Source organism: Clavibacter vidaverae (genome assembly GCF_047529985.1).
Taxonomy (GTDB): domain Bacteria; phylum Actinomycetota; class Actinomycetes; order Actinomycetales; family Microbacteriaceae; genus Clavibacter; species Clavibacter nebraskensis_A.
The window spans coordinates 166,254-222,490 of sequence record NZ_JBLJAM010000002.1; the positions used below are offsets into that span (position 1 = coordinate 166,254).

Below are 56,237 nucleotides of genomic sequence, written 5' to 3' on the forward strand. Positions count from 1 at the left end.
TGGCCCTAGGGTGGATCCCTGACACGGGGTGCCCACGAGGGCTGAGATGAGACCCGTCGCACCTGATCCGGTTCGCACCGGCGGAGGGATGTCACCATGAGCGCTGCGCGCCCGTCCATCGACGAGATCACCGGGACGGGGACCGCCTCGGCGGACCTCCTCCACCGGCTGCGGGAGCGCGTGCCGCTCGTGCAGTGCATCACCAACCAGGTCGTCACCGGCTTCACCGCGAACGTCCTCCTCGCGCTGGGCGCCGCGCCCGCGATGACGGACGTGCCGACCGAGGCGGGGCCGTTCGCCGGGATCGCATCGGGCGTGCTGCTCAACCTCGGCACGCCGCACGCGGAGCAGCGGGAGGCCGCCGTCGAGGCGGCCCACGCGGCGCGCGAGGCGGGGACGCCGTGGGTGCTGGATCCCGTGGCCGTCGGCGCCCTGCCGGTGCGCACGCGGCTCGCGCACGAGCTCGTGGCGCTGTCGCCGACCATCGTGCGCGGCAACGCCTCGGAGATCATCGCGCTCGCGACCGGCGGCGCGGGGGGACGCGGTGTCGACGCGACCGACGAGGTCGAGGCCGCGCTCGACGCCGCGACGCTGCTCGCGCGCACCTACGGCACGGTCGTCGCGGTCTCCGGCGCGGTCGACCACATCACCGACGGCCGCCGCGTCGTGCGCGTGCACACGGGCGACGCGCTCCTCACCAAGGTGACGGGCGGCGGCTGCGCGCTCGGCGCCGTGATGGCGGCGTTCGCGTCGACGGATCCGGATCCGCTGCGGGCCGCCGTCGCCGCCACGAGCGTGTACACGATCGCCGCGGAGATCGCCGCCGAGGGCGCACGCGGGCCGGGATCCTTCGCGGTCGCGCTGCTCGACGCGCTCGACGCCGTCACGCCCGAGCTGGTCGCCCAGCGCGAGCGCCTCTCGTGAGCGGCATCGACCTCTCCGTCTACCTCGTCACCGACCCCGCTCTCTGCGGCGAGCGCGGCGTGCCCGCGGTCGTCGCGGCGGCGGTCGCGGGCGGGGCGACGGCCGTGCAGATCCGCGACAAGCACGCGAGCGCGGCCGAGCTGCTGGCGACGGTGACGGCCGCCGCAGACGCGATCGACGCGCACGCGGCTGCGCATCCCGGAGCGCCCCGGCCGCTGCTCCTCGTCGACGACCGCGTCGACGTCGTCCTGGCGGGCCTCGCCCGCGGCGTGCGCGTGGACGGCGTGCACGTCGGCCAGTCCGACGTCCCGGCCGACCTCGTCCGCGGGATGCTCGACGCGGCGAGCCCCGCTCGCCGTCTCGTCGTGGGCCTCACGGCGAACACGCCGGCGCACGTCGAGGCGGTGCGCGCGCTCCCCGCCGGCACGGTCGACTACCTCGGCGTCGGCGTGATCCGCCCCACCAGCACCAAGCCCGACCACCCGGCCCCGCTCGGGCACGACGGGTTCGGGATCATCGCGGGCCTCTCGCCTGTGCCGTGCGTCGCGATCGGCGGCGTGGACGTGCGCGACGTGGACGCGATCGCGGCGGCCGGCGGCGCGGGCACGGCCGTCGTGTCGGCGATCTGCGCGGCCGAGGACCCCGAGGCGGCGGCGCGCGAGCTCGTCGCGGCGTGGACGCGGGTGCGCGGCGGCGGGTCCGCGGTCGAGGGCGGCGCGGCCGATGCCCGTCCTGCGGCCGGATCCGCGTCCGACTCCGACTCCGGCTCCGGCTCCGGCTCCGGCTCCGGATCCGACGAGGGCACCGCGCCGACCCCGGGCACCGCGGCCGACCCCGCGCGCGTCCCCCGCGTCCTCAGCATCGCGGGCACGGATCCCACGGGCGGCGCCGGCGTGCAGGCCGACCTCAAGTCCATCGCGGCGAACGGCGGCTACGGCATGGCGGTCGTCACGGCGCTCGTCGCGCAGAACACGCGGGGCGTGCGCGAGATCCACGTGCCGCCCGTGGCGTTCCTGCGGGCGCAGCTGGACGCGGTCTCCGACGACGTCGTGATCGACGCCGTGAAGATCGGCATGCTCGGATCCGCCGCGGTCGTCGACGAGGTCGCCGACTGGCTGCGGGCCGTGCGGCCCCCGGTCGTGGTGCTGGATCCGGTGATGATCGCCCAGTCCGGCGACGCCCTCCTCGACGACGACGCGACCGACGCGCTCCGTCGCCTGCTGCCGCTCGCGGACGTCGTGACGCCGAACCTGCCGGAGCTCGCCGCGCTCCTCGGCGAGTCCGAGGCCGACGGCTGGGAGGCCGCGCTCGCGCAGGGGCGGACCCTCGCCGCGCGGCACGGCGTCCGCGTGATCGTGAAGGGCGGCCACCTCCGCGAGGACGACTGCCCGGACGCGCTCGTGACCCCGGACTCGAACGGCGCGGACGCGACCGTCGACGTGGTCGACGGCCCGCGCATCGCCACGACCAGCACGCACGGCACCGGCTGCTCGCTCTCCAGCGCGCTCGCGACGCTGCATCCGCGCCGCGGCGACTGGCTCGCCGCGCTCACGGAGGCGAAGGCGTGGCTCACGGGATCGCTCGTGCACGCGGAGGACCTCGACGTCGGCGCGGGCGCCGGCCCGCTCGACCACCTGCGCGCGCTGTGGGACGCCGCGGGCACCCACGCCGGATCCGTCTCCGCGGAGATGTGGGCGGGATCCGCGGACCTCCGCCGCGAGATCGACGAGCTCGCGTTCGTCCGCCGACTCGGCGACGGCAGCCTGCCCGAGACGTGGTTCTCGCACTACCTCGCGCAGGACGCGATCTACCTGCGCGCCTACTCCCGGGTGCTGGCGCGGGCGAGCCAGCTGGCGCCGACGCCGGACGCGCAGGTCGCGTGGGCGCGCTCGGCGGCCGACGCGATCGCGGCGGAGTCGGCGCTGCACGAGGAGTGGCTGTCGCGGCATCCCGCGCCCGCGGTCGCGGGTCCCGTCACGCGCGCGTACGTCGACCACCTGCTCGCGCACGCGGCCGGGAGCGACTACGCGGTGCTCGTCGCGGCGCTGCTGCCGTGCTTCACCATCTACGCGGACGTGGGCACGCGGCTCCGGGCGGCGGGATCCGCGGCGGAGGCGGCGGGGTCCGCGCACCCGTACGCGGCGTGGCTCGCGACGTACGCGGATCCGGCGTTCGCGGCCGCGACCCGGCGCGCGTGCGAGCTGGTCGACGAGGCCGCCGTGCTCGCGGGTCCGTCCCGGCGCGCGGCGATGCTCGAGGCGTCGCTCGTCTCCGCCGCGTACGAGCGCGACTTCTTCCGCGCCCCGGAGGCGCTCGGCTGAGCCTCCGACGCGGATCCGGCCGGATCCGCCCCGGCCTGGGGACGCCCCGGCCCCCTCCCAGCCGCACCCGCGGGAGGATGCCCGTGCCCCGACGCGAACACCCGCGCCGGGGCTCCCCGTTCGACGACCCGGGCATCCCGCGTGCCCGACAGAGAGGACACCGCATGCGCGTCCAGGCCGAGACCCTCGCCGTCACGATGCCCGACCACCAGTTCACGGGCGAGGTCCGCCTCCGCTGGCTCTCCACCCCGCAGACCGCCGAGCAGCGCGCGGTCGTCGCGGCCGTCACCTTCGCGCCGGGCGCCCGCACCGTGTGGCACTCGCACCAGCTCGGGCAGACGCTGCACGTCACGTCCGGCATCGCCCGGGTGGGCACGCGCGGCGGCCAGGTCGTCGAGGTCGGGCCCGGCGGATCCGTGTACATCGAGGCCGGCGAGGAGCACTGGCACGGCGCCACGGCCCACGCGCCCATGGAGCACATCGCGGTGCTGGAGGACGGCGACGACCCCGTCTCCGCGACCGGCTGGGGCGAGCACGTGACCGACGAGGAGTACCTGACGCCCGCGGCCCCCGCCTCCGTCGCGACGCCGACCGCCACCCCGGCGGCCGCGCACCACGTGCCGCTCGGCACGCCCGTGCTCGTGCACGCCCTCCGCTACACGGCCATGTACGGCGAGAAGCCCTTCGACGAGGCGCTGCTCGTGTACCTCGACAACGGCTCCTACAAGATCCTGTCGCCCGGCGAGGAGCACTACGGCAGCTACGTCTCGGCGGCCGAGACGGGCGTCGTGCCCCGGCACGTCGCGTTCCTGTCCTGGCCGTCGGACGACTGGCACCGCAACGTCGCCAGCCACACGCTCACCTTCTCGGACGACACGGGCGCCTTCATCCAGTCGCTCGTGCTCCCGGGCGATGCGGTGCCGCGCGCGCAGCACGGCTTCGCGGAGGTCGTCGCGGATCCCGAGCGCGTCGACATGACCGCGTCGTGGGACGCCCTGCGGGTCACGCACGCGGCGGCCTTCGAGAAGCTCGCCGAGCGCGTCCGGCAGCGCTGACGTCACGGGGCGGGCCGCGGCCCGCCCCGGCGCTACGCTCGATCCACCGCGAGCGCCCCCTGCCCCTCCTCCGTGGGGGCGCGCGGCCCACCCGAGCGCCCCGGAGGCCACGACCATGACCACCACCACGTCCCGGCCCACCCGCGCCCAGCGCCTCGACGCCCTCCCCTGGACCCGCGCGCACTCCCGCATCCTCGGCGGCAGCGGCGTCGGCTGGGCGCTCGACGCGATGGACGTCGGCCTCATCTCCTTCGTGATCGCGCAGCTCGCGGTCGTGTGGAAGGCGGACGCCGGGCAGCTCGGGTTCGTCGCGTCGGCCGGGTTCCTCGGCATGGCGATCGGCGCGAGCGTCGGCGGGCTCCTCGCCGACCGGCTCGGCCGGCGCCAGGTGTTCGCGCTCACGCTGCTCGTCTACGGGCTGGCGACGGGCGTCTCCGCGCTCGCGATGTCGGTGGGCGCGCTCATCGCGCTGCGGTTCGTCGTGGGCCTCGGGCTCGGCGCCGAGCTGCCCGTCGCGTCGACGCTCGTGAGCGAGTTCGCGCCCGCGCGGATCCGGGGGCGCGTCATCGTGATCCTCGAGTCGGCCTGGGCCGTCGGCTGGACGGCCGCCGCGCTCATCGGCTACCTCGTGATCCCCGCGAGCGACGACGGCTGGCGCTGGGCGCTCGCGCTCGGCGCCGTGCCCGCCGTGTGGGCCATCGTCGTGCGGCTGCGCCTGCCCGAGTCGGTGCGGTTCCTCGAGGCGAAGGGCCGGCACGCGGAGGCGGAGCGGGTGGTGCGCGGCCTCGAGTCGGCGGCGGGGGCGGATCCCGTGACGGACGCCGTGACCACGGACGCCCCGGCGGAGGCCACGGCCGGAGACGACGCCGATGCCGCCCCCCGCGAGCGCCTCTTCGGCGCCCGCCTCCGCCGCCGCACGCTGTCCCTCTGGATCGTGTGGTTCTGCGTCAACTTCGCCTACTACGGCGCCTTCATCTGGCTGCCCACGCTGCTCGTCGCGCAGGGCTTCTCGCTCGTGCGCTCGTTCGAGTACACGCTCCTCATCACGCTCGCGCAGCTGCCCGGCTACGCCGTCTCGGCCTGGCTCGTGGAGAGGTGGGGGCGGCGCGTGACGCTCGCGGTCTTCCTCGCGGGATCCGCCGTGTCGGCCGGTCTCTTCGGCACCGCCGACGACGTGACGACGATCCTCGTGTTCGGCGCGCTCATGTCGTTCTCGAACCTCGGCGCGTGGGGCGCGCTCTACGCCGTGACGCCCGAGCTGTACCCGACCCGCGTGCGCGCGACGGGTGCCGGGAGCGCGGCGGGCTTCGGGCGCCTCGCCTCGATCGTCGCGCCGCTGTGCGTCCCGCCGCTCCTCGCGCTGGGCGGTGTCGCGCTGCCGTTCGGCGTCTTCGCCGCGGTGTTCGCGCTGGCCGCGGCCGCCGCGCTCACCCTGCCGGACCTCCGCGGGGCCGCCCTCGAGGACTGAGCGGGCGGATCCGGTCGGTACGCTCGGGAGTCCCGACCCGAGGAGCCGCCATGGTGCCCATGCTCGTCATCGTCCCCGTCATGGTCGTCATCGTGATCCTCATCGCCTTCGCCGTCATCGGCACCTCCCGCTCGAACCCCACGCAGGACGCGCAGGACGCCGTCGCCCGCGAGCGCCGCGCGGCCCGGAAGGCCGAGCGGGCGCGTCGGAAGGCCGAGCGCGGCTGATCGGCGCTGGGGAGCGTCCGCACCCCGCGCCCGTCCGCCGTGCATCCTGGGCGGATGACCTCCTCCCCCGGACGACGCGCCCTCCGCGACGCGGCGATCATCACGGCGTTCGTCCTCGTGTCGCAGCTGGTCGTGGTGCCGCTGGTCGGCGGAACCCCGACGTCGGACCATGTGGCCTCGGCGCTCGTGAGCGCCGTGCTCGTCTTCCCCGCCACCTACCTCATCGGGCGGGCGGGCGAACGGCGACGACGACGGGACGACTAGCCCACCGCACGCACGACGCTCCCGCGACCAGCAGGTCGCGGGAGCGTCGTCACGTCGTGCGGATCGCGTCGACTACGCCGCCAGCGCCTCCTCGAGGAGGTGCGAGAGCGCGTCGAGCTGCACGGACGTGGATCCGGCCTCGTCGAAGTCCTCGCCGTCGAGCGCGCGCGCCGCGAGGCCCGCCTTGCTGTCGATGAGCTCGGCGATCTTCGCGTCGATGGTCTGCGCCGCGATGATCCGCCACGCGGTGACGGGCTCCTCCTGGCCGATGCGGTGCACGCGGTCGATGGCCTGCGTCTGCTCGGCACTGGTCCAGCTGAGCTCCGCGAGCACCACGTTCGACGCGGCCTGCAGGTTGAGGCCGACGCCCGCCGCGGTGAGCGAGCAGACCACGACCTGGACCTCGGGGTCGTTCTGGAAGGCGTCGATCGCGTGCTGGCGCGCCGCCGGGGTCTGGTCGCCGCGGATCGACACCGAGCGGATGTCGCGCTTCGCGAACGTGGCCTCGGCCTGGTCCATCACGTCGACGTGCTTCGCGAAGAACACGACCTTGCCGACCGAGCGCGCGAGCTGCGCGGCGTAGTCGGCCGCGAGCACGGCCTTCGCCTGGCCGATGCGGCGGACCATCGTGAAGACGTTCTCGCCGGTCTTCTGCGCCTTGGCCTCGTCGAGCTCGGACTGCGCCACGAGCCGGATGAGGTGCGCGCGCTCCGCGGCCGGTCCGTCGAGGACGTCGGGCACGGTCGTGCCGCGGGCGCCGACGAGCGCCGTGAAGCGCTTGACGAGCCGCGCCGCGAGCTCGCGCTCGGCCTGGCGGATCGAGCGGCCCAGGTCGTCGTCGAGCTCGACGGGCAGGTCGGCGATGCGCTTGGACGGCAGGTCGGTCGCCACGTCGATCTTGCGGCGGCGGACGATGCCGAGGTCGATGACCGCGCGCCGCGCCTCCGCGAAGAAGCCGGGATCCGCGGGCGTGAGGCCCGCCTCCTCCAGCTCGCCCATGAGGACCGACGTGGGCTTGTCGCCGTCGATCCAGCCGAGGAACTGCCAGATGGCGCGGAAGTCGTCGATGTCGTTGATGAGCGGCGTGCCCGTGAGCGCCATGAGCAGCGGCGCGGACTGGCGCTGCCGGATGCTCTCGGCGAGCGCGAGCACGAACTTCGAGCGCTGCGACTGCAGGTTCTTGATGAAGTGCGCCTCGTCGACGACCATGCCGCGGAAGCCGAGCGTGCGCAGCCAGCCGATGTGGCGGTCCAGCACCTCGTAGTTGACGATGACCACGTCGGCGAACGCGTCGAGCCCGAGGCCGTCGCCGTGGATCACGGTGGCGCGGCGGTGCGGCGTCCAACGCTCGACCTCGCGCTTCCAGTTCATCTTGACGACGTTCGGGACGACGACGAGCAGCGGGTACGCGTCGGCGACCGACGCGGCGAGCAGCGCCTGCGCGGTCTTGCCGAGGCCGGGCTCGTCGGCGAGCAGGAACTCGCGGTGGCCGAGGCGCACGCTCTCGAGGAAGCGCGCCTGGTGGCGCATGAGCTCGAGGCCGTGCGGCGAGAGGCGGTCGATGCGCGGGCTCTCGGGCAGGTCCATGCTCGCGATGCCGCCGCCGGCGCCGTACTCGAACGACTTGAACAGCGGGCCGAGCAGCTCCCAGTTCGCCAGCAGCCGCGTGGGCGGCGCGGCGGGCGCGGGCCGGTCGAGGTCCGGCTCGAGGAACGGGTTCGCGAGCACGCGGGCCTTGACCGACGGCGGGACGACCTGGCGCTCGTGCAGCTTGGCGAGCGCGGGATCCTCGGGCTCGGGCTCCGGCTCCTCCTCCACGACCATCTCCACGCCGCCGTCGAACAGCATGTGCTTGCGCATGGCGCGGGCGGTCTCGGAGAGCTTGGCGTCGGGATCCAGCAGCGGCAGCACCGAGGTGTCGCGCGCGGCCGTGCGGGCGAGGATGCTCGCGATGCCGTCGAGGCGCTTCAGGGTCTCGGCGCGCTCGGAGTCGCTGAGCGGGGTGGCCGGGTCCTTCGCGTGCGTGCGCTCCTCGCGCATCAGCACCGCGATGACCTGGAACTTCGTGCGGTTGACGGGCTTCAGCTTGCCGCGCTGGGCGGCCTGCTCGATCTCGCGCACGGCGCGCGCCAGCACGGGGATGAGCCCCTCGTTGTCGATCGTGCGCGTGCGGGCGGAGGACCGCCGCTGGCCGGTGCGAGCCATGCAACTCCTTGTTCACTGCCGGGGCCAGGCCGCGCCTGCGCTCCCGGATCGGAAGGACGTAAGCCCGTCGCGCACGGTGACGCGTGCGGTCGGACGGTGGCGAGGGGACCTTCCTCGAGCAACCGGGGTTCCGGGTCGGGGGTGGGATGCGGGTCCGCCGCCTGCGCCCGGCCGCCTCGGGGAGGACGGGCACAGGAGGAGTTTAGGGCACGGCAGGCCCGCGATGCGCCGCCGTGCGCGGCGCGGCCCGGCCCGGTCGGCGCGGGCGCCCCGGCCTAGGCTGGATGCATGACGGATCAGGCGACACCCACCGGTACCAACGAGGCGGGCGCCCCCGGCCGCTACGTCGAGGAGGGTGAGTTCACCCGCGACACGAACTACATCGAGGACCGCATCCTCCGCGACGGCTCGCAGGGCTGGCCCGTCGAGGCCGGCCGCTACCGGCTCGTCGCGGCGCGCGCGTGCCCGTGGGCGAACCGCTCGGTGATCGTCCGCCGCCTGCTCGGCCTCGAGGACGCCATCTCGCTCGGCCTCCCCGGCCCCACGCACGACGCCCGCAGCTGGACCTTCGACCTCGACCCCGACGGGCGCGACCCGGTCCTCGGCACCGAGCGCCTGCAGGAGTCGTTCTTCGCGCGGTTCCCCGACTACCCGCGCGGGATCACGGTGCCCGCGCTCGTCGACATCCCCTCCGGGCAGGTCGTCACGAACGACTACCCCCAGATCACGCTGGACCTCTCCACCGAGTGGACCGAGCACCACCGCGAGGGCGCGCCGGACCTCTATCCCGAGCACCTGCGGGCCGAGATCGACGAGGTCGCCGACCTCGTCTTCCGCGACGTGAACAACGGCGTCTACCGCTGCGGGTTCGCCGGATCCCAGGAGGCGTACGAGAAGGCCTACGACCGGCTCTTCGCGCGGCTCGACTGGCTGGGCGACCGCCTGTCGACGCAGCGCTACCTCGTGGGCGACACGATCACCGAGGCCGACGTGCGCCTGTTCACCACGCTCGCGCGCTTCGACGCCGTCTACCACGGGCACTTCAAGTGCAACCGGCAGAAGCTCGACGAGATGCCCGTGCTGTGGGCCTACGCGCGCGACCTGTTCCAGACGCCCGGGTTCGGCGACACCATCGACTTCGTGCAGATCAAGCAGCACTACTACCTGACGCACACCGACATCAACCCGACCCGCGTCGTCCCCGTCGGCCCCGAGACCTGGGGCTGGCTCGAGCCGCACGGGCGCGAGGAGCTGGGCGGCCGCCCGTTCGGCGACGGCACCCCTCCCGGCCCGGTCCGCGAGGACGAGCGCGTGCCCGAGGGCCACGGCGCCGTGCCGCGCGGCGTCCGCGAGACGCGTCCGTCGGAGGCGCCCGCCTCCGTCTCCGGGTCGCCGGTGCCCGGATCGGCCGGCGCCGGATCCGCGGGTCGCGCCTGATGGCCGCGCGCACCACCGCGGCGTCCGTCACCGCGCGCCGCCGGATCCTCGGCATCGCGATCCGGCACGTACCGGCCGTCGCGCGATCCCTGCGCGGGACGCCCGCGGCGGGCACGCGCGTCGTCCGGCGCTCGGCCGGCGAGCAGGGCCTCCCCCTCGACATCGCCGTCTGGACGCCGCCCGGGCACGACCGCTCGGCGACCGGATCCCCCGTGCTCGTCGTGCTCGCGCGGCACGACGGCGACTGGCTCCCCTCCACCCTCGCGAAGGACCTCCGCGCGGTCGTCGTGGCCATGGCGCCCGACGATGACGCGCAGGCGCTCGCGGGCCTGTCCTGGATCGCCTCGCACGCGGCCGGCTGGAACGGCACGCCGGAGCGCCTCGGGATCCTCGGCGACGGCCCGGGCGCCGACCGCGCGCTGCGGATCACCGCCCTGGCCCGCGACGCCGATGGGCCGGCCGTGCTGCGGCTCGTGCTCGTGAGCCCGTCCGGCGACGTGCCGACCGGGCAGGCGTCCGACCGGCAGGGCCACGGGCTGGACCGGCTGCCGGACGCGCTCGTGCACGTGGGCGCCGCGGACGAGCGGATCGACCACGTCGTCGAGGGCGTCGCGGCGCTCAAGGCGGCGGGGGCGAAGGCGCGGCTGGTGCGGATCCCCCGCGCCGACCAGGGCTGGCTCGCCTACCCGGCCGCGGATCCGGCGCTCGCGCGCCGCTCGCTCGACGAGATCGTCGCCTACCTGCGCCGCGGCCTCACCGAGGAGCGCGCGTTCGGGGTCGGCCCGGCGTAGGCGCGTCCTCCACGGGCACCTTCACGAGGATCCCGGCCGCGATGAACACGATCGCGGCGACGTACTGGAGCGACTGCCACGTGACCGCCTCGACGGGGATCACGGCGACGGGGTTCCACATGACCGCGACGGCCGCGAGCAGCGCGGCGCTCCACCAGCTGCGGGCGCGCACCGAGAACACGATCATGATGAGCGCGAGGATCGCGACCGCGAACCGCACCACCGTGAAGAGGTCGCCGTCGATCACCGCGAACCCGGCCAGCAGCACGATGGCGCCGAGGAGCCCGGGCGCGAGCGACGGACGGGTGAACGCGGGGGCGGCGGGGGTGCGGGTCACCCGGCCAGTCTGCCAGCGCGCGCCGGGATCTCCCCCGCGAGGATGAGGTTCCCGGCGACCGCCCCGCCCCGGCGAGGCGCGCTCGTAGCCTGAGCCCATGACCTCCTCCCGCTCGATCGCGCACGCGATCGCCCCGCTCGGCGGCGTCGCCTTCGCCACCCTCTGGATCCTCGCCGAGACGGGCCGCTCCGGCCTCGCGGGCACCGCGACGCTGGCCGTGGCGCTGGGGGCGGCCATCGCCCTGGCCGTCTGGCTGCCCGCCGCGTCGCTCGCGATCGTCGTCGTGATCCCGGTGCTGCAGCTCGTGGGGCTCGCCCCGGCCGCCGACGCGACCACCTGGCCGATGCACGCGGCGATCGGCGTCGTGCTCCTGCTGATCGCCGCGACGGGCGCGCGACGGACGCGGCTCGTGGCCCTGCCCGTCGGGATCCTCGCGGCCGGGGCCGCGGTCCTCCACATCGCGGTGCCGACCGCCGCCGCGCGCACGCGTCTCCTCGACTGGACGGGCGGCCTCACCACCGGCAGCCCCCGGCCCGTCGGCGACACGGTCGTCGTCCTGCTCCTCGCGGCCGTCGGCGCGGTCGTGATGGCCTGGGCCGTCGGGTTCGCCATCGGCGCCGCCCTGCGCCTCCGCCGCATGGGCACGGTGCTCGAGGAGGCGGAAGGCCGCCTGGCGGAGACCGACATGGAGCTGCGGCTCGGACTCGAGCGCGCCCGCATCTCCCGTGACGTGCACGACTCGGTGGCGCACGCGCTCACCATCGTCGTCGCGCAGTCCGAGGGCGCGACGGCCATGTCCGCGCGGCGGCCGGAGATCGTGGCCGGTGCCCTCTCCGCGATCTCCGGCGTCGCGCGCGACGCCCTGACGGACGTGCGCGGCCTCATCGAGCGCATCACCGAGGCGGGCGACGAGCTGCTGTCCCTCGCCGACCTGCCCGCCCTCGTCGACCGGATGCGCGACGTCGGCATGGGGATCACCCTCGACGAGCTCGGGGAGCGCTGGGACCTGCGTCCCGCGCACCAGCTCGCCGTCTACCGGATCGTGCAGGAGAGCCTGACGAACGCGCTGAAGCACGGCGGCGCGGAGGCCCGCGCGGCGGTCGTGCTCGACTGGCGGGGTCCCGGGCTCGCGCTCCTGGTGCGGTCGTCCGGCAGGGCGCCGCTCGTGACGCACGGAGCCGTGCCGGGACCGGGGGCCGGGATCCCCGGCATGCGCGAGCGCGCCCGGATCGTCGGTGGCTGGCTCACCGCCGAGCCCGACGCGGACGGCGAGTTCGTCGTCACCGCCTTCCTCCCCCTCGACGGCGCGGCGTCCCCGGACGCGCCCGCCTCCGCCTCCGCCTCCGACGCGATCGCGATCCGTGGCTGAGCGCGTGCGCGTGGCGGTGGTCGACGACCAGCCGCTCTTCGCCGAGGGGCTCCGGATGCAGATCGACGCCACGGACGACCTCGTCTGCGTCGGCATCGCGGGGGACGGTCGCGCGGGGCTCGACCTGGTGCGGCGGGAGTCACCCGACGTCGTGCTGATGGACCTCCGCATGCCCGTGCTCGACGGCCTCGCCGCGACCGCCGCCGTGCGGGACGGCGCCGCGGAGGCGCCCCGCGTCATCGTGCTGACCACCATGCGCGAGGACCAGGCCGTGCGCGCCGCCGCCCGGGCCGGCGCCGCCGCGTTCCTCACCAAGGACGCCCGGCCCGAGGTGCTGCTCGCCGCCGTGCGCGCGGCCGCCGCCGGCGACGTCACCGGCGACACCGACGACCTCCTGCGCGACTTCGGATCCCCGTCGCCGCGCCCCGACCTCGACGTGCTCGCCGCGCTGACGCCACGGGAGCGCGAGACGTTCCTGCTCGTCGCGCGCGGGCTCACCAACAGCCAGATCGCCGAGGCGTCCTTCGTCCAGGCGTCCACCGTGAAGACGCACGTGCAGGCGGTGCTCGCGAAGCTCGGGCTCCGCAGCCGCCTGCAGGTCGTCGTCTTCGCCCATGAGAGAGGACTGGTGCGGTCATGAGCGCATCCCCCATCCGCGCGTCCGCGGCACGTCTCGTCCGCCGGATCCGCACGCCCCGCGGCGTCGTCGCCGTCGTGGTCGCGGCCGGGCTCGTCGGCGTCGCCGTCGTCAACGCGCCGGTGCCGCGCACCGAGCCCGTCGCGGACCTCCCCGCGCGGGACGCCGCGGCCTGGACCATGCCGCTCGACGCGGCCGCGGGCGTCTCGATGGACGCCATCGGCGTGGCCGAGGACATCCGCCTGCGGCCGTGCCTCGCCGAGCAGGGCATCGCGGACGAGGCGCCCGCGCTCGACCCGGCGGTGCTCCTCGCGCCGGAGTCGCACGCCGACGGGCGCCTCATCGCCCCGCCGCTCGACGCCGCGCGCGCCGCCGCGCACGGCCACGGGCCGGTCGTGGATCTCGCGCGCGCCGCGCATCGGCAGTGGCGGATGGCACACAACGCCGACCCGGCGCTCGGCACCGCGCTCGACGCCTGCCTCCCGGGCGTCCGCGCGGGCGTCTGGGCGCACGCCGGCACGAACCAGGACATCCAGATGCGCGCGCTCGAGCTGCGCGCCGACGCCCGGGAGCGTGCCCTCCGCGACCCCGCGGTCGTCGCGGCGGCCGACGCATGGGGCTCCTGCCTCGTCGACTCCTCCGAGGACGAGCTCCGCCACCGGGGACGCCCGCTGCCCGCGGATCCCATGACCCTGCTCGAGCCGACCGACGGCGACGGTCCCTCCGCGGACATCGCGCTCGCCCGGGCGGACGCGGCCTGCCAGGCGTCGTCGGGCTACCGCGCCGCCCTGTACGAGGCCCAGTGGCGGGAGGAGTCGCTCGTCACCGAGGCCGACGCCGTCCTCCTCTCGTCGGCGGGGGCCCGCGAGGTGGTCGCGACGACCGCGGCCGTCCGGGAGACGCTGCTCGCCGACCGCGGCTGACCGCGAGGGCGCCCGGCGGACGGGATCCGCCGGGCGCCGCCGAGGCGTGGCAGGCTGGCGGCTCCCCGTCGCCCCGCTGGGAGCCCGGCACGCACGACGACGCACCCGCGTCGGGGTGAGTCCGGCGCTCGTATACCGTGGATGAGCCCATCCGTCCGGGCCATCCGACGGACCGTCCCGACCCCGAGGAGCCCCATGCGCGCCGTCGTCTACGAGCAGTTCGGCGAGACCCCCGTCGTCCGCGAGCTGCCGGATCCCGTGCCCTCCCCCGCCGGGGTCGTCGTGCGCGTCGAGGCCACGGGCGTCTGCCGCAGCGACGCGCACGGCTGGCTCGGTCACGACGACGGCATCGCGCTCCCGCAGGTGCCGGGCCACGAGCTGGTCGGGCGGATCCATGAGGTGGGCCCCGAGGTCACGCGCTTCCAGGTGGGCGACCGCGTCACCGTCCCGTTCGTCTGCGCGTGCGGCCGCTGCGCCGAGTGCCGCGCCGGCAACGGCCAGGTGTGCCGCGACCAGACGCAGCCGGGCTTCACGCACTGGGGATCATTCGCCGAGCTCGTCGCCCTGCACGACGCCGACGTCAACCTCATCCCCGTGCCCGACGACCTCGACGCGGGCGCGGCCGCGCTCCTCGGCTGCCGCTTCGCCACGGCCTTCCGCGGGCTCGTGCACCGGGCCCGGATCCAGCGCGGCGAGCGCCTCCTCGTCATCGGCTGCGGCGGCGTCGGCCTCAGCGCGGTGATGATCGGCGTCGCGGTCGGCGCGGAGGTCATCGCGGTCGACGTCGACCCCGCCGCCCTCGCGCGCGCCTCGGAGCTCGGCGCGGAGTACACGATCGACTCGTCGGGCCTCTCGGAGCTCGACGTCCTCGACGCGATCCGCGCGGTCTCGCCCGACGGCGTGCAGGTGTCGGTGGAGGCGCTCGGCCGCGAGTCCACGCTCCGGATCAGCCTGCTCGCGCTCGCGCCGACGGGCCGGCAGGTGCAGATCGGCCTGTTCGCGAGCGAGCCGACCGTGCCCGTGCCGTTCGTCATCAGCCAGGAGCTGAGCCTGCACGGCAGCCACGGCATGCCCGCGCACGACTACGCCGAGCTGATGGAGATGGTCGCCTCGGGCGCGCTCCGCCCGGAGCTCCTCATCGAGCACCGCATCCCGCTCGATGACGCCCCGGCCGCGCTCGAGGCCCTCGCGTCGGGCGACCGCTCGGCCGGGATCACGCTGGTCGAGGTCGGCTGAGCCCCGCCCGGCCCAGGCCTACCGCGGCGCGTCGAACCAGGCGTCGACCGCGGCGGTGATGCCGGCCTCGTCGACCACGACGTCCGGCTCCACGGGGACGCCGTAGCGCTTCCCCGTGCGATCCGCGTCAACCCCGACCGTGAGGTTGACGACCGCGCCGTCGACGAGGGTCCGCGGCTCGTTCGCCGTGCTGAAGCCGTACGTGGGCTGCCCGAAGGAACGGACGCCCTCCTGGCCGACGAACGCGATCGCGGCCGCCTCGCCGGAGCTCACGGTCATGCCGTCGGTGAGCACCGCGACGGGCAGTCCGGCGGGAACCCGTCCCGCGCCGCTCGTCGCCACCACGTCGCCGTCTTGGGCCACGGCACCGCCCGCAACGGTGACGGGCACCGAGCGGCCCGTGTACTCGAACGACATCACCTGTCCCTCGTCGAGCAGGGGCGAGAGCGCGGCGAGCATGGGCCACATGTCGCCGCCGTTGTTCCCACGGAGGTCGACGATCCAGCCGCGCGTCGTCGCGGGCGCCGCGGCGACCAGGCCCCCTGCGCCCGCGTCGACGTAGCGCTGACGCGACGCGTCGTCGCCGCCGATCAGCGTCGGGATGACGATCGTCGTGATCCCGTCGGCCGTCGTGACCGTCGGCCGCGGCTCGGCCGAGACGGGAGGACTGTCGCCGAAGTCCGCCGCGGCCTCGGCGGGACCGAGGAACGTGCTGTGCTCGCCGCCCAGCTCCTTCGCGGCGCCGGACAGCGCCGGGTGGGTGCCGGCGTAGTTGCGCGCCGACGCGGCCTGCGCGTCCACCCGCGCCCGGACCTCCGCGACGCGGGCGGGATCCGCTTGGAGTCCGTCGACCATGAGGTCCACCGCCATGTCGGCGTAGCGCTGCGGCGACGGCGGGACGTCGAGGAGCCCCGCGCGCTCGAGCGACGGCGTCGCCGCCACGGTCCCGCCCACGAGGACGACGACGAGGACCGCGAACGCGAGGGGCAGGCGGCTGAGGATGCGGGCTCCACGCGAGGTCACGTGCCCACCCTGGCGGACGCGCGTGTCGTGCGGGCGATCGCTCCCCCGCCCTCTCCTTCCCTAGAGCGCGCCCTGCAGCTCCGAGCCCGCCGGGATCGGCGTGAGCCGCGTGACGACCGCCGGCCCGGTGATGAGCCCCGCGAGCGACGCGCCCATCCGCGCGACGGCCTCGCCCGCGCCGTGCGCGTCGAGGTCCTCGACGGACGACCACTTCTCGAGCATCACGATGGTGCCGTCGGGGGCGTCGTGGATCGCGTAGACCTCGCAGCCCTCCTCCTCGTGCACCTCGGCGATGCCGCGGGACAGGGCGGCGACCGCCTCGTCGTGCTTGCCCGCGACGGGCGTGAAGACGGCGGTGACGACGACGGGCTGGGACATGGGGATCTCCTCGGTTCGGGTGGTGCGGGTGGGGATGGGGATGGGGTCGCGGGCGGGATCGCTCACGGACGCGGGATGTTCCGCAGGTTCGAGCGGGCGAGCTTCACGGCCTCGCCGACGCCGCCGTTCATGACGATCTTCGACATCGACAGCGCGAAGCCCTTCACCTGCGCGGCCGTGATCTCCGGCGGGATCGAGAGCGCCATCGGGTCGGTCACGAGGTCGACGAGCGCGGGCCCGTCGTGCGCGAACGCGGCCTCGAGCGCGCCGCGGATGTCGGCCGGGTCCTCGACGCGCTGGGAGTGGATCCCGAGCGCGGCGGCCACCGCGGCGTAGTCGACCATGGGCACGTCCACGCCGAAGTCGGGGATCCCGTCGACGAGCATCTCCACCTTCACGAGCCCGAGCGTCGAGTTGTTGAACACCACGATCTTGACGGGCAGCCCGTACGCCGCCACCGTCACCAGCTCGCCCATGAGCATCGAGAGGCCGCCGTCGCCCGAGACCGACACGACCTGCCGCTCCGGGTACGCGACCTGCGCGCCGATCGCCTGCGGCAGCGCGTTGGCCATGGATCCGTGCACGAGCGACCCGATCATCCGCCGCCGCCCGTTCGGGGTGAGGTAGCGCGCGGTCCACACGTTGCACATGCCGGTGTCGCTCGTGAAGACGGTGTCGTCGCCCGCGACCTCGTCGAGGATGCTGGCCGCGTACTCCGGGTGGATGGGCTTCAGCTTCTCCGCCTTCGACGTGTACGCGCCGACGACCTGCTCCACCTTCTTGTCCTGCTCCTTCAGCAGCTTCTCGAGGAAGCGCCGGTCGGTCTTCCGCTCCACGAGCGGCAGCACCGCGCGGATCGTGGAGAGGGCGTCGCCGTGGATGGCGATGTCGACGTCGGTGCGGCGTCCGAGGCGCTCGGGCGCGATGTCGATCTGCGCGGTCCGCACCTCCTTGCCGGGCAGGAACTGGTCGTAGGGGAAGTCGGTGCCGATGAGGATCAGCAGGTCGGCGCCCGAGATGCCGGCGGCCGCGGCGCCGTAGCCGATGAGGCCCGTCATGCCGACGTCGAACGGGTTGTCCTGCTGGATCACGTCCTTGCCGCGCAGCGAATGGCCGACGGGCGCGGCGATCCGGTCGGCCAGCTCCATGAGCTCGGCGTGCGCTCCGCCCGCGCCGCGTCCCGCGAAGATCGCGACGCTCTTCGCCTCGTCGATGGCCGCGGCGAGCGCGCGCACGTCCTCCTCGGCGGGCACGATCGCGGGACGCCTGGGCAGCGAGAACGCGGGCGCCTCGCCCTCCGCCTCGAACTCGGCGACGTCGCCGGGCAGCGTGATGACGCTGACGCCGCCGAGCGCGAGCGAGTGGCGCATCGCCTGGTCGACGACGCGGGGCGCCTGCACGGCGGTCGAGATCATCTCCGTGTAGTGCGAGCACTCGACGAAGAGGCGGTCGGGGTGCGTCTCCTGGAAGTAGCCGGACCCGATCTGGTTCGTGGTGATGTGGCTCGCGATGGCGAGCACGGGCGCGCCCGAGCGGTGCGCGTCGTAGAGGCCGTTGATGAGGTGGAGGTGGCCGGGGCCGCAGGATCCGGCGCACACGGCGAGCTTCCCGGTGAGCTGCGCCTCGGCGGAGGCGGCGAACGCGCCGGCCTCCTCGTGCCGCACGTGGATCCAGTCGATGCCGCCCTTGCGGCTCCCGCCCGTGCGCCGCACGGCGTCGACGATGGGATTGAGGCTGTCGCCGACGACCCCGTAGATGCGGCTCACCCCCGCCTCGATGAGCTGGGCGATGAGCTGGTCGGCGACCGTGCGTGCCATGGGGAGTCCTTCCGTCGGTGGATCCAGTCAATACCCGCTGCCTCCGCGGCGGCTCCGCGCGGCGGCCTCGCATCCTTAGCGCGGCGTGCCCGGGAATGCGGCCGGTCCCCGCGCGTTGACCCTCAGGTGACCGACACGACGACCGATGCCGCCCGCCCCGCCGCCGCCGACCCCGCCGCCCTCGCGGACTACGAGGCCTGGCACCGCGCCCGCCTCGCCGCCGTGACGAGCCCGTTCGGCAGCCTCGCGCTCATCCAGACGACGTGGCTCGAGCCCGGCCGGGAGGTCAGCGACCTCGAGGCGCTGGAGGGCCAGCCCGACACCGTGCAGCTCACCCGCATCGAGCGCATCTCGCTCGACACCGGCGAGCCCGAGCACGGCTACCGGTTGTGGGACTCGGCGTCGCCGAGGAACCGCGCGTTCGAGGACATCGAGGTCTACCCGTACGCCCCCGAGTGGATCCTCGAGGGCCGCTTCGAGCGCGTCGACGACGACCGCGTGATCCCGTTCGAGCACATCGCCGACGCCGGCCGCACCCGCGAGCTGCCCGTGCCCGGCGACATCGTCGTGACGATCGAGGGGACCGAGGTGCGCCTCAGCGCCTTCGCCGACGGCGACCGCCTCCAGCTCGTCTTCGCCGACGCGACCACCGGCCGCGAGAGCTACGCTCCCAGCCGCTTCCTCTTCCTCCCCCGCCCCGACGGCGACGGACCCGTGACGCTCGACTTCACGCGCGCCGTCGTCCCGCCCTGCGGCTTCTCCGACTGGATGAACTGCCCGCTCCCGCCCGCCGGCAACAAGCTGTCGGCGGCCGTGCGCGCGGGCGAGCGCCGGGTGGTCTACCGCGACGAGGCCTGAGTCCGGCCGCGGCCGCGTCCGTCGCCCCTAGCTGAGCACCTCGGGACGCACCCAGTCCTTCCCGTGCACGTGCTGGTCAAGGAACGCGAGCACCGTCCGGTACCAGACCACCGACTGCTGGGGCTTCAGGATCCAGTGGTTCTCGTCCGGGAAGATCAGGAACCGGTGCGGTGTCGTGCCGTCGTCCGCCGCGTGGTGCTCCGCGAGCTCCGACCAGAGGCGCAGGCTCTCGCCCACGGGGACGCGGTAGTCGCGGTCGCCGTGGATCACGAGCATGGGGGTCACGATGTCGCGCACCGAGTGGTGCGGCGAGTTCCGGTCGAGCCCCTCCGCCGAGAAGATGCTCTGCCAGTACTGCGACGAGTCGGTGGTGGGCCCGAACTGGTCGAGCGCCCAGAGGCTCGCGTGGCTGACGATCGCGCGGAAGCGGTCGGTGTGGCCCGCGACCCAGTTGGCCATGTACCCGCCGAACGAGCCGCCCATCGCGGCCGTGCGCGTCTCGTCGATGTCGGCGCGCGCCTCGACGGCGTCGGTGATCGACATGAGGTCGGTGAAGGGCGCCTCGCCCCACGCGTCCCAGCCGCGCGCGATGAAGTCGAGGCCGTAGCCCGTGCTGAGCGCGGGATCCGGCAGCAGCACCGCGTACCCACGCGCCACCATCACCTGCGGCGTCCAGCGCCAGCTCCACGCGTTCCAGCTGTTGAGCGGGCCGCCGTGGATCCACAGCAGCAGCGGCGCGGGCGCCTCGGCCGACGCGCCCTCCGGCAGCACGAGCCAGCCGCGCACCCGGGCGCCGTCGGCGACGGTCGTCTCGACCTCGGTCATGGTGCCGGTCGTCGCGGGGATCGGGGCGGGCGTCGCGAGCGCCGTCACGGATCCGTCGGCCGCCGACACGCGCACGGGGTGCGCGGGCGCCATCCACGAGGAGCGGAGGGCGAGCACGTCGCCCGTCTCGCGGTCGACGCGGACGTCCGTGTAGGAGTGGTCGTCGGTCGTGAGCTGCGCGACGGAGCCGTCGAGGCCGATGCGGAAGACGGGCCCGCGGCCGTCCTGGTCGGCCGTGACGACGAGCGCCTCGGAGTCGGCGTCGAACTGCAGCGAGGAGGGCCAGCGGTCCCAGTCGGCGGCGACGCGGCGGGCGTCGGATCCGTCGAGCGCGGACACCCAGACCTCCTGCTGCGTGGGCCCGGCGGGCGTCGCACGGTCGGTGCGGATGTAGGCGAGGAGCGCGCCGTCCGGGCTGACGGCGGGCGACTCGACATCGGCGTCCGGCAGGTCGAGGAGCGTGGTGCGCTCGCCGGTCGCGACGTCGATGGACACGAGCGCCTGGCGGTGGCCGCGGCGCTCCTTAACGCCGACGGCTACGACGAGCGTGCGTCCGTCGGGGCTGATCGCGGCAGCGGCGTGGTCGAGCGTGCGACCGGGCCGGGGCGTGAGGTCGCGCGGGCGCGGCAGGGAGGTCGGGTACGGCAGCGCGGTGGCGGCGGGCGCACCGGCGGCGGATCCGCCGTCCTCGGTCGCGGCCTCCGCGGCGAGCGCGGTCGCGGCGTCGGCGGCGGTGGGTCGGGCGGGCTCCTCGACGAGCGCGTCCGCGAGGTCGATCGCGAGCAGGTGCGGCTCGTCGGGGCCGAGGTCGTGGTCCCAGTACCGGACGGGGTAGCTCTCGTGCAGGATCGCGTTCACCTGGAGGTCCGCGCGCTTCCTCCGTGCCACCGCGTCGGCCTCGAGCGAGCCGGATCCGGGCAGCAGCGGCGCCTGCACGACCACGGTGGACGCGTCCCGCGCCACGGCCGCGATGCCGTCCACGCCGCCCGCGAGCCGCGTGATCGCGCGGGCCTCGCCGCCAGCCGCGGGCAGGATCCACAGCTGCGCGGCCTCCTTCGCGTCGGCGTCGTCCGCGTCGGGCCGCGAGGAGACGAAGAGGAGGTCGCCCGTGGCGGTGAAGGCCGCGCCGGCCTCGCTCCTCGCCGAGCGGGTGAGGCGCTGCGGCGCGCCGCCGCCCGCCGCGGGCACGACCCAGAGGGCGTGGCGGTAGCCGGTGCGCGCGGCGTCGAGGGTCGTGACGGTGAGCACCGCGCGGCGTCCGTCGGGCGAGAGCACGAGTCCGCCGAGGCGCGGGATGGCGATGAGGTCGTCGAGCTCGGAGAAGGGGGTGGGGGTGTCGGGCATGCTCCCACGCTAGCCGGGCGCCTCGGGGAGGGGCCTCGCGCGGGATCCTCCGCACCCTGGGCGGCGCCGGTGCCCCGATAGGATCGACGCCATGGAGCGGCGAGCCGGACGGGTCGGGAGGCCCGCGCGCGTGTCCCGGCGACTCATCGCCGAGGCCGCCCTCGAGGTCGGCCTCAACACCCTCACCCTCACCTCCCTCGCGCAGCGCCTGGGCGTCGACCACTCGACGCTGTACCGGCACGTCGCGAGCCGGGACGACATCGTCCTCCTCGCCTGCGACACCGCGATCGCGCGCATGGGCTGGCCGGTCGTCCCCGACGTCCCCGACGCCGTCCTCACCTCGGCCGACGACACCTCGTGGCGGACGTACCTCGCGCAGGCCGTCGAGCGCGTGTGGGACATGTACGACCGCCACCCGGGGCTCGCCACCGCGATCCACCACCTCGAGACCGCGCCGGACCAGGCCGTCCTCCGCTTCACCGGGGCGATCCGCGACCTGACCCGCATGGGCTTCACGGAGGCGGACGCCGTGCTGGTGCTCGACACCGTGCTCGACATCGGCGTCGAGTCCTACGTCGGCTGGGAGCGCGTGCTGGCCGTGGGCGGCCGGGTGCAGAAGGCGCGCACGTCGTCGGCGCCGATCGGGGAGGACAGGGTGCCGGCCGCCATGGGACGCGGGCTGCTCGCGCTGGCCGCGGACGGCACCGCCCCCGACCGGGCGGCCGACGCGGACGCCGCCGCCTCCCCGCACGCGTCACGGCGCGGCGGGCCCGCGCACTCGTCGGGGGCGCCCGACGCGGTGCACGCCCGCGAGGAGGAGGCCCAGCGCGACGTCCTCGGCACCGTGGACCGCGTGACCGCGCGCTTCGCGGGCGAGGTGGCGACGGGATCCGCCTCGACGCCGCGGGACTGGTGGCGGCGCAAGCTCGGCGTGATCCTCGCGGGCGTGGCGGGCCTGCGCTCCCCCGGGCCGAGCGCCTCCGACGGCTAGTCGGCCGCGGGGCCGCCGACGGGATCCGCGTCGTCGTCCCCGTCGACCCGCTCGGCGAGCACGGGCGCGAGCACCGCGCGCACCGCGGCCTCGCCGTCGGCGCCGAGGTGAAGCCGGTCGTCGGTGAGGGTCGGGGCGAGCTCCCCGTCGCCGAATCCGAGGGCCGGCCACAGGTCCACGTAGCGGGCGCGGACGGCCGGCGCGTACTGGCGGATGTGCACGTTGACGACGCGGATCCGCTCGGCGTGCTCGCGCCCGCGCGGCGGCACCGAGAGCACGATGAGCCGCGCCGTCGGCAGGTCGCGTCGGAGGTGGGCGAGGATCGTCTCCAGCGCGCGCACGGTCGCCTCGGGTCCGCGGCGGAGTCGGCCGAGGTCGTGCGTGCCGCAGGAGACGACGACGGTGGCCGGGTCGGCCGCCACCACCTCCGGCAGCAGCGCCAGCACGTCGTCGGTGGTCTGGCCGGGGCGACCGAGGTCGACGACCGGGGCGTCGTCGACGACGTCCGGGCCCGGGACGATGCCGCCCCAGCCGCCGCCCTCCGCCAGGCTGTCGCCCAGGAGGACGATCGTGCGCGTGCGCGGTGCCATGGATCCGCCTCTCGTCGTGCCCATCATGGTCCCCGCGTGCGGGGATGTCACCGGCTCGACCCGTTCGCTCAGGCGCGCGGCCGACGCATCAGGCGGCGCCACCAGCGGCGCGGACGCGGGGCCGCGACCAGCACGGCGACCGCCACGAGCAGCGGGAGGGACAGGATCGTGGCGACGAGCGCGCCCGCCTGCCCGGGGCTGAGGTCCATGCCGAGCACGTCGACGGTGACCCGGCTCACGGCGCCGTCCGTGAGGTCGGTGATGCTGCGGCTCCCCGCGGCGTCGACCGGCACGGGCTTCCACTCCTCCGAGGCCTGGGGATCCGGCGTGGGCGCCGCCGGTGTGGGCGCCGTGGCGGGCGCCTTCGAGGCCGCCGGCTCGTCGCCCAGGATGGACGCCAGGTCCGCCCGCGCCTCGACGGGCCCGGACACGCTCATCGTCACCGCGGTCGCGAGCCCCGCCGACGCGAGGGCGATGCCCGCGAGCGTCAGGACGATGAGGCCGATCCGCGGAGCCCGGGTCCGCCGGCTCACCGGGCAGCCCCCTCGCGGGGCCGCTCCGCCTCGCGGCGCCGGGTGGCGGCGAGCGCCTTGGCGGTGATGCGCGTGGCCATCGACGTGAAGATCACGCCGTGGAAGGGGAGGATCGAGAACCAGTAGAGCCGGCCGGCGAGGCCGGACGGGAAGAAGATCGCGCGCTGGCGGTAGTCGCTGCCGCCGTCGGCGCGGGGCGTCGAGCTGAGCTCGAGCCAGGCCTCCCCCGGCAGCTTCATCTCGGCGCGGAGACGGAGGCTGGATCCACGCTCGATGTGCTCCACGCGCCAGAAGTCGAGCGCGTCCCCGGTCTGCAGGGTGGTGGCGCTGCGACGGCCGCGACGCAGGCCCACGCCGCCGACGAGCTTGTCCATCCAGCCGCGCGCCGCCCACGCGACGGGCAGCGAGTACCAGCCGTTCTCGCCGCCGATCGACTCGATGACGGCCCACAGGTCCTCGGGCGCGGCCTCCGTGGAGCGCTCCTTGAGGTCGAGGTAGACGGTGTGGCCAGCCCAGTCGGGATCGCTCGGCAGCGGGTCGCTGGGCGCGCCGACCACGGCCGAGTCCTTCCAGCTGGTCTCGACGACGCCGTCCCGCATCTTGCCGAGCGCGAGGCGCACGGACCGGCGGTAGCCCGTGAGGCCGCCCTCGGGATCCGGGATGTAGGAGGAGATGTCGTGCTCGCCCATCACGCAGTCGTACTGGAGCGACTCGATGATCGGCACGGCGAGCGTGCGCGGGATCGGCGTGACGACGTTCACCCAGTGGGCGGCGAGCCGCGGCGCGAAGACCGGGATGGAGGCGATGGGCCGCTGCGGGAGGCCCGCCTCGACCGCGTAGCCGTTCATCATCTGGCCGTAGCGGAGCACGTCGGGGCCGCCGATGTCGAAGGTGCGGTTGAGGTCGGCGGGCAGGTCGGCCGCGGCGACGAGGTAGTAGAGCACGTCGCGGATGGCGATGGGCTGGATGAAGTTCCGCACCCACCCGGGCGCGGGCATGAACGGGAGCACCTCGGTGAGGTGGCGGATCATCTCGAAGGACGTGGATCCGGATCCGATGACGACGCCCGCCTGCAGCGCGATGGTGGGCACGCCGCTCGCGAGCAGCACGTCGCCCACGGCCTTGCGGCTCGCGAGGTGCTTCGAGAGCTCGTCGGTGTCGGGGTGGAGACCGCCGAGGTAGACGATGCGGCCGACGCCCGCGACGTGGGCGGCCTCGGCCACGTGCTCGGCGGAGGTGCGCTCGGATGCGGCGAAGTCGCCCTTCGCGCCCATGCCGTGCACCAGGTAGTAGAGGACGTCGACGTCGGCGACCGCCGGGCCGAGCGTGGACGCGTCGGAGAGGTCGCCCCGGACGACCTCCACGTCGTCCCGCCAGGGCACGTCGGTGAGGCGGCGCGGATCCCGCACGAGGACGCGCACCCGGAAGCCGGCCGCGAGGAGGCGGGGCACGAGCCGGCCGCCGATGTAGCCCGTCGCTCCGGTCACGAGGGCGAGACGGGAGGCGGGACTCGGCGATGTCATTCCCTCACGCTAGGCAATCAGCCTGGCAAGGGGCTCCCAGGAGCCGGGACGCGCGGTGGGCGACGCCCGACGATCAGCCCTCGGCGGACTCGAGCTCGGCGAGGTACCGGCGCCAGGTGCGGCCGTGCTCGGCCTCGCACGTGGCCCAGTCGACCGGCTGGCCGTGGACGAGGTCCTCGAGCAGGTCGAGGTGCATCCGCCAGCTGGCCTTGAGGACGTTCGCGATGCCCGCGGGCAGGACCCCGGAGACCGTGACGACGAGCTCGGTCTGCCGGTCGCGGGGGCCGCCGGGCACCTCCTGGAGGCGGAGGCGGAAGCGGGCGGTGACCTCGCCTTCGTGGACGAACGTGTAGTCGACCGCGCTCCCCTCTTCGAAGCGCGTGACGATGCCGCCGGACGCGGAGGCGAGGCTGCGGTCGGGGACGGTCATCCACTCGAACCAGAACTCGCCGCCCTCCTCCTGCTCGATGGACGCCTCGGCGAGCCAGCCGGAGACCATGTCGGGGTCGGAGACCGCGTCCCACACGATGAGGGCGGGCAGGTCGATGAGCCGGCGGAACACGAACTGGTACGGCAGGAAGACGGTGGACTCGCGGGCCTCGGAGAGGACGGCGCCGGGGAGGGCGGGGAAGCGCTCCCGGTCGCGCTGCGGGTCGTCGAGGCCGACGGAGGCGGGCATCCCCTCGTCGAGCTCGCGGGAGGCGAGGCGCGCCTCCGCGGCGTCGGCGAAGTCGAGGGCGGGGGCTCCGCCGCGACGGGAGGGCGCTGCTCCCTCGGCGCGCGGGTCGGACCCCTCGCGAGGGGTCTGGCCGGGGGCGTGATCGGGATCCACGTGCCGAGCCTAGGCGCGGACCGCCGGTGCGGTCCGTGAATTCCACACAGGTGTCAGGGCAGGCAGGGCGGGACGCGGCCATATCCTGGACGCCGGCCCCCGGCGGATCCGGGGCCGGGACAGGGACGAAGATGCCTCGCACGCTCGCGCTCGCCGTCGACTTCGGGGGCACCAAGGTGGAGTCGGCGCTGGTGGACGACGCGGGCCGCGTGCTCGAGGGCAGCCGCTTCCGGGCTCCCACCGGGCCGGGGCGATCCGCCGACGAGCTGCTCGACCGCGTGCTCGGGGTCGCGCGCCGGGCCCTGGACGCGCTCCCCGACGACGCCCTGCTGGTCGGCACCGGGCTCGCCGCCGCCGGACCCGTGGACGTGCGCCGCGGGCTCGTCTCGCCCCTCAACGTCGCCGCCTGGCGCGACTACCCGCTCCGCGACCGCGTGGCCGAGCTCACGCCCGACGTGCCGACGACCCTGCAGATGGACGGCCTCGCGATCACGCTCGCCGAGCACTGGGTCGGCGCCGGCCGCGGCCACGACCACGTGATGGGCATGATCGTCTCCACGGGGATCGGCGGCGGGCTCGTGCTCGGCGGCCGGACCGCCGCGGGATCCACGGGCAACGCCGGCCACATCGGCCACGTCGAGGTCGCCGGGTTCGACGACCCGTGCACGTGCGGCGGCCGGGGCTGCGTGGAGGCGATCGCGTCGGGACCGAGGAGCGTCGCGTGGGCGCGCGCGCAGGGCTGGAGCGGATCGACCGGCGAGGACCTGGCCGCGGGCTACCGCGCGGGCGACGAGCTCGCCGTGCGGGCGGTGCGGCGCGCGGGCCTCGCGATCGGCCGCGCCATCGCGTCGGCCAGCTCGCTCGTCGACCTCGACGTCGTGGCCATCGGCGGCGGCTTCAGCCGCGTCACGCCCGACCTCTTCGACATGATCCGCGAGCCCGTCGCGCTCCGCGAGCAGTTCGGCTTCGTCACGAAGACGCGCGTCGTGCCGTCCGGCCTCTCGGAGGACGGCCCGATCATCGGCGCGGGCGCGCTCGTGCATCGCCGGGAGATGGTCCCGAGCTTCTGACGGCGGTCGCCGGGAGGCTCCCCCGGACCCTCCCGGTGACCGCCGCGCGTCGCTTCCCGGCCTAGGACAGCTCGGCGTAGAGCGGGCTCGTGTAGAACCAGAGGTCCTCCCACGGGTCCGCGTCGCCCAGCACGTCGATGGCGGGGCCGGCCGGGTCGATCGCCGCGCCGAGGAAGCCGGGCTGCTGGCGCTTCCCGTCGGTGCCGCGCAGGCGCACGTAGAAGCGGTCGCCGGGCAGCGTGATCTCGAGCGACAGGCGGTACCCGCCCGGGATCGCGGCGAGCCGCGCGACCGGCAGCTGCGCGACGACGCGCGTGGCGGGCGCGGTCATCGCGTCGCGGTCGGCGGCGGGGCCGTCGATCCGGCCGACGATCACGTCGACGCGCGCGAGCTCCGGCACGAAGCCGGCGCGGTTCGGGCGCGACGCGGTCATGATGTCGGCGGTCACCGTCACCCTGCGGTCGCGCTTGCCGATGAGCGTGCCGCCCAGCGGGATCGTGCGGCCGCGCTCGAGGACGAGGCGCGCGTCGATGGAGTCGACGAGCCCGCCGTGGTCGACCCACACGCGGCCGGCGCGGATCGCGTCGAGCACGGACGTGTGGTCCTGGCGGACCGCGCCCACGTGCGTGCGGCTGTAGTGGCCGGGCCAGAAGTCGTTCTCGTCGGTGTCGACGCCGCCGCGGTAGACGGGATCCACCATGCGGCCGTCGCGCTCGTAGTCGCTGCCCGGGCCGACCTCGGTGGTGTCGAGGTAGACGTTGTGGCTGTCGCTCGTGGCGGTGACGACGAAGTGCCGGCCCTCGGCGAGCATCGAGTCCCAGACGCCGCCGACCGTGGCCGTGACCCAGTCGAAGCCGCCCCAGGTGCGGTACGACTCGGCCGGGTAGCCGGGGAAGGAGTACTTGCCGGGGGTGTTGCCGTAGAGGCCGCGCCCGCCGGAGGTGCTGTGCGGGGACGGCAGGCCGCCCGCCTGGTGGCCGGGCGCGCCCTCCATGCCGAGGACCACGCGCGGGCCGGCGTCCTGCCACGCGCGCAGCTCGTGCGGCGAGTCGATGCCCTGGCGCGACGGGTGGTTGGGGAGCATCACGGCATCCTTGACGCGGCGCGAGGCCACGGCCTGGTCGAGGAAGCGGATCCCCTCGATCGCGAGCGCCTCGTTGGCCGGGGTGCCGTCGCGCGTGCCCTTCACGCGGGCGTCCCAGCGCTCCTCGATCTCCTTGAGGACGCCGACCGCGTCGCCCTGCGGGTGCACGAACACGGTCGCGTGCTCGGCGCCGGGGATGTTCCACTCGAGGCCGTGGAAGATCACGATCTCGGAGCCGAACTCCTTCCGCGCCTCCTCGATGAACGGGACGATCTGGTCGACGCTGCCCTTGGTGGCGTGCGCGGTGTTGCCGTGGTCGGTGAGCACGATCCACTGCACGCCGTTCGCGACGGCCTGGCGGATGTGGTCGCGGACGCGGTACTTGCCGTCGTTGCTGAAGAGCGTGTGGACGTGGTGGTCGCCCTCGAGCCAGAGGTAGCCGCCGACCTTGGCGGGCGTGCCCGCCGCTCGGGCGGCGGGGGTGGATCCGAGCGCGGCGATGGCGACGCCGGCGCCGGCCGCAGCCCCTCCCTGGAGCAGGCCCCTGCGGCTCACCGTCGTGCGTGGGTCGTTCGTCATCCGTGTCCTCCGTGTCGCTGTGCGGGTGCATTTCGCAGCCTGCCGAATAGACGCGACGGGAGGTGGACATCCGATGGACGCCGGGCGGTCCGGAGGTGAACGGGGCGGGCGGGCGGGAGCGCGCGGCCACCCAGGGGGCGCCGGTCAGCCCTCGCGCGCCGCCTCGCGGGTCGTCCGATCCCAGGTGTCCTCGAGCATGCGGGGCTTCGCGAGGTAGAAGCCGGACGCAGACGCCACCGCGACCATGGCGAAGAGCATGAGGAGCGGCGCGGTCCAGCCGCCCGAGAGCTCGTGCAGCACGCCGAACATCAGCGGGCCGATCGCGCCGATCGAGTAGCCGATGCCCTGCACGAAGCCGCTCAGCGCGACCACTCCCCCGTGCGTGCGGGTGCGGAGGTTGATGAGCACGAAGACGAGCGGGAACAGCAGCGGCCCGGATCCCGCGGCCGCCACCCAGAGCAGCGGCGCCGCGGCCGGGGCGACGAGGAGGCCCACGTAGCCGACGACGAAGAACAGCACGCCGACCTGGATCAGGATGCCGACGTTCCTCATGCGGGCCGCGAGGATCGGCATGATGATCGCCGCCGGCAGCCCCATGAACCCGAACACGGCGAGCAGCGCGCCGGAGGCGACGGGCGTCTGGCCGGCGGTGTCCTGCAGGAGGGCGGGCAGCCACGCGAACATCGCGTAGGCGTTGAACGACGAGGCCGCCTGGATCCCGACGAGCGCCCACGCCACCGGCGACCGGAACACGCGCCCGGTGACGGCGGCGGGCGCCTCCTCCACCTGGTCGAGCGCCGCGGCGGCCGCGCGCTCGCGCCGGGTGTCGCGGCGGTGGTTCACGAGCAGCGCGACCCAGGGCACGAGCGCGACGACCGCGACCGCGGCCCACGCGCCGATCGCGACGCGCCAGCCCGCGCTGTCCGCGAGCGGCGCGGCGACGAGCGAGGGCACGCCGGTGCTGATCGACATCATCACGGTGGTGAGCGAGGTGAGCGGCCCGATCCGGCCGGGGAAGTACTTCTTCACGAGCGGCGGCAGGAGCACGTTGCCGAGACCCATGCCCGCGAGCGAAAGCACCGTGCCCGCGCCGAAGACGACGACCGCGTCGGATCCGGCGCGCAGCAGGTGCCCGACGACCATCGCGACGAGGCCCACCACGACGGTGAGCTCGAGGCCGAGCCGGCGGGAGATCGCGGGCGCGAGCAGGCCGAACAGCGCGAAGCAGACGGGCGGCAGGGCGCCGAGCACGCCGATCGCGACGCTGTCGAGCGGGACGTCGCGGCCGATCTCGTCCACGATCGGCGAGAAGACGGCGACGGCGGTGCGGAGGTTGAGGGCGACCAGCACGATGCCGACCAGGGCGAGGAGCGCGCCCGCACGGGGAGCTGCGGGAGTCGTCGTCACCACCAGATTCTACGGCGGCCGGAATAGGCTTCCGGCCATGAGCGAGATCTCCCGGCACCTGCCCCTCAGCCAGCGCGCGTCCGAGCCTGAGGCGAAGGTCTCGGGCGTCTGGAGCGCCGAGATCGCGGACGTGCTCGACCGCACCGCCGACCTCCTCGCGTCGCTCGACGCCGACGGCTGGGAGGCCGCGAGCATGTGCGACGGCTGGACCGTGCGCGACGTCGCCGGCCACATCGTCTGGCGGGTCGGCGCGAGTAACGCCGCCATGGTGCGCACGGCCGTCGGATCGCTGCGCCGCCGCCCGCACCTCAACCCCATGAAAGCGATGGACGACCTCAGCGCCGACGAGGCGGAGCGCTCCCCCGAGGACCTGGTCGCCCGGATCCGCGCCATCGCCGCGGAGAAGCGCGCGGGGAAGGGCCGCAAGCGCGTGCCCGAGCTGCTCGAGGTGGTCGTGCACGCGTTCGACATCGCGCACGCGCTCAAGGCGGACCTCGAGCTCGACCCGCGTTCGACCGGCGCCGTCGCGGTGGCCCGCGCGGCCATCGCGCCCGCGCAGATCCGCGGCGTGCTGCGGGCGCGCATGCTGCGCGCGTCGGACGCCGGCTGGAGCATCGGCCACGGTCCCGCGATCGAGGCCACCGCCTCGACGCTGATCATGTACCTCTTCGGCCGCACGCCCCGCCCCGAGGGCGACGCCGCAGCGGCCTAGCGCGCCTCAGATCCCGAGCACCGCGCGGGTGCGGACCACGTCGTCCGTCATCTGGGCGATGAGCGGGTCGCGGCCCTCGTAGGCGACCATGCCGCGGATCCGGGCGACGAACACGACCTCGACCTCGTGGTCGTACAGGTCGAGCGTCTCGTCGAGCACGAACGCCTCGACGACGCGCGGCCGGACGCCCGCGAAGGTGGGGTTCGTGCCGACGGAGATGGCCGACGGGTAGGTGCGGTCGCCGTCGCGCAGCCAGCCGGCGTAGACGCCGTCGGCGGGGATGAGGCCCTCGGCCTCGGGCGACAGGTTCGCCGTGGGGAATCCCAGCTCGCGGCCGCGCTTCTCGCCGTGCACGACGAGGCCGCGGACGGCGGGGCAGCGGCCGAGCAGCTCGGCGGCCGCCTCGACATCGCCGCGGTCCATGAGGTCGCGGATCCACGTGGAGGAGACCTTGCGGCTGCCGTCGGGCATGACGTCGCCGACGACCACCGTGCGGAAGCCGTGCTGCTCGCCGAGGCGCGTGAGCGTGGCGGCGTCGCCCGCCCCCTGCGCCCCGAAGCGGAAGTCCTCGCCCACGAGCACGACGCGGGCGCGGAGCGCGTCGACCAGCACCGTGCGGACGAACTCCTCCGGGCTCAGGCGCTGGAGGCGCTCGTCGAACGGGAGCATGAGGGTCGCGTCGACGCCGAGCTCGGCGAGCAGCTCGACCTTCTGCCGGTTGCTCACGAGGCTCTGCGGGCGCGCGGCCGGTGCCAGGAGCGCCGCCGGGTGCCGGTCGAAGGTGACGACGGCGGAGGAGAGCGACTCGTCGGCGGCGATGCCCAGCAGGCGCCGGATCACCGCGCGGTGGCCCGCGTGGACCCCGTCGAACTTGCCGATCGTGACGGCGCTCGGCCCGAACCCGCCCGGCACCTCGGCCGGATCGTGGACGACGAGCACGGTCAGCGGTCCCCGCGCACGGGGCGCTCGTCGACGGCGCTCACGCGGGAGCGGCCGCCGCGGCGGAGCCACATGAGGCCGAGCACGGGGAGCACCAGCGGGATGAAGACGTAGCCGTAGCCGTAGACCGACCACACGCTGTCGTGCGGGAAGAGCTGCGCGTCGACGAGGCTCAGCGTGCCGACCACGAGCACGCCGACGAGCTCGAACGCGATGGTGGCGAAGGCGACCCGGTACCAGCGGCGCGCGGCCTCGGGCGTGCGGGCGGGAGCGACGAGGGCGACGGTCGCGACGATGTAGACGACGGCGGCGAGCGCCGAGAGCGCGTACGCCACCGGGGCCTCGTCGTACTTGGTGAGGATCTGGGTGACCGAGCGGCCCGTCGCGGCGAGGGCCAGCAGCCCGTAGAAGAAGACCAGGACGCGCCCGAGACCGGTCATGCGCGAGGTACGGGAGTCAGTCATGGCACCTGCGATTATCCCCTACCCGAGGGAGAGGGCGGTCACGCGGACTGGACGTTCCAGATGACGTCCATCCGGTAGACCATGATCGCGATGGCCAGGCACGAGGCACCCAGGATCACGGTGCTCCAGCGGGTGCGCTCCACGAGCGCCCAGAACATGGCGAGCGGCGGGATCAGCAGCCCGCTCAGCAGGTACGCGTAGTACTCGATGAGGCTGCCGGACGGCGGGTTGCCCGCCGCGGGCGCGACGATCGCGACGACGAGCTGCCCCACGAGCAGCACCTCCACGAGCGCTGTCGGCCCCATGGTGAGGTCGCTGGGCTTCCGCCCGACCGCGCCGAGCACGAGGCAGAGGAGGCCGGCGACGACGGCGACGGCGATCTGCGCGACCGTGAACCAGCCGATCACGAGTCGCCCCGGTCGTCGGCCGGGAAGTTGACGATGGAGGTGCCCGTGCGTCCGCGGAAGCCGACGAGGCCCACGAGACGGCCGTCGGGCGCGACCGCGGCGAGCGGATCCTCGGTGGGTGCCTCGTCGGGCGTCGTGAGCCTCTTGCCGTGCCCGAGGTCGACGGCCTCCTGCTCCGTGAGGTGCAGCACGTCGAACAGGCGCGCGGCGGCGTCGGCCGGCGGGATCAGCCGGTCGGCGACCACCATGTCGTCGATCGCGACGGCGTCGTCGACGTGGAAGGGGCCGACGCGCGTGCGACGGAGGGCCGTGAGGTGGCCGCCGACGCCGAGCGCGCGGCCGAGGTCCCGCGCGAGGGCCCGGACGTAGGTGCCCGAGGAGCAGGTGATCCGCACGGACAGGTCGAGCTGGGCGCCGTCCTCCTCGCCCTCCTCCGCCTCCACGGCGTCGAAGCGGAGCACGTCGAAGGCCGAGACGGTGACCTCGCGCGCCGCGAGCTCGACCTCCTCGCCGGCGCGGACGCGGGCGTACGCGCGCTTGCCGTCGACCTTGATGGCGCTCACGGCGCTCGGCACCTGCGAGATCGTGCCGCGGAGGTCGGCGATCGCGCGCTCCACGTCGGCGACGGCGAGGTCGCGGATCCGCCCGGGCTCGGCGCGCGAGACGACCTCGCCCTCGCGGTCGTCCGTCGTGGTGGCGCGGCCGAGGCGGATGGTGGCGAGGTACTCCTTGTCGAGGCCGACGAGGTAGGTGAGCAGGCGCGTGGAGCTGTTGACGCCGAGGATCATGAGGCCGGTCGCCATCGGGTCGAGGGTGCCCGCGTGCCCGACCTTGCGGGTGCCGGCGAGCCGGCGGGTGCGGGCGACGAGGTCGTGGCTCGTCCACTCCCCGCGCTTGTCGATGAGGAGCAGGCCGCTCGCGGTGGAGGGCGCGGCGCGGGGGGTCGGGGTTTCCATGGCCCCACCATCATGCCGTGCCCGGAGGGCCGCCCGGCTCGCTCGGAGGCGCCCGGCCTAGGATCGGGAGCGTCGGAGGAGGACGCGTGCGGATCGGTGTCTTGGGGGCGGGCGCCGTCGGCGGCACCATCGCCGCGCTGCTCGAGCGCAGCGGCCACCAGGTCGACGTCACCGCCCGGGGACCGCACCTCCGCGCGATCCAGGACCGGGGCCTCCGCCTCGCCGGCGGCTGGGGCGACCACGTCGCGCGCGTCGCCGCCGCCGAGCGCCTGGGCCGCCCGCCCGAGGTCGCGATCGTCGCCACCAAGATCGCCGACGCCCGCGACGCCATGGCGGAGAACGCCGGCTGGCTCCGCGGCATCCCCGTGCTCGTCGTGCAGAACGGGCTCTCCGCGCTCACGATGGGCGCCGAGTCCCTGCCGCGCTCCCAGGTCGTGGGCGGGCTCGCGCTCGTCGCCGCCTCGCTCACCGAGCCCGGGCTGGTCACCGTCACGGCGCCCGCCGGCATGCACATCGGCAGCGCGGACGGTCCGGACGGCCCCGGGGTCGCCCTCGTGCGCGAGGTGCTGGATCCCGTCATGCCCGTCACGGTCGCCCCCGACTTCCGCGGCGCCCAGTGGACCAAGCTCGTCGTGAACGGGATCAACGCCGTGCCCGCCGTCACGGGCCTCAGCGCGCAGGCGGTCATCGCGGATCCCGCGCTGCGGCGCATCGTCACGCGCGCCATGCAGGAGACCGTGCGCACCGGCCTCGCCCGCGGCGTCGTCTTCGGGAAGCTCGGCGGGCTCTCGCACCGCCGGCTGCGCCTGTTCGCGTCGCTGCCGCTCGGCCTCGCCCAGCGCATGCCGGTGTCGCTGGCCCGCGCGATGGGCCAGGTGCCGAATCCCGGGTCGACGCTGCAGAGCATCCGACGCGACCGCCTCACGGAGATCGACCACCTCAACGGCGCCGTCGCGGCCCTGGCGCCCGGCGTCGGCCAGGACGCGCGCGTCAACGCCGCGCTGGTGCAGCTCGTGCACGGCGTGGAGGCGAGCGGACGGCACCTCTCCCCCGCGGAGCTCGCGCGGCTGATCCCGCGCTGACGCGGGCGTGCCCGCGCCTCGACGGGGCGGGCCTCGCCGCGGCGGGCCTCAGCAGCTGTCGGCGAAGACGCGGCGCGGCAGCTCGGGGTCGGAGACGTCGACGATCATGGTCGCGGCACGACGCGGGTTCACCTGGCGGATGTAGCGCGCGTGCGCCTCCTGCGCGGCGTCGGACGCGTCGCCGCCCGAGGTCGCGAGCGGCTCGTCCGGCAGCAGCAGGTAGACGACGGCGTTCCAGAGGCCGCGCAGCTCGGGCGCCTGCATCCCGTCGCCGGCGACGAGCAGCACGGCGTCGTCGGGGGCACAGGTCACGGGATCCCCGTCCGGGCGGAGCGCGACGGGCGCGCCCGGCTTCCGGAAGGGGCGCACGAGACCGTCGCGGAGCGCCTCCGCGTCGACCGCACCCTCTCCCGTCGCGAAGTCCGCGGCCGCCGCGACGTACGTGCCCCGGCCGCCGGCGCGCAGCACGTCGGCGAGGTCCCGCGCGAAGGCGACGGGGTCGGCGAGCGGACCGCCGTCGACCGCGAGGTACGCGCGGCCCCGGCCGTAGTTGTGCAGGAACTCGTCGGCGAGCGAGGACAGGACCTCGGCGCGGGAGGCGCGGTACAGGGGCATGGGCCGAGCCTAGGCTCATCGTCTCGTACGCTGGCCGGATGCCGGAGACCGCCCTCGCCCGAGACGTCAACGCGTGGTTCCGGGCGAACGCGCGCGACCTGCCCTGGCGGCGCGAGGGCTTCGGATCCTGGGGCATCCTCGTCAGCGAGTTCATGCTGCAGCAGACGCCCGTGGTCCGCGTCATCCCGCGGCTCGAGGAGTGGCTGGCGCGCTGGCCGGTGCCCGCGGCGCTCGCGTCCACCCCGGCCAGCGAGGCCGTCCGCGCATGGGGCCGGCTCGGCTACCCGCGGCGGGCGCTGAATCTGCACGCGTGCGCCGTCGCGATCGTCGAGCGGCACGGCGGCGAGGTGCCGGAGGACGTGGACGCCCTCCTCGACCTCCCCGGCATCGGGCCGTACACGGCGCGCGCGGTGGCCGCGTTCGCGTTCGGGCACCGGCACCCGGTGGTCGACGTCAACGTGCGCCGTGTCCTCGCGCGCGCGGTCGCCGGCCAGGGCGATCCCGGCCCCGCGCGGACCGCCGCCGACCTCGCCGCGATGGAGGCGCAGCTGCCCGATGACGTCGCCGAGGCGCGCGTGTTCAACGCGGGGACGATGGAGCTGGGCGCGGTCGTGTGCACCGCCCGCTCCCCGCGCTGCGATGAGTGCCCGGTGCGCGACCTGTGCGCGTGGCGCGCCGCGGGCTACCCGGCCTACGACGGGCCGGCGCGCGTCGTGCAGAAGCGGTACGAGGGATCCGACCGGCAGGTGCGCGGGCTCCTGCTCGCCGAGCTGCGGTCGAGCCACTCCCCCGTGTCGGCCGCCGACCTCGCGACGGCGTGGCCGGAGCCCGTGCAGCGCGAGCGCGCGCTCGGCGGGCTGATCGCCGACGGGCTCGTGGTGCGCCAGCCCGACGGGACCTACGCCCTGCCGAGCTGACGCGCGTCGGCCGGAACGCCGTAGCGCGCCGGCCTACGCGGTGGATCAGTGCGCCGGCTCGTGCCCGGGCGCCGTGCGGTCGAGGTCGTCGCCGTCCTCGCCGTCGTCCTCGTCGAGGTCGTCCTCGTCGTCCGCGATCACGCGCGGCTTGACGTACGGGTCCTCGTCGCCCGCGTACACGCCGGCCTTCGCCTGCGTGTGCACGTCGGCGTCGCGACGGCGCGCCTCCTCGAGGAGGGCCTCGATCGCGGCCGCGTTCTCCGGCACGCCGTCGAGGATGAACTCGAGCGACGGCGTGAGGCGCGCGGTGATGTTCTTGCCCACCTCGCTGCGGAGCATGCCGGTGGCGGACTTGAGGGCGGCGGCCGTGTCGGCGCGCTCCTCGTCGGTGCCGTAGACCGTGTAGAAGATGCTGGCGTGCTGCAGGTCGCCCGTGACGCGCACGTCGGTGACGGTCACGAAGCCGAGGCGCGGGTCCTTGATGCCCCGGTCGAGCTTGCGCGCGACGATCTCCTTGATGCGGTCGGCCATCTTCCGGGCCCTCGCGTGATCGACCATGGTCGACGTCCTTCCGTGACGGATGCGGCCGGGCGAGCTCGCCCGGTGTCCTGCTCATGTCCCGCACGGGGCGGGACGGGGAGGGCCCCGCTCCCCTGGTGGGGAGCGGGGCCCGGATCGGCCGGGGTCAGACCCGCGGCTTCTCCTTCATCTCGATCGTCTCGATCTCGTCGCCGATCTGGATGTCGTTGAACTTGCCGAGGCCGATGCCCGCCTCGAAGTCCGTGCGGACCTCGGACACGTCGTCCTTGAACCGGCGCAGCGACTCGATGGCCAGGTTGTCGCCCACCACCACGCCGTCGCGGATGACCCGCGCCTTGGCGTTCCTGGTGATGGTGCCCGAGCGGACGATGACACCCGCGATGTTGCCGAACTTGGAGGAGCGGAACACCTCGCGGATCTCGGCGACGCCGGACTGGACCTCCTCGAACTCGGGCTTGAGCATGCCCGTGAGGCTCGACTCGATCTCCTCGAGCGCCGAGTAGATGACGCTGTAGAAGCGGATGTCGACGCCCTCGCGAGCCGCGCGGGCGCGGGCCTTCGGGTCGGGACGGACGTTGAACCCGATGATGATCGCGTTGTCGATCGTCGCCAGGTTGACGTCGCTCTCGGTGACCGCTCCGACGCCGCGGTGGATGATCCGTAGCTGCACGGAGTCGTCCACCTCGATCTTCATGAGTGACTCCTCCAGCGCCTCGACGGCACCGGACACGTCGCCCTTGATGATGAGGTTGAGCGACTCGACCTTGCCCTCCTCCAGCGCACGCGTGAAGTCCTCGAGGCTGATGCGCTTGCGGGCCTTGGCCAGCTGCGCGTTGCGCTCGACGGCCTCGCGCTTCTCGGCGATCTGACGGGCGGTGCGGTCCTCCTCGGTGACGAGGAAGGTGTCGCCCGCGCCGGGGACCGACGAGAGGCCCTGGACCTGGACGGGCCGCGAGGGGTAGGCCTCGTGGACCGCGTCGCCGTTCTCGTCCATCATCGCCCGGACGCGGCCGTAGGCCGTGCCCGCCACGATGGCGTCGCCCACGCGGAGCGTGCCCGACTGGATGAGGACGGTCGCGACCGCACCGCGGCCCTTGTCGAGGCGGGCCTCGATGGCCACGCCGCGCGCGTCCTTGTTCGGGTTGCTGCGCAGGTCGAGCCCGGCGTCGGCGGTGAGCAGGACGGCCTCGAGGAGGTCCTCCACGCCCTTGCCGGTGAGCGCCGAGACGTCGACGAACATGACGTCTCCGCCGTACTCCTCGGCGACCAGGCCGTACTCGGTGAGCTGCTGGCGCACCTTGGCGGGGTTGGCCCCCTCCTTGTCGACCTTGTTGACCGCGACCACGATCGGCACGTTCGCCGCCTGGGCGTGGTTCAGGGCCTCCACCGTCTGCGGCATGATGCCGTCGTCGGCCGCGACCACGAGGATCGCGATGTCGGTGACCTGCGCACCACGGGCGCGCATGGCGGTGAACGCCTCGTGGCCCGGGGTGTCGATGAAGGTGATGGCGCGCTCGTAGCCCTCATGCGGCGCCCAGACCTGGTACGCGCCGATGTGCTGCGTGATGCCGCCCGCTTCGCCCTCGATGACGTTGGCGTTGCGGATGGCGTCGAGCAGGCGCGTCTTTCCGTGGTCGACGTGGCCCATGACGGTGACGACGGGGGGCCGGATCTCCAGCACGTCGTCGTCCTCGTCCTCGAGCTCCTGGTCGAGGTCGATGTCGAAGCCCTCGAGCAGCTCGCGGTCCTCGTCCTCCGGGGAGACGACCTGGATCTTGTAGCCGAGCTCCGTGCCGAGCACCTCGAAGGTGGCCTCGTCGAGCGACTCGGTCGCCGTGGCCATCTCACCGAGGTGGAACAGCACGGTCACCAGGTTGCCGGGGCTCGCGTCGATCTTGTCGGCGAAGTCCGAGATGGACGCGCCGCGACGCAGGCGGACGACCGTGTTGCCGTCGCCGCGGGGGACGCTGACGCCACCCAGCGACGGGGCCTCGCGCAGCTCGAACTCGGCCCTCTTCGTCCGCTTCGACTTGCGCGACTTGCTCTTGCCGCCGCCGCGTCCGAAGGCACCCGCGGTGCCGCCGCCGGGGCCGCGACCACGGCCGCCGCCACCGGGACGACCGGCGAAGCCGCCGGCCGGACGCTGGAAGCCGCCGGCTGCCGGGGCGCCGGGGCGTCCCGCTCCACCGGGTGCTCCGCCGGGACGACCCGCACCGGCGGGACGCTGGCCGAAGCCGGCCGGGCGTGCGCCCTGGCCGACGCCGCCGGGACGCGGGGCGCCGGGGCGGGGGGATCCGGGACGGGGAGCGGCCGGACGGGGGCCTGCGGCTCCCGCGGCGGGGCGCTGGCCCATGCCCTGGTTGCTCGCGAACGGGTTGTTGCCCGGGCGGGGCTTGGTGCCCATGCCCTGGTTGCTCGCGAAGGGGTTGTTGCCGGGGCGCGGGGCCGCCGGACGCGGGATCCCGGGACGCGGGATGCCGTTCGAGGGGGCCGGCGTGCTGCCGGCGTCCGGGCGCGGGGCGCTCGGGGTCTCGGCGGCCGGGGCCTCGGGGGCGGCGGACGCGGCCGACTTCTCGGCCTGCGCCTTCTCCTCTGCGGCGGCCTTGCGGCTCGCCTCGGCCTGGGCCTGGCGCTCCGCGACGGTCAGCGGCTTCGCCGGGACCGGGACGTCGGACGCCTCGGGGGCCTCCGGCTCGGGAGCGGCCGTGGGCTGCGGGCCGGGGGTGGGACGGCCGCCGGGCTTCGGAGCCGACGAACGGGCGCCGGGCCGCGGGGCGGACGACGGCGTCGCGGCGGGTGCCGCGGCCTGTCCGGTGAGGCCGGCTGCCTCGAGCGCCGCCTTGAGCTTGCGGGCCACGGGGGGCTCGATGCTCGACGACGGTCCCTTGACGAACTCGCCCATCTCCTTGAGCTTGGCGAGTGCGGTCTTGCTGTCGACGCCGATCTCGGCGGCGATCTCGTGTACGCGTGGTTTTGCCACTGTTCTCCTGTCTGGGGGTCCACTCCCAGGCAGGAGGGGACCGCTAGTGCTGGACGGATCTCATTTCGAGCCGCTCATTAGTTGTCCATGTGCCGTTCAGCCTGTTCTCTCGGATGCTCGCGCGCTCGGCTGGGCCGCGAGCCGCTCTCGTAGTCCCCCAAGAGCTGCGGGGTCGAGCGCCGCTTCGCTCCGCAGGGCCCGCCCGAAGGCACGCCGCGCGATCGCTCTGTCGATGCACTCGATGGTCGGATGGATCCACGCACCCCTGCCGGTCATCACCGCGCGCTCGTCGATGACGAGGGAGCGGGTGAGGGGATCGGCGACGATCCGCAGAAGAGCGGACCTCGGGGCACGCCGACGACAGCCGACGCACGTTCTTACCGGATCCATACTACCCCCTCCGTCCGGCGGCGGGGAGGCCGGGTCCCGGCGGGCGGCGCTCAGTCGTCGCCCTCGAGGATCGAGTCGGGCTGGATGTCGATCTTCGCGCCCGTGAGCTTGGCGGCGAGGCGGGCGTTCTGGCCCTCCTTGCCGATGGCGAGCGACAGCTGGTAGTCGGGCACGAGCGCGCGCACGGCCTTGGTCGCCTGGTCGATGACGAAGGAGCTCGTGACCCGGGCGGGCGAGAGCGCGTTGCCGACGAAGACGGGCAGCGACTCGGAGTAGTCGACGATGTCGATCTTCTCGTCGTTCAGCTCCGCCGTGACCGCGCGGACGCGCTGCCCCAGCTCGCCGATGCACGCGCCCTTGGCGTTGATGCCCGGCTCGGTCGCGCGGACGGCGATCTTGGTGCGGTGGCCGGCCTCGCGGGCGAGCGACACGATCTCGACGAGACCCTGCGCGATCTCCGGCACCTCGAGAGCGAACAGCTTGCGGACGAGCGACGGGTGCGTGCGGGAGACCGTGATCTGCGGGCCCTTCGCGCCGCGGGAGACGCTCGTGACGTAGACGCGCAGGCGCGAGCCGTGCACGTACTTCTCGCCGGGCACCTGCTCCTCGGGCGGGAGGATCGCCTCGATCGTGCCGAGGTCGACGTGGATCATGCGCGGGTTCGGCCCCTGCTGGATGACGCCCGCGACGATGTCGCCCTCGCGGCCCTTGAACTCGCCGAGGATGCGGTCGTCGCCGATGTCGCGCAGCCGCTGGTTGATGACCTGCTTGGCCGCGAAGGCGGCGATGCGGCCGAAGTCGCTCGGGCTGTCCTCGGACTCGCCGATGACGAGGCCGTCCTCGTCGAGCTCGGGGACGTGCACGGACACGTGGCCGGACTTCCGGTCCAGGTGCACGCGCGCGGGGGGCACGCCGTCGGCGACGGGCTTGGCGTCGGCCTGGTCGGTGTGCTTGAGGTAGGCGGTGAGGATGGCCTGCTCGATGATCGAGACGAGCTCCTCGAACGGGATCTCGCGCTCGCGCTCCATCAGGCGCAAGACGCTCAGGTCGATGTCCACGGTGCGACTCCTCTATTCGGTTGGAAACACTCGAGGCTACCCGACCGGGAGCGGTCGGGCAGCCTCGAGCGGGGGCGCGGTGCGGATCAGCGGTCGGCGGTGAGCGCCCCGACGACCTCGGTGAGCGCGATCGGCGTGCGCTCGTTCGTGCGGCGGTCCCAGAGCTCGGCCATGCCGTCGGCGGCGCCGCGGCCGACGATGACGATGGTGGGCACGCCGATGAGCTCCGCGTCGCCGAACTTCACGCCGGGCGAGACCTTGGGGCGGTCGTCGAAGAGCACGTCGAGGCCGGCGGCGTCGAGCGCGTCGACGAGCGCCTCGCTCGCCGTCTTCACGCCCTCGTCCTTGCCGGTCATCACCACGTGCACGTCGAACGGGCTGATGGACGCGGGCCAGAGGAGGCCGCGGCCGTCCTGCGTGGCCTCGGCGACGAGCGCCAGGTTGCGCGTGATGCCGATGCCGTACGAGCCCATCGTGACCGTGACGAGCTTGCCGTTCTCGTCGAGCACCTTGAGGCCGAGGGCCTCCGCGTACATGCGGCCGAGCTCGAAGACGTGGCCGATCTCGGTGCCGCGGCCCGCGGTGATGGGGCCGGATCCGTCGGGCGCGGGATCGCCGTCGCGCACGTCGGCCGCCTCGACCACGCCGTCGGGCGTGAAGTCGCGGCCGGCGACGAGCGAGAGCACGTGCTTCCCGGCGACGTTGGCGCCCGTGATCCACGAGGTGCCGTCGACCACGCGGGGGTCGACCATGTAGCGCACCTTCGTGCTCGACGTGGATCCGAGCACGGGTCCCTCGGGTGACCACGGGCCGATGTAGCCCGTGACGAGGCCGGGCTGCTTCGCGAGGTCGGCGCCGGTGGCGGGCTCGACCTCGGCGGGGAAGAAGGCCACCTCGGCGCGCTTGAGGTCGATGTCGCGGTCGCCGGGGATCCCGACGACGACGAGCTCGCGCGTGCCGTCGAGGTGGGTGAGCGCCAGGACGATGTTCTTCAGGGTGTCCGCGGCGGTCCAGGCGCGGCCGTCCTCGCGGGGCTCCTGCGCGTTCGCGAGGTCGACGAGGCTGGCGATGGTGGGGGTGTCGGGCGAGTCGAAGACGCGCGCGGCGGGCTGGCCCTCGATGGGGATCGCCTCCGGCACGAGCGTCGTGAACGCCTCGACGTTCGCCGCGTAGCCGCCGGGCGACCGCACGAAGGTGTCCTCGCCGATGGGCGTGGGGTGCAGGAACTCCTCGCTCTTGGATCCGCCCATGGCGCCCGCGTCGGCGGCGACGATGACGTACTCGAGGCCGAGGCGCTGGAAGATCCGCTCGTAGGCGTCGCGCTGGGCCTGGTAGCTGACGGCGAGGCCGGCGTCGGTGTGGTCGAAGGAGTAGGCGTCCTTCATCGTGAACTCGCGGCCGCGGAGGATGCCGGCGCGGGGGCGGGCCTCGTCGCGGTACTTGTCCTGGATCTGGTAGATCGACAGGGGCAGGTCCTTGTAGCTCGAGTAGAGGTCCTTCACGAGCAGCGCGAAGAACTCCTCGTGCGTGGGGGCCAGCACCATGGGCGCGCGCTTGCGGTCCTCGAGGCGGAACATCCCGGGGCCGTACTCGTCGTAGCGGCCGGTGGCCTGGTACGGCTCGGCGGGCAGGAGCGCGGGGAAGTGCACCTCCTGGGCGCCGATGCGCTCCATCTCCTCGCGGACGATGGCCTCGACCTTGTTCTTGACGCGGAGGCCGAGCGGCAGCCAGGCGAAGATGCCGGGGGCCTGGCGGCGGATGTAGCCGGCGCGCACGAGGAGGCGGTGGCTGGCCACCTCGGCGTCGACGGGGTCTTCCCGGAGGGTGCGGACGAAGAGCTTCGAGAGGCGTGTGGACACCCGACACAGCCTAGCGATCCGGGCGCGTCGCTCCGGCGCGGCGCCTGCTGCGGCTCCGGCGTCGGCTCAGCGGCGCGCGTCGGCGCCGGTCGCGTAGGAGAGGCGGAGGCGCTCGAAGCCCTCGTCGAGGGAGACCGCCGGGGTCCAGCCGAGCGCCCGGCGGGTCTCGCGCTGGTCGAACCAGTGCGCGGTGGAGAGCTGCTCGGCGAGGAAGCGCGTCATGGGCGGCTCGTCGGATCCGGGGCGCACGGCCCAGACGCGCTCGACCGCTCCCCCGGCGGCGCGCGCGAGGGCGGCGGGCACGCGCAGCCGCGGCGCGGGCACCCCGGCGGCGCGGCACATGCCGGCGAGCAGCTCGGCGACGGGACGCGGCTCGCCGTTGGTGACGACGTAGGCGCGGCCGTGCGCGGTGTCGGCGGCGTCGAGGGCCGCGACGATCGCGTCGGCGGCGTTGTCGCGGTACACGGTGTCGATGAGGGCCGCGCCGTGGCCGAGGAGCGGGAGGCGGCCTCGGGCGGCGCGGTCGACGATGCGGGCGACGAGCTGCGTGTCGCCCGGGCCCCAGACGAGGTGCGGGCGGACGGCGAGGACGCGCATCCCGGGGTCGTCGGCGGCCAGGGCGATGAGCTCGCCCTCGGCCTTGGTGCGGGCGTAGTCGCCGTGGGCGCGGACGGGATCCGCGGGGCCCGCGCCGTCGCCGACGATGGAGAGGCCCGTGTGCGCGACGGAGGGCGAGGAGACGTGGACGAACCGCGAGACGCCGGCCGCGCGCGCGGCGCCGAGGAGCGAGCCCGTGCCCTCGACGTTCACGGCGCGGAAGTCGCCGGGGTCGCCCGCGAGCGAGACCTTGGCGGCGAGGTGCACGACGGCGTCGACGCCGGTCACCGCGCGGGTGACCGCGGCCGGATCCGTGACGCTGCCGCGCAGGTCGACCACGCCGCCCGCGACGGGCTCGGTGCCGCTCGACGCGAGGCCGGACGGCTGGCGCTGGAAGGTGCGCACCGCATGGCCCGCCGCGGCGAGGCGCTCGGCGACGGCCCGGCCGAGCATGCCGCTCGCGCCCGTGACGAGGACGATCACGGCGCGCTCACCCGGCCGCCCGCGAGGATCCCCGCGGCCCAGCGGCCGAGGCGCGCGCGGTCGACCTTGGAGTTGTGGCGGACGTCGGTCGGCAGCACGGGGACGACGATCACGGCGGCGACCGGGACCCCGACCGCGGCGCGCACGGCGGCCGCGAGGTCCGGATCCGCGAGCCCGACGCGGCGCGCGGCGGGCACGGTCTCGATCACGAGGACGAGCTGCTGCACGCCCGCGGGCCCGACGCCCACGGCGGCGGCGCGGCCGACGCCCGGCGCCGACTCGGCGCGCTGCTCGGGGCCGACGGGCGTGAGCACGCCGTCGGCGGTGGTGATCACGTGCGGCATGCGGCCCTCGACCCACAGGGCGCCCGTCGCGTCGAGGTGGCCGACGTCGCCCGTGCGGTGGCGGCGGATACCGTCGGCGGAGTCGCGGCGCGCGGCCCGGTCGGTGACGTGCAGGCGGTCGTACCGGTCGTGCACGTGCGGTGCGGCGACGACGATCTCGCCCGTGACGCCGGGCTCGTCCGTGAGCGCGCCGGTCGCGGCGCCGTCGGCGTCGAGCGGGCTGATGCGGATCGCCACCGGGTCGACGGGCGCGCCGACGCAGACGCCGGCGTCGCCGCGGAGGGCCGCCGCGCGGATCCCCGCGAGCGTGACGTCGGTGAGCAGCAGCCCCTCGGTCATGCCGTACGGCGTGTGGACCTCGGCGGCGGGCACGAGCGCGGCGGCGCGCGTGAGCAGCGCCTCCGACAGCGGCGCGCCCGCGGACAGCAGCGAGCGGGCGCGACCGAGCGCGGCGCGGTCGTCGGCGGTGAGGGCGTCGGCCGTGGCGACCACGTTGGCGAGCGCGGCGGGCGACGCGAAGACGACCGTGGCGTCGGCGGCGCGGGCCGCGGCGGCGAGGGCGGACGCGGTCAGGTCGCGCGGGCGGGTCACGTCCATGTCCGGCGTGACGCTCGTGGCGCCGAGCGCGGGGCCGAGGAGCGCGAACGGCGCGAACCCGGCGACGAGGCCCGTCCCGACGCCCACGTCGAAGCGCGCGCCCAGGGTGTCGCGGAGGGCCGCGAGCTGCCGGTGCGTGTAGACGACGCCCTTGGCGGGTCCCGTGGATCCCGAGGTGAACAGGATCGCGGCGTCGTCGTCGGCCGCGGGCTCGGCCGGCAGGACCTGGTCGCGGCCGTCGCGGGCGATCTCGGGCAGGCTCGCGGCGACACCGAGCGCGCGGGCGACGGGCGGCGCGAGGGTCGTGACGGAGATCCGCTCCCCCGGCCAGCCCAGCGCCCGCGCGAGCGCGAGGCCCGCGGGGATGCCGACGACCATGTCGGGGCGGGATCCCGCGACCGCGCGCCCGAGGCCCTTCACGCCGAGACCCGCGTCGGCGACCACGACGATCGCGCCGATGCGCAGGCACGCGTAGAGGAGGGCCGTGAGGTCGGCGCCGGGCGGCACGAGGAGCGAGACGCGGTCGCCCGCGCGGAGGCCGCGGGCATGGAGGCCCGCGGCGATCTCGCGGACGCGGCGGGACAGCAGGCGCCAGGAGACCGTGCGGGGACCGGTGCCGCCGCGGGGCGCCATCTCGACGAGCACGGGGGCGTCGCTGTCGCGCAGCTCCTCGAGCAGGGCACCGAGCGGGCGGACCGGTGCGGCGGACGCGGCAGGAGCAGCCGCGACAGGCGCGGATCCCGGCGCGACGCGGTCGGCCAGCCAGTCGAGCGCGGCGGACGCGTAGTCGTGGTCCTCGGCGACGAGGTGCCCGGCGCCCTCGACGCGGTGCACGTCGGCGTGCGGCAGGCGCTCGAGGAGGTCGGAGAGGTAGACGTCGCTGAAGATCGGGTCGCGCGGGCCCCAGACGAACAGGGCCGGCAGGTCGAGGTCGCGGAGGCCCTCGGAGATGGACGTGAGCGTCGCGTGGCTGGGGTGCGCGGGGCCGACGGGGATGTCGGCGACGAAGCCGCGGATCCCCGCACGGCGGTCGGCGCCCCGGTACGGCGCGGCGAACGCGCGGCGCACGGCCGGGTCGAGCGGCGGGTGCGCGAGCGCGAGCGTGGTGGCGAGGAAGCCGGGCGTGCCGCGCGTGGCGGCGTCGTGGATCCCCGTGGCGAGCGCGAGCCGCAGCGGCCACGGGATGGGCACGCCCTCCTCCTGGTGCACGGCCGTGTTGAGCGCCATGACCCCGGCGAGCACGTCGCGGTTGCGGAGCGCCCAGCCGAGGCTGATCACGCCGCCCCAGTCGTGGCCGAGCGTGACGACGGGCCCCGAGGCGCCGGATCCCGACAGCCCCAGCTCGTCGGTGAGCGCCTGCAGGTCGTCTAGTCGCACGGGCAGCGTGCGCTCCGTGCCCGTGCGCTCGGAGAAGCCCATGTCGAGCTGGTCGACGGCGACCACGCGCCAGGCCGGTGCCGACGGATCCCGCTCGGCGCGCGCCAGCGACTCCGCCGCGATGCGCCGCCACAGGTAGGACCAGGTCGGGTTGCCGTGCACGCAGAGGATCGTGCCGGCGACGGGAGCGCCGGTCGCGGCCAGCCGCTCCCCCGTGTCGAGGAGGTGCCAGCCGTGGCCGCCCGCCCGGACGACGCGCGACCACGCGGGATCGAGGCCGGGGAGCGGCCGCCCGTCGGCGCCGGGGACGGGGACGGTCGCCGGGGTGACCGCGGCCGATGCGCTCACGGCGCGGCTACCAGAGGATCTCGGTCATGGCCGTGTTGAGGCCGGAGCCCACGCCCATGCAGAGCACGCGGTCGCCGCGGCTGAGGCTGTCGGCCTGGTCGGCGAGCGTGATGGGGATGCTCGCGGGGCCGACGTTGCCGTAGCGCGGGTACGTCAGCGGCACGCGCGACTTGTCGAGCTTGGCCGCCTTGACGATGGCGTTCGTGTGCACGTCGGAGACCTGGTGGAGGATGTAGCGGTCCATGTCCGACCACTCCCAGTCGTCCTGGGCGGCTTCCTTCCACGCGTCGACGACGAGCTCCATGCCGCCGCGGAGGAGCTCCTTGGTGTCGGTGAACATGCCGTCCACGTCGCCGATGCAGAGCTCGTGGTGCTGGGTGGCCGCACGCGTGACGCCGCCGAGGATCCGGTGCCCCTCCGGGTGGTCGCTCGTGCGCCCGAGCACGGCCGCCGCGGCGCCCGCGCCCAGCGTGAGGCTCGGGAACTCGCTGAGGAAGTCGGCGCGCGTGGTCTCCGGGCGGAGCAGGCGGGCGACCGTGTTGTGGCGGATCTCGCCGGCGTCCTCGCCGTCGACGATCATCGCGTAGTCGATCTGGCCCGAGTCGATGAGGTGGCCCGCGAGCGTCATGGCGTTGACGAAGCCGAGGCACGCGTTGGCGATGTCGAAGTTCAGGGCGGACGACGGGAGCCCGAGGCCGTTGTGGATGCTGACCGCGACGCTCGGCTCGAGGTGCGCGCGCGTGACGGACGTGTTGATGAGGAGCCCGATCTGCGACGGCTGGACACCCGCCTGCGCGAGGGCCTTGCGTCCCGCCTCGGTCGCGGCGGCGTCGAAGGACATCGACTTGTCCCAGTTGCGGCGCTCGAGCACGCCCGCGACGCGCTGCAGCAGGCCCGTGGGGAGGCGGAGCCGGGCGAGCACGGGCTTCAGGCGGTCGTCGATCTCGACGGAGGTGACCGTGTGCGGCGCGAGGACGCTGGCGAGGCCCAGCAGGGAGGTGTTCCGATGCCGGAAAGTGGCGTTACCGTTCAACAGCATCCTCAGTTCGTGGGGCGGTCCGCCGGGCGGACGACTAGCAGAGCCTACGCGCAGACGGCGCGCGCGGACGCGCCGCCGCCGGGCAGGCGGGTGGGTAAGGGGTGGAGCTAGACCAGGATCTCGGGGCTGCCGATGGATCCCGCGGGCATCTCCGCGGCGAGGCGGTTCGCCTCCTCGATGAGGGTCTGGACGATCTCGGCCTCGGGCACGGTCTTGATGACCTCGCCCTTCACGAAGATCTGCCCGCGGCCGTTGCCGGACGCGACGCCGAGCTCGGCCTCGCGGGCCTCGCCGGGTCCGTTGACGACGCAGCCCATGACCGCGACGCGCAGCGGCACGTTGACGTGCTTGAGGCCCTCGGTGACCTGCTCGGCGAGCGAGTAGACGTCGACCTGGGCGCGGCCGCAGCTCGGGCAGGAGACGATCTCGAGCTTGCGCTCGCGGAGGTTGAGCGACTGCAGGATCTGCAGGCCCACCTTCACCTCCTCGGCCGGGGGCGCGGAGAGGGAGACGCGGATGGTGTCGCCGATGCCCTCGGAGAGCAGGATCCCGAACGCGGTCGCGCTCTTGATCGTGCCCTGGAAGGCGGGGCCGGCCTCGGTGACGCCGAGGTGGAGGGGCCAGTCGCCGCGCTCGGCGAGGAGGCGGTAGGCCTTGACCATGATGACCGGGTCGTTGTGCTTGACCGAGATCTTGAAGTCGTGGAAGTCGTGCTCCTCGAAGAGGCTCGCCTCCCAGACGGCGGACTCGACGAGCGCCTCGGGCGTGGCCTTGCCGTACTTCTGCAGGAGGCTCGGGTGCAGGGATCCGGCGTTGACCCCGATGCGGATCGAGGTGCCCGCGGCCTTGGCGGCCTTCGCGATGGCGCCGACCTGGTCGTCGAACTTGCGGATGTTGCCCGGGTTCACGCGCACCGCGCCCACGCCGGCGTCGATGGCCGTGAAGACGTAGCGCGGCTGGAAGTGGATGTCCGCGATGATCGGGATCTGGCTCTTCTTCGCCAGGATGTGCAGCACATCCGCGTCGTCCTGGTGCGGCACCGCGACGCGCACGATGTCGCAGCCGGTGGCCGTGAGCTCGGCGATCTGCTGGAGCGTGGCGTTGATGTTGGTCGTCTGCGTGGTCGTCATCGACTGGACGCTGACCTGGGCGTCGCCGCCCACCTTCACCTTGCCGACGCTGATCTGACGGGTCTTGCGACGGGGCGCGAGGACCTCAGGGACCTTCGGCATTCCGAGATTGACTGCTGGCACGGACAAGAGCCTACGTCCGATTCCTGCGCGCCCGGTGCGTCGGGGGCGCGGGCGGCGCGACGGGCGGTCAGGTCAGGCGGACGGGGTTGACGAGGTCGGCGAAGATCAGCAGCGCGCTCATGGCGCCGAAGAGGATCACGACCACGAAGGTCAGGGGCATGAGCTTCGCGACGTCGACCGGGCCGGGATCGCGGCGGCCGAACGCCTTGGCGAGGAAGCGGCGCACGCCCTCCACGACCGCGCCGAGCACGTGCCCGCCGTCGAGCGGCAGGAGCGGCAGGAGGTTGATCATGCCGAGCGCCACGTTGAGGGAGGCGACCAGGCCGATCATCGCGGAGGCGCGCGACGCGACCGGCGTCTCGTCGAGGCTCGCGATCTCGCCCGCCACGCGGCCGACGCCGACCACGCTCATGGGTCCGTTGGGGTCGCGCTCGCCGCCGCCGAACGCCGCGCGGCCGACGTCGACCAGGCGCTGCGGGAGGTTGAGGATGAGGTTGCCGACGGCGGCCATGTTCTCGCCCGTGGTCGTGAACGCGGCCGAGAGCGGCTGCTGCTGCACGGCCTGCGTGGGGCTGAAGCCGATGAGTCCGACCTCGCGCGTGACCGGGTTCCCCTGCTCGTCGACCTCGGGGGCGCCGCGGGATCCGGGGACGGCCTGCTCCGTGAGCACGGGCGTGATGGCGAGCGTCTGCCGGGCGCCGTCGCGCTCCACGACGACGTCGAGCTCCTTGCCGGCGGACACCTGGACCGTGCTCGTGACCTGGTCCCACGCGGTGATCGGCGTGCCGTCGATGCTCACGATCGTGTCGCCGGGCTGGAGGCCCGCCGCGGCGCCGGGGGCCGCGGGAGCGCCGGCGGGGCAGGTGGCGGGGTCGGCCGACGCGGTGGATCCGGCGGGCACGATGCACGCGTTCACCTGGCCGACGGTCGTGGTGGGCGTCGTGACGCCGAAGCCGCAGAGGACGACGGCGAAGAGCACGATCGCGAGCAGGAAGTTCATGGCCGGGCCGCCGAGCATGATGACCATGCGCTTGAGCACGGGCAGCTTGTAGAAGGCGCGGTCCTCCTCGTCGCCGACGCTCTCGGCGCTCGCCTGGCGGGCGTCCTGCACGAGGAGGTCGAAGAAGCCGCGGCCGGCGCGGTCGTCGGCGTCGGGGGCGGGCGGGGATCCGCCGTCGGCCGCGGCGCCGCGACGGGCGTCGGGGCCGACCAGCTGCGCGATGCCCGTGCTGCTCGTGCCGGCGCGCGAGCTCTGCGGCGGGAACATGCCGATCATGGAGATGTAGCCGCCCAGCGGGATGGCCTTGACCCCGTACTCGGTCTCGCCCTTCCGGCGGCTGAGGATCGTCGGCCCGAAGCCGATCATGTACTGCGTGACGCGCACGCCGAAGGCCTTCGCGGGCACCAGGTGACCGACCTCGTGCAGTCCGATGGACACGGCGACGCCGACCACGATGATGAGCACCCCGAGGATGTAGAGGAAGACGCCGTCCATGGTGGGAGAGGCTACCCGCCGCACCCTGGGCGGACGCCGCCGTGGCGCGGATCCGGCGGGCACGCCCGTCGGGCACGCGCGGCGGGCACGCGGGGCGGGGCGGGGCGGCCGGGTGCCGCGCAGGAGCGCCGCACTACGCTGGGATCCCTGACGAGAGGTGCCCCCATGCCCGGAGAACGGACCGACGGCCTCGCCGGCACGCTGCTGGCCGGCCGGTACCGCATCAGCGGCCTGCTCGGACGCGGCGGCATGGCCACCGTGTACCGCGCCGCGGACGAGACGCTCGGCCGCGAGGTCGCGGTCAAGGTCTTCGCGACCGACTCGGCCGACCCGGGCGAGGTCGAGCGCCAGGAGGGCGAGGTGCGTATGCTCGCGGGCCTCAGCCACCCCGGCCTCGTGACGCTGTTCGACGTGGGCGACGACGTGGTCGCCGACCGCGTGCTCGCCTTCATCGTGATGGAGATCGTCGACGGCACCACGCTCGCCGACCGCATGAAGGAGGGGCCGCTGCCCGGGCCCGAGGTCGCGCGCATCGGCGGGATCCTCGCGGACGCGCTCGGCTACATCCACCGCCGCGGCGTCGTGCACCGGGACGTGAAGCCCGCCAACGTGCTGCTCGCGACGCCCGAGGACGACGAGCCGGCCGCCGCGAAGCTCACCGACTTCGGCATCGCCCGGCTCGTCGACGGCACGCGCCTCACCTCGACCGGATCCATCGTCGGCACCGTCAGCTACCTGAGCCCCGAGCAGGCGCTCGGCGAGGAGGTCGGCGCGCCGACCGACGTGTACGCGCTCGGCCTCGTGCTCCTCGAGTGCCTCACCGGACGCCGCACCTTCCCGGGCACGGCCGCCGAGTCGACCATGGCGCGCGTGGTGCGCGACCCGGAGATCCCCGCCCGACTCGGGACCGCCTGGGTGGACCTCCTCTCCCGCATGACCCGGCGCGACCCCGCCTCCCGGCCGACCGCGCGCGAGGTCGCGGCGGAGCTGCGGACCGGACGCGCCCCCACGTCCACGGTCGACGAGCCGACCGCCTCCTCGACGCGCGTGCTGCCCGCCGCAGGTGCCGCCGCGTTCGGCGCCGCGGGTGCCGCCGGTGCCGGTGGATTCGCGGATCCGGACGCCCGGACGGAGCGGTTCGGCGCCGCGCAGGCGCCCGCCGTCGGCTACGACGCCCCGACCGCCCGGAACGCGCCCGCGGATCCCGTCGGGGCCGCCCCGGCGGACCGCGACCCCGCGAAGCGGCGCGGCAGCCGCGCCCTCAGCATCGCGGTCGTCTCCGTGCTGATCGCCGCGGCCGCCGTGGTCGGCGTCGTGACCGTCAACGCCATGCAGGACCGCGACACCTCGTACCCGTCCGTCCCCGGACCCCTCGGCGCCAGCCTCGAGGAGCTGCAGAAGAGCGTGGAGGACGCCCCGTGATCCGCACATCCACCCGCACCGCCTCGCCCACGCGCCGCACGCTCCGCGCACGCGCCGCCGCCGGCCTCGCGGTCGCCACCACGACGGTCCTGCTGCTCGCGGGCTGCGCCGGATCCTCCACCCCGGAGGATCGCGCGCTCGACGACCTGCAGCAGCGCACGCTGTCGGTGACGCAGTCGTCGGCCGACGGCGACTACGCCAAGGCGCTCGCCCAGCTCGAGGAGCTGCGGGCTGCCGTCGAGGCCGACCTGGCCGACGCGTCCATCGACCAGGCCCGCCACGACGAGGTCATCGCACGCATCGACGCCGTCCGCGCGCAGCTGGAGGCCGCACGCGACGCCGCGGGGTCCACGCCGACGCCCACGCCCACGCCCTCGAAGAGCCCCTCGCCGACGCCCACGCCCTCGCGCACGCCGGCTCCCTCGCCGACGCCGACGCCCACGCCCACCCGCACGCCGGCCCCGTCCCCCACGCCGACTCCGAGCCCCACCCAGGGCGAGGGCGGCGGAGCGGGGAACGGTTCGGGGAACGGGAACGGGAACGGCGGGTCCGGGAATCCGGGCAACGGGAACGGCAACGGCGGTTCGGGGAACGGCTGAGCTGCGAACGGCTGAGCCGGGGTACGGCTGAGCTGCGGCGCGATCCCGGCGGCGATCCGCTGCGGCGCGCTGCGCGGGGCCGCGCGTCGCCGGGATCGGCAGGCGTCCGACCTCGCGGTCAGACCCCCAGCACGCGGTCGGCCTCGGCGCGCGCCCAGCGCTCCGCCTCGGCGAGCGACTCGCGGGTGAGCGGGCCGGACGCGGGCTCGTGGGCGTCGACGACCCGGCGGATCGTGTCGACGATGTCGAGGAAGCCGGCGCGTCCCGCGTGGAAGGCCTGCACGGCCTGCTCGTTCGCGGCGTTGTAGACGGCCGGGTACGTGGATCCGGCCGCGCCGACCTGCTTGGCCAGGAGGACGGCGGGGAACGCGTCGTCGTCGAGCGGCGCGAAGGTCCAGGTCGCGGCACGGGTCCAGTCGATGGGGACGCCCACGTCGTGCATGCGGTGCGGCCAGTTGAGCCCGAGCGCGATGGGGAGGCGCATGTCCGGCGGCGACGCCTGCGCGAGCGTGGACCCGTCGATGAACTCGACCATGGAGTGCACGAGCGACTGCGGGTGGACGACCACGTCGATCCGCTCGTAGGGCACGTCGAAGAGCAGGTGCGCCTCGATGACCTCGAGGCCCTTGTTGACGAGCGTGGACGAGTTCGTCGTGATGACGAGGCCCATGTCCCAGGTGGGGTGCGCGAGAGCCTCGCGCGGCGTCACGTGCTCGAGCTCCGCGCGGGTGCGGCCGCGGAACGGACCGCCGGACGCGGTCACGACGAGGCGCCGGACCTCCTCCGGCGTGCCGCCGCGGAGCGCCTGCGCGATGGCGGAGTGCTCCGAGTCGACGGGGACGAGCTGGCCCGGCCGCGCGAGGGAGCGCACCAGCTCGCCGCCGACGATGAGCGACTCCTTGTTGGCGAGGGCGAGCGTGCGGCCCTCCTCCAGCGCGGCGAGCGTGGGGCCGAGCCCGACGGATCCGGTGATGCCGTTGAGCACCACGTCGGCGTCGACCGAGCGGATGAGCTGCTCCGCCTCGTCGGCGCCGAGCGCCGTGTGCTCGACGCCCGCGACGCGCGCCTGCTCGGCGAGCGCCTCGCGCTTGCTGCCGGCACCGAGCCCGACCACCTCGAACAGCTCGGGGTGGCGCGCGATGACCTCGAGGGCCTGCACGCCGATGGAGCCCGTTGATCCGAGGACGATGACGCGGCGCACGGCTGCTCCTACTGGGCCGGGGCGGACTGGGTGCCGAGGATGTCGACGACGAACACGATGGTGTCGGTGCCGCCGATGTCGTCGCCCTGGCCCTTGTCGCCGTAGCCGTCGGCGGGCGGGATGATCGCGATGACCTGCGAGCCCACCTTCTGGCCGACGAGCGCCTTCGTGAAGCCGGGGATGACGCCGCTCGTCTGGAACGAGACGGGCTTGGCGCCCTTGTCCCAGCTCGAGTCGAAGACCTTCTTGGTGTTCCAGTTGATGCCCGTGTACTGCACGGTGACGTTGGCGCCGTCGGTGACCTCGGCGCCGTCGCCGACCTTGAGGTTCGCGATCTTCGTCTCGGCGGGCGGGGCCGCGTCCGGGATGGTGATGGTGGGCGCGCCGTTGTCCGCCAGCGTGACCGCCGGGAACCCGTCGGGCGCCGGCTGGTCGGCGCCGTCGGCGCGCGTGGGGACCTGGCTCAGCACGTCGACCACGATGACGATGGGGTCGTCGGCGCCGAGGCCGAGCTGCGAGGCCTGGTCGGCGGCGAAGCCGTCGGCTGCGGGCACGACCGCGACGACGCGGCTGCCGACCGTGGTGCACTCGACCGCGCGGACGACGCCGGGGACGAGCGCGCTGTCGTCGAGGGTGGCGGGGAGCGGGGCGTCCGCGTTGTAGGCGAGCTGCGAGATGGCCTCGCCCGTCTTGCCGTTGTAGGCGGCGAGCGCGATGTTCGCGGTGGAGCCCGCGCCGACCTCGTCGCCGTCACCCTCGGTGACGACGGTGCGCTCGGTCGTGTCGGCCGTGAGCGGACCGTCGACCGTGACGTCGGGGGCCTTGCCGAAGTCGCCGGAGACCTTGACGGACTTCGAGGCGTCGCCCGACGGGGTGTCGATGCAGCTGGCTCCCGCGGTGCGTGCGCCGGCCGTCGGGCTCGCGGACGGATCCGCGTTCGGCGCGCCGCTGCCGGAGCAGGCGGACAGCGCCAGGACGGCGGCCGCGGCCAGGGTGAGGGGGATGCGTCGCTTCACGGGAGTCGCTTTCATCGGCGCGCCGGACGCACCAGGTATGTGGGAGGGACCCGCACAGTCTGCCCGACGCGGCCGGGGGCCGCCTGACAGGGGTGGAATGCGGCCGCCGGCGCGGGCCGTCGCGCGCTGGGGAGGACCCGGGGTCAGGCGCTCGGAGCGCCCGCGACGACCGTGCGCGGCTCGTGGTGCACGGGGAAGGCGACGCTCGCCGCGATGAAGCACCGCTCGGAGGCGCCCTGGTGCAGCGAGGTCGCGAGCTCGACCTGGGCGGGATCCCGCACGGTGACGACCGGCCGCAGCGTGACCTCGACGAAGTGCCCGCCCCCGCCGTCCGTCTGGCGCATGGTGCCGGTGGGCTCGTCGGAGTAGCCGACCACCACGACGCCCGCCGCCGCGGCCGCGTGCAGGTAGCTGAGGAGGTGGCACTGCGCGAGCGCCGAGATGAGGGTCTCCTCCGGGTTCCAGCGGTCCACGTCCCCGCGGAACGGGCGGTCGGCGGATCCGAGGAGGTCGTGCTTGCCGACGGCCCGCACGACGTGGTCGCGGCCGTAGGAGCGGTGGTCGGAGGTGCCGGATCCGCGGTCGCCCGTCCACTCGAGGGACAGGGCGTACCGGTGCTCGATCTGCATGCGATCACGCTACCGAACGGGGCCGTCGCCCTCCTGGATCCGGCTGCCCCCGCCGGTAGGATCGCCGGATCATGACAGACACCCTGGACTCCGCCCGCGTCGGCACTCCCGCCGGCTCCGCCTCCGACTCCCCCGCCGCGTCCGCCCGCGACGCGCGCCCGCAGGTGCCGCAGGAGCGACGCATCGTGACGGAGATCCCCGGCCCGCTCTCCCGCGAGCTGCACGAGCGCCGGAAGCGCGTCGTGCCGCCCGGCGTCTCGTCGCTGCTGCCCGTCTACGTCGCGCGCGCCCACGGCGCGGTCGTCGAGGACGTGGACGGCAACCGCTTCATCGACCTGGGCGCCGGCATCGGCGTGACCACCGTCGGCCACACGCGCCAGGAGGTCGTGGACGCGGCGACCGAGCAGCTCGGCGACGTGATCCACACGCTCTTCACCGTCACGCCGTACGAGGAGTACGTGCGCGTGGCGGAGCTCCTCGCGGAGCACACGCCCGGCACGCACGAGAAGCGCACCGTGCTCGTGAACTCGGGCGCGGAGGCCGTGGAGAACGGCGTGAAGATCGCGCGCAAGCACACCGGCCGCCGTGCGGTGGCGGTGCTCGACCACGGGTACCACGGCCGCACGAACCTCACGATGGCCATGAACTACAAGGCGTCGCCCTACGGCACCGGCTTCGGCCCGTTCGCGGGCGACGTCTACCACGCGCCGAGCTCGTACCCCTATCACGACGGCCTCTCCGGCGCCGAGGCCGCGGCGCGCACCATCTCGTACCTCGAGAAGCGCATCGGCGCGACCGACCTCGCGTGCGTGGTCGCCGAGCCCATCCAGGGCGAGGGCGGATTCATGGTGCCCGCGGACGGCTTCCTCC

At 74.6% G+C, this 56,237-nt stretch carries 51 protein-coding genes and 1 riboswitch (1 of these 52 only partly in view); of the genes, 21 read left to right on the forward strand and 30 right to left on the reverse strand.

Annotation, left to right across the window (positions count from 1 at the left end):
- Window positions 1-14 precede the first annotated feature (14 nt).
- Window positions 15-106, forward strand: a riboswitch (TPP riboswitch).
- From thiM to ACMT9T_RS13550, 6 genes are all read left to right on the forward strand, one after another.
- Window positions 97-924 (forward strand): hydroxyethylthiazole kinase, encoded by an 828-nt coding sequence (thiM, locus tag ACMT9T_RS13525; protein WP_414746038.1) that lies wholly within the window; start codon window positions 97-99, stop codon window positions 922-924. Its footprint overlaps the riboswitch before it by 10 nt.
- Entirely contained in the window at window positions 921-3,245 is a 2,325-nt protein-coding gene (gene thiD, locus ACMT9T_RS13530) for a bifunctional hydroxymethylpyrimidine kinase/phosphomethylpyrimidine kinase (protein ID WP_414746039.1), read from the forward strand. The genes thiM and thiD overlap by 4 nt, the downstream gene beginning before the upstream one ends.
- A gap of 164 nt (window positions 3,246-3,409) precedes the next feature.
- A complete protein-coding gene (locus ACMT9T_RS13535) occupies window positions 3,410-4,300 on the forward strand; it encodes a cupin domain-containing protein (protein ID WP_414746040.1) in 891 nt (296 codons plus the stop codon).
- 115 nt (window positions 4,301-4,415) lie between these two features.
- A complete protein-coding gene (locus ACMT9T_RS13540) occupies window positions 4,416-5,768 on the forward strand; it encodes an MFS transporter (protein ID WP_414746041.1) in 1,353 nt (450 codons plus the stop codon).
- 50 nt (window positions 5,769-5,818) lie between these two features.
- Window positions 5,819-5,995, forward strand: coding sequence for a hypothetical protein (locus ACMT9T_RS13545; RefSeq protein ID WP_414746042.1), 177 nt, complete (start codon window positions 5,819-5,821; stop codon window positions 5,993-5,995).
- Between the two features lie 54 nt (window positions 5,996-6,049).
- Entirely contained in the window at window positions 6,050-6,259 is a 210-nt protein-coding gene (locus ACMT9T_RS13550; RefSeq protein WP_414746043.1) for a hypothetical protein, read from the forward strand.
- 72 nt (window positions 6,260-6,331) lie between these two features.
- Here the strand turns inward: ACMT9T_RS13550 and ACMT9T_RS13555 are convergent, their stop codons facing one another.
- The gene (locus ACMT9T_RS13555; RefSeq protein ID WP_414746044.1) at window positions 6,332-8,464 is read right to left on the reverse strand and encodes a DEAD/DEAH box helicase; all 2,133 of its coding nucleotides are present in this window, start codon (window positions 8,462-8,464) and stop codon (window positions 6,332-6,334) included.
- A gap of 288 nt (window positions 8,465-8,752) precedes the next feature.
- On the opposite strand from ACMT9T_RS13555, the gene ACMT9T_RS13560 reads away from it, so the two are divergent.
- Together ACMT9T_RS13560 and ACMT9T_RS13565 are read left to right on the forward strand one after the other, a co-directional pair.
- Complete coding sequence (locus ACMT9T_RS13560; RefSeq protein ID WP_414746045.1) at window positions 8,753-9,901, forward strand: glutathione S-transferase family protein; 1,149 nt, start codon at window positions 8,753-8,755, stop codon at window positions 9,899-9,901.
- Window positions 9,901-10,692 (forward strand): alpha/beta hydrolase, encoded by a 792-nt coding sequence (locus ACMT9T_RS13565; RefSeq protein ID WP_414746046.1) that lies wholly within the window; start codon window positions 9,901-9,903, stop codon window positions 10,690-10,692. Before ACMT9T_RS13560 ends, ACMT9T_RS13565 begins: the two co-directional genes overlap by 1 nt.
- Here ACMT9T_RS13565 and ACMT9T_RS13570 read toward each other — a convergent pair.
- A complete protein-coding gene (locus ACMT9T_RS13570; RefSeq protein WP_012038813.1) occupies window positions 10,655-11,029 on the reverse strand; it encodes a DUF6804 family protein in 375 nt (124 codons plus the stop codon). The two genes, ACMT9T_RS13565 and ACMT9T_RS13570, sit on opposite strands and share 38 nt — an antisense overlap.
- Before the next feature lie 97 nt (window positions 11,030-11,126).
- Here ACMT9T_RS13570 and ACMT9T_RS13575 point away from each other — a divergent pair, with 97 nt between their 5' ends.
- The 4 genes from ACMT9T_RS13575 to ACMT9T_RS13590 all read left to right on the forward strand — a co-directional run bounded on the left by ACMT9T_RS13575 (window position 11,127) and on the right by ACMT9T_RS13590 (window position 15,194).
- Window positions 11,127-12,398, forward strand: a complete 1,272-nt coding sequence (locus tag ACMT9T_RS13575; protein ID WP_414746047.1) for a sensor histidine kinase — start codon at window positions 11,127-11,129, stop codon at window positions 12,396-12,398.
- Entirely contained in the window at window positions 12,391-13,038 is a 648-nt protein-coding gene (locus ACMT9T_RS13580) for a response regulator transcription factor (RefSeq protein ID WP_414746048.1), read from the forward strand. The genes ACMT9T_RS13575 and ACMT9T_RS13580 overlap by 8 nt, the downstream gene beginning before the upstream one ends.
- Window positions 13,035-13,958 carry a hypothetical protein gene (locus ACMT9T_RS13585; protein ID WP_414746049.1) on the forward strand — a complete coding sequence of 308 codons (924 nt, stop codon included), beginning with the start codon at window positions 13,035-13,037 and terminating at the stop codon, window positions 13,956-13,958. Before ACMT9T_RS13580 ends, ACMT9T_RS13585 begins: the two co-directional genes overlap by 4 nt.
- Window positions 13,959-14,153: 195 nt before the next feature.
- Window positions 14,154-15,194 (forward strand): zinc-dependent alcohol dehydrogenase family protein, encoded by a 1,041-nt coding sequence (locus tag ACMT9T_RS13590; RefSeq protein WP_414746050.1) that lies wholly within the window; start codon window positions 14,154-14,156, stop codon window positions 15,192-15,194.
- 18 nt (window positions 15,195-15,212) lie between these two features.
- Here ACMT9T_RS13590 and ACMT9T_RS13595 read toward each other — a convergent pair whose 3' ends face one another.
- The 3 genes from ACMT9T_RS13595 to ACMT9T_RS13605 all read right to left on the reverse strand — a co-directional run bounded on the left by ACMT9T_RS13595 (window position 15,213) and on the right by ACMT9T_RS13605 (window position 18,412).
- Window positions 15,213-16,217, reverse strand: coding sequence for a S41 family peptidase (locus ACMT9T_RS13595; protein ID WP_414746051.1), 1,005 nt, complete (start codon window positions 16,215-16,217; stop codon window positions 15,213-15,215).
- A gap of 60 nt (window positions 16,218-16,277) precedes the next feature.
- Window positions 16,278-16,595, reverse strand: a complete 318-nt coding sequence (locus tag ACMT9T_RS13600; RefSeq protein WP_414746400.1) for a putative quinol monooxygenase — start codon at window positions 16,593-16,595, stop codon at window positions 16,278-16,280.
- 62 nt (window positions 16,596-16,657) lie between these two features.
- Complete coding sequence (locus ACMT9T_RS13605) at window positions 16,658-18,412, reverse strand: pyruvate dehydrogenase (protein WP_414746052.1); 1,755 nt, start codon at window positions 18,410-18,412, stop codon at window positions 16,658-16,660.
- A 126-nt stretch (window positions 18,413-18,538) separates the two neighbouring features.
- Between ACMT9T_RS13605 and ACMT9T_RS13610 the strand changes: the two genes are divergently transcribed.
- A complete protein-coding gene (locus ACMT9T_RS13610) occupies window positions 18,539-19,270 on the forward strand; it encodes a DUF1684 domain-containing protein (RefSeq protein WP_414746053.1) in 732 nt (243 codons plus the stop codon).
- A 27-nt stretch (window positions 19,271-19,297) separates the two neighbouring features.
- On the opposite strand, the gene ACMT9T_RS13615 is transcribed toward ACMT9T_RS13610, so the two are convergent.
- Entirely contained in the window at window positions 19,298-21,439 is a 2,142-nt protein-coding gene (locus tag ACMT9T_RS13615; protein ID WP_414746054.1) for a S9 family peptidase, read from the reverse strand.
- A 130-nt stretch (window positions 21,440-21,569) separates the two neighbouring features.
- Between ACMT9T_RS13615 and ACMT9T_RS13620 the strand changes: the two genes are divergently transcribed.
- Window positions 21,570-22,430: a TetR/AcrR family transcriptional regulator gene (locus ACMT9T_RS13620; RefSeq protein WP_414746055.1), complete on the forward strand. Its 861-nt coding sequence runs from the start codon at window positions 21,570-21,572 to the stop codon at window positions 22,428-22,430.
- On the opposite strand, the gene ACMT9T_RS13625 is transcribed toward ACMT9T_RS13620, so the two are convergent.
- From ACMT9T_RS13625 to ACMT9T_RS13640, 4 genes are all read right to left on the reverse strand, one after another.
- Window positions 22,427-23,020 carry a GDSL-type esterase/lipase family protein gene (locus ACMT9T_RS13625; protein WP_414746056.1) on the reverse strand — a complete coding sequence of 198 codons (594 nt, stop codon included), beginning with the start codon at window positions 23,018-23,020 and terminating at the stop codon, window positions 22,427-22,429. The genes ACMT9T_RS13620 and ACMT9T_RS13625 overlap by 4 nt on opposite strands.
- 68 nt (window positions 23,021-23,088) lie before the next feature.
- A complete protein-coding gene (locus tag ACMT9T_RS13630) occupies window positions 23,089-23,553 on the reverse strand; it encodes a hypothetical protein (protein WP_414746057.1) in 465 nt (154 codons plus the stop codon).
- A complete protein-coding gene (locus tag ACMT9T_RS13635; RefSeq protein WP_414746058.1) occupies window positions 23,550-25,076 on the reverse strand; it encodes an SDR family oxidoreductase in 1,527 nt (508 codons plus the stop codon). The genes ACMT9T_RS13630 and ACMT9T_RS13635 overlap by 4 nt, the downstream gene beginning before the upstream one ends.
- A 73-nt stretch (window positions 25,077-25,149) precedes the next feature.
- The gene (locus ACMT9T_RS13640) at window positions 25,150-25,908 is read right to left on the reverse strand and encodes an SRPBCC family protein (protein WP_414746059.1); all 759 of its coding nucleotides are present in this window, start codon (window positions 25,906-25,908) and stop codon (window positions 25,150-25,152) included.
- Between the two features lie 131 nt (window positions 25,909-26,039).
- On the opposite strand from ACMT9T_RS13640, the gene ACMT9T_RS13645 reads away from it, so the two are divergent.
- The gene (locus ACMT9T_RS13645; RefSeq protein ID WP_414746060.1) at window positions 26,040-26,978 is read left to right on the forward strand and encodes an ROK family protein; all 939 of its coding nucleotides are present in this window, start codon (window positions 26,040-26,042) and stop codon (window positions 26,976-26,978) included.
- Between the two features lie 61 nt (window positions 26,979-27,039).
- Here the strand turns inward: ACMT9T_RS13645 and ACMT9T_RS13650 are convergent, their stop codons facing one another.
- Both ACMT9T_RS13650 and ACMT9T_RS13655 read right to left on the reverse strand, forming a co-directional pair.
- A complete protein-coding gene (locus ACMT9T_RS13650) occupies window positions 27,040-28,641 on the reverse strand; it encodes a PHP domain-containing protein (protein ID WP_414746061.1) in 1,602 nt (533 codons plus the stop codon).
- Window positions 28,642-28,785: 144 nt separating this feature from the next.
- Window positions 28,786-30,048, reverse strand: a complete 1,263-nt coding sequence (locus ACMT9T_RS13655) for an MFS transporter (protein WP_414746062.1) — start codon at window positions 30,046-30,048, stop codon at window positions 28,786-28,788.
- Between the two features lie 37 nt (window positions 30,049-30,085).
- On the opposite strand from ACMT9T_RS13655, the gene ACMT9T_RS13660 reads away from it, so the two are divergent.
- A complete protein-coding gene (locus tag ACMT9T_RS13660) occupies window positions 30,086-30,760 on the forward strand; it encodes a maleylpyruvate isomerase family mycothiol-dependent enzyme (protein WP_414746063.1) in 675 nt (224 codons plus the stop codon).
- Window positions 30,761-30,766: 6 nt separating this feature from the next.
- Here the strand turns inward: ACMT9T_RS13660 and ACMT9T_RS13665 are convergent, their stop codons facing one another.
- From ACMT9T_RS13665 to truB, 4 genes are read right to left on the reverse strand one after another with little or no spacing between them, the layout of a single operon-like run.
- A complete protein-coding gene (locus ACMT9T_RS13665) occupies window positions 30,767-31,699 on the reverse strand; it encodes a bifunctional riboflavin kinase/FAD synthetase (protein WP_116056066.1) in 933 nt (310 codons plus the stop codon).
- A 2-nt stretch (window positions 31,700-31,701) separates the two neighbouring features.
- A complete protein-coding gene (locus tag ACMT9T_RS13670; protein WP_414746064.1) occupies window positions 31,702-32,163 on the reverse strand; it encodes a hypothetical protein in 462 nt (153 codons plus the stop codon).
- Window positions 32,164-32,201: 38 nt separating this feature from the next.
- The gene (locus ACMT9T_RS13675) at window positions 32,202-32,570 is read right to left on the reverse strand and encodes a hypothetical protein (RefSeq protein ID WP_414746065.1); all 369 of its coding nucleotides are present in this window, start codon (window positions 32,568-32,570) and stop codon (window positions 32,202-32,204) included.
- Complete coding sequence (truB, locus tag ACMT9T_RS13680) at window positions 32,567-33,526, reverse strand: tRNA pseudouridine(55) synthase TruB (RefSeq protein ID WP_414746066.1); 960 nt, start codon at window positions 33,524-33,526, stop codon at window positions 32,567-32,569. Before truB ends, ACMT9T_RS13675 begins: the two co-directional genes overlap by 4 nt.
- Before the next feature lie 86 nt (window positions 33,527-33,612).
- Here truB and ACMT9T_RS13685 point away from each other — a divergent pair, with 86 nt between their 5' ends.
- Window positions 33,613-34,608, forward strand: coding sequence for a ketopantoate reductase family protein (locus ACMT9T_RS13685; RefSeq protein ID WP_414746067.1), 996 nt, complete (start codon window positions 33,613-33,615; stop codon window positions 34,606-34,608).
- Between the two features lie 48 nt (window positions 34,609-34,656).
- On the opposite strand, the gene ACMT9T_RS13690 is transcribed toward ACMT9T_RS13685, so the two are convergent.
- Window positions 34,657-35,223, reverse strand: coding sequence for a nucleoside/nucleotide kinase family protein (locus ACMT9T_RS13690; protein WP_414746068.1), 567 nt, complete (start codon window positions 35,221-35,223; stop codon window positions 34,657-34,659).
- 38 nt (window positions 35,224-35,261) lie between these two features.
- Between ACMT9T_RS13690 and ACMT9T_RS13695 the strand changes: the two genes are divergently transcribed.
- On the forward strand, window positions 35,262-36,140 hold the full coding sequence (locus tag ACMT9T_RS13695) for an HhH-GPD family protein (protein WP_414746069.1): 879 nt from the start codon (window positions 35,262-35,264) through the stop codon (window positions 36,138-36,140).
- 45 nt (window positions 36,141-36,185) lie between these two features.
- Here the strand turns inward: ACMT9T_RS13695 and rbfA are convergent, their stop codons facing one another.
- The 10 genes from rbfA to ACMT9T_RS13745 all read right to left on the reverse strand — a co-directional run bounded on the left by rbfA (window position 36,186) and on the right by ACMT9T_RS13745 (window position 50,500).
- A complete protein-coding gene (gene rbfA, locus ACMT9T_RS13700; RefSeq protein ID WP_414746070.1) occupies window positions 36,186-36,698 on the reverse strand; it encodes a 30S ribosome-binding factor RbfA in 513 nt (170 codons plus the stop codon).
- A gap of 127 nt (window positions 36,699-36,825) precedes the next feature.
- On the reverse strand, window positions 36,826-39,660 hold the full coding sequence (gene infB / locus ACMT9T_RS13705; RefSeq protein ID WP_414746071.1) for a translation initiation factor IF-2: 2,835 nt from the start codon (window positions 39,658-39,660) through the stop codon (window positions 36,826-36,828).
- 96 nt (window positions 39,661-39,756) lie between these two features.
- Window positions 39,757-40,050 (reverse strand): YlxR family protein, encoded by a 294-nt coding sequence (locus ACMT9T_RS13710; RefSeq protein ID WP_414746072.1) that lies wholly within the window; start codon window positions 40,048-40,050, stop codon window positions 39,757-39,759.
- A 50-nt stretch (window positions 40,051-40,100) separates the two neighbouring features.
- Entirely contained in the window at window positions 40,101-41,108 is a 1,008-nt protein-coding gene (nusA, locus tag ACMT9T_RS13715) for a transcription termination factor NusA (RefSeq protein ID WP_045528674.1), read from the reverse strand.
- A gap of 86 nt (window positions 41,109-41,194) precedes the next feature.
- Window positions 41,195-42,967: a proline--tRNA ligase gene (locus tag ACMT9T_RS13720; RefSeq protein WP_414746073.1), complete on the reverse strand. Its 1,773-nt coding sequence runs from the start codon at window positions 42,965-42,967 to the stop codon at window positions 41,195-41,197.
- Window positions 42,968-43,033: 66 nt separating this feature from the next.
- Window positions 43,034-44,047, reverse strand: a complete 1,014-nt coding sequence (locus ACMT9T_RS13725; RefSeq protein WP_414746074.1) for an NAD-dependent epimerase/dehydratase family protein — start codon at window positions 44,045-44,047, stop codon at window positions 43,034-43,036.
- Window positions 44,044-46,713 (reverse strand): alpha/beta fold hydrolase, encoded by a 2,670-nt coding sequence (locus ACMT9T_RS13730; protein WP_414746075.1) that lies wholly within the window; start codon window positions 46,711-46,713, stop codon window positions 44,044-44,046. The genes ACMT9T_RS13725 and ACMT9T_RS13730 overlap by 4 nt, the downstream gene beginning before the upstream one ends.
- A 7-nt stretch (window positions 46,714-46,720) precedes the next feature.
- Window positions 46,721-47,752, reverse strand: a complete 1,032-nt coding sequence (locus ACMT9T_RS13735) for a 3-oxoacyl-ACP synthase III (RefSeq protein WP_116056052.1) — start codon at window positions 47,750-47,752, stop codon at window positions 46,721-46,723.
- Window positions 47,753-47,859: 107 nt separating this feature from the next.
- The gene (ispG, locus tag ACMT9T_RS13740; RefSeq protein WP_172403766.1) at window positions 47,860-49,005 is read right to left on the reverse strand and encodes a flavodoxin-dependent (E)-4-hydroxy-3-methylbut-2-enyl-diphosphate synthase; all 1,146 of its coding nucleotides are present in this window, start codon (window positions 49,003-49,005) and stop codon (window positions 47,860-47,862) included.
- Between the two features lie 67 nt (window positions 49,006-49,072).
- The gene (locus ACMT9T_RS13745; RefSeq protein WP_414746076.1) at window positions 49,073-50,500 is read right to left on the reverse strand and encodes a M50 family metallopeptidase; all 1,428 of its coding nucleotides are present in this window, start codon (window positions 50,498-50,500) and stop codon (window positions 49,073-49,075) included.
- Window positions 50,501-50,665: 165 nt separating this feature from the next.
- On the opposite strand from ACMT9T_RS13745, the gene ACMT9T_RS13750 reads away from it, so the two are divergent.
- Together ACMT9T_RS13750 and ACMT9T_RS13755 are read left to right on the forward strand one after the other, a co-directional pair.
- Window positions 50,666-51,922, forward strand: coding sequence for a serine/threonine-protein kinase (locus ACMT9T_RS13750; protein WP_414746077.1), 1,257 nt, complete (start codon window positions 50,666-50,668; stop codon window positions 51,920-51,922).
- A complete protein-coding gene (locus ACMT9T_RS13755; RefSeq protein ID WP_414746078.1) occupies window positions 51,919-52,521 on the forward strand; it encodes a hypothetical protein in 603 nt (200 codons plus the stop codon). Before ACMT9T_RS13750 ends, ACMT9T_RS13755 begins: the two co-directional genes overlap by 4 nt.
- 118 nt (window positions 52,522-52,639) lie before the next feature.
- Here ACMT9T_RS13755 and ACMT9T_RS13760 read toward each other — a convergent pair whose 3' ends face one another.
- The 3 genes from ACMT9T_RS13760 to ACMT9T_RS13770 form a co-directional block, all read right to left on the reverse strand.
- Entirely contained in the window at window positions 52,640-53,722 is a 1,083-nt protein-coding gene (locus ACMT9T_RS13760; RefSeq protein WP_414746079.1) for a 1-deoxy-D-xylulose-5-phosphate reductoisomerase, read from the reverse strand.
- 8 nt (window positions 53,723-53,730) lie between these two features.
- Window positions 53,731-54,738, reverse strand: coding sequence for an FKBP-type peptidyl-prolyl cis-trans isomerase (locus ACMT9T_RS13765; protein ID WP_414746080.1), 1,008 nt, complete (start codon window positions 54,736-54,738; stop codon window positions 53,731-53,733).
- Between the two features lie 143 nt (window positions 54,739-54,881).
- Complete coding sequence (locus ACMT9T_RS13770; RefSeq protein ID WP_414746081.1) at window positions 54,882-55,367, reverse strand: OsmC family protein; 486 nt, start codon at window positions 55,365-55,367, stop codon at window positions 54,882-54,884.
- Between the two features lie 71 nt (window positions 55,368-55,438).
- On the opposite strand from ACMT9T_RS13770, the gene gabT reads away from it, so the two are divergent.
- Window positions 55,439-56,237 carry the 5' portion of a 4-aminobutyrate--2-oxoglutarate transaminase gene (gene gabT, locus ACMT9T_RS13775; protein ID WP_414746082.1) on the forward strand. 617 nt of this gene lie beyond the right edge of the window, so the window shows 799 of its 1,416 coding nt (coding positions 1-799); its start codon is at window positions 55,439-55,441; its stop codon lies off the right edge, out of view.

Bases quoted from the DNA above. Each gene is read 5' to 3' on its own strand.
- ACMT9T_RS13545 (WP_414746042.1), top strand. From the start codon at position 5,819: ATGGTGCCCATGCTCGTCATCGTCCCCGTCATGGTCGTCATCGTGATC.
- ACMT9T_RS13560 (WP_414746045.1), top strand. From the start codon at position 8,753: ATGACGGATCAGGCGACACCCACCGGTACCAACGAGGCGGGCGCCCCC.
- ACMT9T_RS13645 (WP_414746060.1), top strand. From the start codon at position 26,040: ATGCCTCGCACGCTCGCGCTCGCCGTCGACTTCGGGGGCACCAAGGTG.
- ACMT9T_RS13605 (WP_414746052.1), bottom strand. From the start codon at position 18,412: ATGGCACGCACGGTCGCCGACCAGCTCATCGCCCAGCTCATCGAGGCG.
- ACMT9T_RS13770 (WP_414746081.1), bottom strand. From the start codon at position 55,367: ATGCAGATCGAGCACCGGTACGCCCTGTCCCTCGAGTGGACGGGCGAC.
- rbfA (WP_414746070.1), bottom strand. From the start codon at position 36,698: ATGGTCGATCACGCGAGGGCCCGGAAGATGGCCGACCGCATCAAGGAG.
- ACMT9T_RS13585 (WP_414746049.1), top strand. From the start codon at position 13,035: ATGAGCGCATCCCCCATCCGCGCGTCCGCGGCACGTCTCGTCCGCCGG.
- ACMT9T_RS13565 (WP_414746046.1), top strand. From the start codon at position 9,901: ATGGCCGCGCGCACCACCGCGGCGTCCGTCACCGCGCGCCGCCGGATC.
- ACMT9T_RS13745 (WP_414746076.1), bottom strand. From the start codon at position 50,500: ATGGACGGCGTCTTCCTCTACATCCTCGGGGTGCTCATCATCGTGGTC.
- thiM (WP_414746038.1), top strand. From the start codon at position 97: ATGAGCGCTGCGCGCCCGTCCATCGACGAGATCACCGGGACGGGGACC.
- ACMT9T_RS13590 (WP_414746050.1), top strand. From the start codon at position 14,154: ATGCGCGCCGTCGTCTACGAGCAGTTCGGCGAGACCCCCGTCGTCCGC.
- ACMT9T_RS13650 (WP_414746061.1), bottom strand. From the start codon at position 28,641: ATGACGAACGACCCACGCACGACGGTGAGCCGCAGGGGCCTGCTCCAG.
- ACMT9T_RS13710 (WP_414746072.1), bottom strand. From the start codon at position 40,050: ATGGATCCGGTAAGAACGTGCGTCGGCTGTCGTCGGCGTGCCCCGAGG.
- ACMT9T_RS13540 (WP_414746041.1), top strand. From the start codon at position 4,416: ATGACCACCACCACGTCCCGGCCCACCCGCGCCCAGCGCCTCGACGCC.
- ACMT9T_RS13615 (WP_414746054.1), bottom strand. From the start codon at position 21,439: ATGCCCGACACCCCCACCCCCTTCTCCGAGCTCGACGACCTCATCGCC.
- ACMT9T_RS13750 (WP_414746077.1), top strand. From the start codon at position 50,666: ATGCCCGGAGAACGGACCGACGGCCTCGCCGGCACGCTGCTGGCCGGC.
- ACMT9T_RS13550 (WP_414746043.1), top strand. From the start codon at position 6,050: ATGACCTCCTCCCCCGGACGACGCGCCCTCCGCGACGCGGCGATCATC.
- ACMT9T_RS13575 (WP_414746047.1), top strand. From the start codon at position 11,127: ATGACCTCCTCCCGCTCGATCGCGCACGCGATCGCCCCGCTCGGCGGC.
- ACMT9T_RS13535 (WP_414746040.1), top strand. From the start codon at position 3,410: ATGCGCGTCCAGGCCGAGACCCTCGCCGTCACGATGCCCGACCACCAG.
- ACMT9T_RS13600 (WP_414746400.1), bottom strand. From the start codon at position 16,595: ATGTCCCAGCCCGTCGTCGTCACCGCCGTCTTCACGCCCGTCGCGGGC.
- ACMT9T_RS13555 (WP_414746044.1), bottom strand. From the start codon at position 8,464: ATGGCTCGCACCGGCCAGCGGCGGTCCTCCGCCCGCACGCGCACGATC.
- ACMT9T_RS13695 (WP_414746069.1), top strand. From the start codon at position 35,262: ATGCCGGAGACCGCCCTCGCCCGAGACGTCAACGCGTGGTTCCGGGCG.
- ACMT9T_RS13635 (WP_414746058.1), bottom strand. From the start codon at position 25,076: ATGACATCGCCGAGTCCCGCCTCCCGTCTCGCCCTCGTGACCGGAGCG.
- ACMT9T_RS13670 (WP_414746064.1), bottom strand. From the start codon at position 32,163: ATGACTGACTCCCGTACCTCGCGCATGACCGGTCTCGGGCGCGTCCTG.
- ACMT9T_RS13660 (WP_414746063.1), top strand. From the start codon at position 30,086: ATGAGCGAGATCTCCCGGCACCTGCCCCTCAGCCAGCGCGCGTCCGAG.
- ACMT9T_RS13735 (WP_116056052.1), bottom strand. From the start codon at position 47,752: ATGCTGTTGAACGGTAACGCCACTTTCCGGCATCGGAACACCTCCCTG.
- ACMT9T_RS13625 (WP_414746056.1), bottom strand. From the start codon at position 23,020: ATGGCACCGCGCACGCGCACGATCGTCCTCCTGGGCGACAGCCTGGCG.
- ACMT9T_RS13690 (WP_414746068.1), bottom strand. From the start codon at position 35,223: ATGCCCCTGTACCGCGCCTCCCGCGCCGAGGTCCTGTCCTCGCTCGCC.
- truB (WP_414746066.1), bottom strand. From the start codon at position 33,526: ATGGAAACCCCGACCCCCCGCGCCGCGCCCTCCACCGCGAGCGGCCTG.